At 51.0% G+C, this 43823-nt stretch carries 39 protein-coding genes, 1 other RNA gene, 1 pseudogene and 1 riboswitch; of the genes and pseudogenes, 30 read left to right on the forward strand and 11 right to left on the reverse strand.

The genetic code is table 11. The annotated features are described in order from the left end of the window. Positions 1-381 precede the first annotated feature (381 nt). The 3 genes from EJQ19_RS11190 (at position 382) to EJQ19_RS11200 (ending at position 2781) form a co-directional block, all read left to right on the forward strand. Positions 382-939: a hypothetical protein gene (locus EJQ19_RS11190; protein WP_126141309.1), complete on the forward strand. Its 558-nt coding sequence runs from the start codon at positions 382-384 to the stop codon at positions 937-939. A gap of 924 nt (positions 940-1863) precedes the next feature. Then, positions 1864-2124, forward strand: coding sequence for a hypothetical protein (locus EJQ19_RS11195; RefSeq protein ID WP_126141310.1), 261 nt, complete (start codon positions 1864-1866; stop codon positions 2122-2124). A gap of 174 nt (positions 2125-2298) precedes the next feature. After that, complete coding sequence (locus EJQ19_RS11200) at positions 2299-2781, forward strand: ribbon-helix-helix domain-containing protein (RefSeq protein WP_164716467.1); 483 nt, start codon at positions 2299-2301, stop codon at positions 2779-2781. A 188-nt stretch (positions 2782-2969) separates the two neighbouring features. On the opposite strand, the gene EJQ19_RS11205 is transcribed toward EJQ19_RS11200, so the two are convergent. Then, positions 2970-3212, reverse strand: coding sequence for a hypothetical protein (locus EJQ19_RS11205; RefSeq protein WP_126141312.1), 243 nt, complete (start codon positions 3210-3212; stop codon positions 2970-2972). A gap of 279 nt (positions 3213-3491) precedes the next feature. Here EJQ19_RS11205 and EJQ19_RS11210 point away from each other — a divergent pair, with 279 nt between their 5' ends. Continuing rightward, on the forward strand, positions 3492-4451 hold the full coding sequence (locus EJQ19_RS11210) for a hypothetical protein (protein ID WP_126141313.1): 960 nt from the start codon (positions 3492-3494) through the stop codon (positions 4449-4451). Positions 4452-6527: 2076 nt separating this feature from the next. On the opposite strand, the gene EJQ19_RS11220 is transcribed toward EJQ19_RS11210, so the two are convergent. From EJQ19_RS11220 to EJQ19_RS32185, 3 genes are all read right to left on the reverse strand, one after another. Beyond that, the gene (locus EJQ19_RS11220) at positions 6528-6944 is read right to left on the reverse strand and encodes a GNAT family N-acetyltransferase (protein ID WP_126141340.1); all 417 of its coding nucleotides are present in this window, start codon (positions 6942-6944) and stop codon (positions 6528-6530) included. A gap of 375 nt (positions 6945-7319) precedes the next feature. Continuing rightward, complete coding sequence (locus EJQ19_RS32180) at positions 7320-7565, reverse strand: hypothetical protein (protein WP_206438403.1); 246 nt, start codon at positions 7563-7565, stop codon at positions 7320-7322. 388 nt (positions 7566-7953) lie between these two features. Next, complete coding sequence (locus EJQ19_RS32185; RefSeq protein WP_206438404.1) at positions 7954-8595, reverse strand: immunity protein Imm33 domain-containing protein; 642 nt, start codon at positions 8593-8595, stop codon at positions 7954-7956. Positions 8596-8856: 261 nt separating this feature from the next. Between EJQ19_RS32185 and EJQ19_RS32190 the strand changes: the two genes are divergently transcribed. Beyond that, positions 8857-9378 (forward strand): hypothetical protein, encoded by a 522-nt coding sequence (locus EJQ19_RS32190; RefSeq protein WP_126141315.1) that lies wholly within the window; start codon positions 8857-8859, stop codon positions 9376-9378. 327 nt (positions 9379-9705) lie between these two features. On the opposite strand, the gene EJQ19_RS11235 is transcribed toward EJQ19_RS32190, so the two are convergent. After that, complete coding sequence (locus EJQ19_RS11235; protein ID WP_126141316.1) at positions 9706-9933, reverse strand: hypothetical protein; 228 nt, start codon at positions 9931-9933, stop codon at positions 9706-9708. A gap of 122 nt (positions 9934-10055) precedes the next feature. Here EJQ19_RS11235 and EJQ19_RS11240 point away from each other — a divergent pair. The 5 genes and pseudogenes from EJQ19_RS11240 to EJQ19_RS11260 all read left to right on the forward strand — a co-directional run. Further along, positions 10056-11489: pseudogene (locus tag EJQ19_RS11240) on the forward strand (ABC transporter ATP-binding protein); the annotation flags it as partial. Positions 11490-12127: 638 nt separating this feature from the next. Beyond that, on the forward strand, positions 12128-13192 hold the full coding sequence (locus EJQ19_RS11245) for an ABC transporter permease subunit (protein WP_241242851.1): 1065 nt from the start codon (positions 12128-12130) through the stop codon (positions 13190-13192). Further along, entirely contained in the window at positions 13189-14148 is a 960-nt protein-coding gene (locus tag EJQ19_RS11250; protein ID WP_126141318.1) for an ABC transporter permease subunit, read from the forward strand. Before EJQ19_RS11245 ends, EJQ19_RS11250 begins: the two co-directional genes overlap by 4 nt. Before the next feature lie 458 nt (positions 14149-14606). Next, the gene (locus tag EJQ19_RS11255) at positions 14607-15488 is read left to right on the forward strand and encodes a methyltransferase domain-containing protein (protein WP_277600941.1); all 882 of its coding nucleotides are present in this window, start codon (positions 14607-14609) and stop codon (positions 15486-15488) included. A 15-nt stretch (positions 15489-15503) separates the two neighbouring features. Continuing rightward, positions 15504-15950 carry a YdeI/OmpD-associated family protein gene (locus tag EJQ19_RS11260; RefSeq protein WP_126141319.1) on the forward strand — a complete coding sequence of 149 codons (447 nt, stop codon included), beginning with the start codon at positions 15504-15506 and terminating at the stop codon, positions 15948-15950. Positions 15951-16505: 555 nt separating this feature from the next. On the opposite strand, the gene EJQ19_RS11265 is transcribed toward EJQ19_RS11260, so the two are convergent. The 4 genes from EJQ19_RS11265 to EJQ19_RS11280 form a co-directional block, all read right to left on the reverse strand. Next, positions 16506-17201 carry an MSMEG_1061 family FMN-dependent PPOX-type flavoprotein gene (locus tag EJQ19_RS11265; protein ID WP_338143328.1) on the reverse strand — a complete coding sequence of 232 codons (696 nt, stop codon included), beginning with the start codon at positions 17199-17201 and terminating at the stop codon, positions 16506-16508. Positions 17202-17270: 69 nt separating this feature from the next. Continuing rightward, positions 17271-17744: a C40 family peptidase gene (locus EJQ19_RS11270; protein ID WP_126141320.1), complete on the reverse strand. Its 474-nt coding sequence runs from the start codon at positions 17742-17744 to the stop codon at positions 17271-17273. A 3-nt stretch (positions 17745-17747) separates the two neighbouring features. Then, positions 17748-17885, reverse strand: a riboswitch (cyclic di-AMP (ydaO/yuaA leader). 178 nt (positions 17886-18063) lie between these two features. Then, positions 18064-18882: a hypothetical protein gene (locus EJQ19_RS11275; RefSeq protein WP_126141321.1), complete on the reverse strand. Its 819-nt coding sequence runs from the start codon at positions 18880-18882 to the stop codon at positions 18064-18066. Between the two features lie 37 nt (positions 18883-18919). Next, on the reverse strand, positions 18920-20875 hold the full coding sequence (locus tag EJQ19_RS11280; RefSeq protein ID WP_126141344.1) for a M1 family metallopeptidase: 1956 nt from the start codon (positions 20873-20875) through the stop codon (positions 18920-18922). 232 nt (positions 20876-21107) lie between these two features. Between EJQ19_RS11280 and EJQ19_RS11285 the strand changes: the two genes are divergently transcribed. After that, on the forward strand, positions 21108-21599 hold the full coding sequence (locus tag EJQ19_RS11285; RefSeq protein ID WP_126141322.1) for a YwhD family protein: 492 nt from the start codon (positions 21108-21110) through the stop codon (positions 21597-21599). Positions 21600-21850: 251 nt separating this feature from the next. On the opposite strand, the gene EJQ19_RS11290 is transcribed toward EJQ19_RS11285, so the two are convergent. Then, on the reverse strand, positions 21851-23947 hold the full coding sequence (locus tag EJQ19_RS11290; RefSeq protein ID WP_126141323.1) for a transglycosylase domain-containing protein: 2097 nt from the start codon (positions 23945-23947) through the stop codon (positions 21851-21853). Between the two features lie 323 nt (positions 23948-24270). On the opposite strand from EJQ19_RS11290, the gene speE reads away from it, so the two are divergent. The 4 genes from speE to argS all read left to right on the forward strand — a co-directional run bounded on the left by speE (position 24271) and on the right by argS (position 28694). Then, on the forward strand, positions 24271-25098 hold the full coding sequence (speE, locus tag EJQ19_RS11295) for a polyamine aminopropyltransferase (RefSeq protein WP_126141324.1): 828 nt from the start codon (positions 24271-24273) through the stop codon (positions 25096-25098). Between the two features lie 180 nt (positions 25099-25278). After that, the gene (locus tag EJQ19_RS11300; RefSeq protein ID WP_126141325.1) at positions 25279-25782 is read left to right on the forward strand and encodes a DinB family protein; all 504 of its coding nucleotides are present in this window, start codon (positions 25279-25281) and stop codon (positions 25780-25782) included. 822 nt (positions 25783-26604) lie between these two features. Further along, complete coding sequence (locus EJQ19_RS11305) at positions 26605-27015, forward strand: YwiB family protein (protein ID WP_126141326.1); 411 nt, start codon at positions 26605-26607, stop codon at positions 27013-27015. A 5-nt stretch (positions 27016-27020) separates the two neighbouring features. Beyond that, on the forward strand, positions 27021-28694 hold the full coding sequence (argS, locus tag EJQ19_RS11310; RefSeq protein ID WP_126141327.1) for an arginine--tRNA ligase: 1674 nt from the start codon (positions 27021-27023) through the stop codon (positions 28692-28694). A gap of 70 nt (positions 28695-28764) precedes the next feature. Here the strand turns inward: argS and EJQ19_RS11315 are convergent, their stop codons facing one another. Then, the gene (locus tag EJQ19_RS11315; protein WP_206438405.1) at positions 28765-29931 is read right to left on the reverse strand and encodes a S8 family peptidase; all 1167 of its coding nucleotides are present in this window, start codon (positions 29929-29931) and stop codon (positions 28765-28767) included. Between the two features lie 417 nt (positions 29932-30348). On the opposite strand from EJQ19_RS11315, the gene rpoE reads away from it, so the two are divergent. The 15 genes from rpoE (at position 30349) to EJQ19_RS11390 (ending at position 43509) form a co-directional block, all read left to right on the forward strand. Further along, positions 30349-30942 (forward strand): DNA-directed RNA polymerase subunit delta, encoded by a 594-nt coding sequence (rpoE, locus tag EJQ19_RS11320; protein ID WP_126141328.1) that lies wholly within the window; start codon positions 30349-30351, stop codon positions 30940-30942. A 293-nt stretch (positions 30943-31235) separates the two neighbouring features. After that, on the forward strand, positions 31236-32837 hold the full coding sequence (locus tag EJQ19_RS11325; protein WP_126141329.1) for a CTP synthase: 1602 nt from the start codon (positions 31236-31238) through the stop codon (positions 32835-32837). A 159-nt stretch (positions 32838-32996) separates the two neighbouring features. Continuing rightward, the gene (locus EJQ19_RS11330) at positions 32997-33389 is read left to right on the forward strand and encodes a response regulator (RefSeq protein WP_126141330.1); all 393 of its coding nucleotides are present in this window, start codon (positions 32997-32999) and stop codon (positions 33387-33389) included. 129 nt (positions 33390-33518) lie between these two features. Further along, the gene (fba, locus tag EJQ19_RS11335; RefSeq protein ID WP_126141331.1) at positions 33519-34373 is read left to right on the forward strand and encodes a class II fructose-1,6-bisphosphate aldolase; all 855 of its coding nucleotides are present in this window, start codon (positions 33519-33521) and stop codon (positions 34371-34373) included. A gap of 325 nt (positions 34374-34698) precedes the next feature. Further along, positions 34699-35955, forward strand: coding sequence for a UDP-N-acetylglucosamine 1-carboxyvinyltransferase (locus EJQ19_RS11340; protein WP_126141346.1), 1257 nt, complete (start codon positions 34699-34701; stop codon positions 35953-35955). 62 nt (positions 35956-36017) lie between these two features. Continuing rightward, positions 36018-37331 carry a transcription termination factor Rho gene (gene rho / locus EJQ19_RS11345; protein ID WP_126141332.1) on the forward strand — a complete coding sequence of 438 codons (1314 nt, stop codon included), beginning with the start codon at positions 36018-36020 and terminating at the stop codon, positions 37329-37331. 59 nt (positions 37332-37390) lie between these two features. Further along, positions 37391-38665, forward strand: a complete 1275-nt coding sequence (locus EJQ19_RS11350) for a radical SAM family protein (RefSeq protein WP_126141333.1) — start codon at positions 37391-37393, stop codon at positions 38663-38665. Positions 38666-38782: 117 nt separating this feature from the next. Continuing rightward, a complete protein-coding gene (rpmE, locus tag EJQ19_RS11355) occupies positions 38783-38980 on the forward strand; it encodes a 50S ribosomal protein L31 (protein WP_126141334.1) in 198 nt (65 codons plus the stop codon). A gap of 91 nt (positions 38981-39071) precedes the next feature. Beyond that, positions 39072-39470, forward strand: coding sequence for a hypothetical protein (locus tag EJQ19_RS11360; RefSeq protein WP_126141335.1), 399 nt, complete (start codon positions 39072-39074; stop codon positions 39468-39470). Between the two features lie 50 nt (positions 39471-39520). Beyond that, an RNA gene (gene ffs / locus EJQ19_RS11365) (signal recognition particle sRNA large type) lies at positions 39521-39784 on the forward strand. A gap of 143 nt (positions 39785-39927) precedes the next feature. Then, positions 39928-41676: a DNA polymerase III subunit gamma/tau gene (gene dnaX, locus EJQ19_RS11370; RefSeq protein ID WP_126141336.1), complete on the forward strand. Its 1749-nt coding sequence runs from the start codon at positions 39928-39930 to the stop codon at positions 41674-41676. Positions 41677-41696: 20 nt separating this feature from the next. Then, positions 41697-42008, forward strand: a complete 312-nt coding sequence (locus tag EJQ19_RS11375) for a YbaB/EbfC family nucleoid-associated protein (RefSeq protein ID WP_126141337.1) — start codon at positions 41697-41699, stop codon at positions 42006-42008. Positions 42009-42056: 48 nt separating this feature from the next. Further along, on the forward strand, positions 42057-42653 hold the full coding sequence (gene recR / locus EJQ19_RS11380) for a recombination mediator RecR (RefSeq protein WP_126141338.1): 597 nt from the start codon (positions 42057-42059) through the stop codon (positions 42651-42653). Positions 42654-42952: 299 nt separating this feature from the next. After that, on the forward strand, positions 42953-43237 hold the full coding sequence (locus EJQ19_RS11385) for a DUF2508 family protein (RefSeq protein WP_241242850.1): 285 nt from the start codon (positions 42953-42955) through the stop codon (positions 43235-43237). Positions 43238-43239: 2 nt separating this feature from the next. Then, positions 43240-43509: a pro-sigmaK processing inhibitor BofA family protein gene (locus tag EJQ19_RS11390; protein ID WP_126141339.1), complete on the forward strand. Its 270-nt coding sequence runs from the start codon at positions 43240-43242 to the stop codon at positions 43507-43509. Positions 43510-43823 lie beyond the last annotated feature (314 nt).

Here is a 43823-nt window from a genome sequence, read left to right on the forward strand (position 1 = left end):
CTAGAGGGAGTAGGATGTCTGTTTCTAGAGAGAGTAGGATGTCTGTTTCTCGAGGGAGTAGAATGTCTGTTTCTAGAGAGAGTAGAATGTCCGCTTTCAGAGAGAGTAATACGACGACAGAATAATCCAGCTTTAAAACCGACTATCCTGGAGTACAATGACATGAAAATACCCTCTTTAGCGACAAGAAAAGCCCGACATCTGGGCATTAAGCTGATATGAACGAGGCGGTCAATACCTCTTTTAAATTAAGGTGCAGGAAGAAGACTGGGAATGGTCAACTATCGAGGAAATTCTTCGAGCAAAAATAGATCAAAAAAATGTCGATAACGTCTATACTATATTTAAGATGATATTTTAAATTTAGTAAGGTGGTCGAAAATGGATGTTTTAAGTTATTTAAAGCAATCCGCGATAGCTGTAGCAATGTTAGCGTTTATTGGTACTATACTTGGGAATATTTTCACTCATTTCTTTACCAATTCCCGGACTGATCGCGAGCTCAAGAGAAAACAGCAAACTGACAGATTGGAATTAGTTTACGAGCCGATTATAAAGATCATCGATGATGGTATTTTCCCTGGGGATGGTTATGAGGGTATCAATGATTCTCAACTAAGTGGGATTGGGGAGATTTTAAAAGGTAATGCACGCTATGTCGATGAGAAATTAGAGATTTTCATTTATGGATTTAAAGAAGAATCGTATCAGAATGCGATGGCGAATGTAGATTTCCCGGTCTATGACGCTAATCGAAAAATGCTTGATTACGTATTAAAAAAGTACAATAGTTTGCGAAAAGATCTGTATTTGCCATATCAACGGAATCGCTGGATTTGGTCGTGGTGGCTTAGTCTACAGATGACATACAAAATTCGCAGGTTCATTAGAAATCGAAGGAAGCCGCCAGTGGCTGTTAAAATGAAACAAGATTCATAAATCATTCTTTCATGAATATATTTCAAATTATATGGGGGAATGACATAACTCCTCACAGAATCTTATAATAGAAGCACCCAGCAGCTCCTTTTTAGCTGCTGGGCAAATCTTCTTAATTATGGTTGGCGCCGAATTAAGAAGGTGAATACCTAATAAATGAAAAAGTCTACTTGCTTTTGTGAGTGGGCTTTTTCGTTATTTTTTGAAATGCGGAAATTGCGATGAGTGCAGCTTGTGTATATGTAGTAATGGTTTTTACGTCTGGTTCATGATCAACCAGCCAGTTGGATAAAATTTGAACAAAATGTACCATATCTCCGAGTCACCGGGGGGCTATGGCGTAAATGAATGACGGAATGAGCTGCAGCAAACGTACCTGGTGAATTTGGATGAAACAGGCTTCGCGACGAGAGCGCCGGGGACGGCGGCCAACTGCAGCACACGTACCTGGTGTGAATTCGGATGAAACAGGCTTCGTGATTGGAGCGCCGGGGCCGGCGGCGGCGCCGAGCAGCTGCAGTACACGTACCTAGTGCATCCGGATGAAGCCAGGCTTCGCGATCGACGCGGCGGGGGCGGGCCGGCGCCGAGCAACTGGAGCACACGTACCTGATGAATTTGGATGAAACAGGCTTCTCGATCGGAGCGCCGAGCAGCTGCAGTATACGTACCTAGTGCATCTGGATGAAGCCCGGCATCGCGATCGCCGCGGCGGGGGCGGCCGGCGCCGAGCAACTGCAGCACACGTACCTGGTGCATCCGGATGAACTCCGGCATCGCGATCGCAAGCTTTCTCCTTATTATATCCCTCAGATACTTCCACCACTACACTCAATTCTTAACACTACAGAGTCTCCCAACTCTTGCTTCATAGGTGGGTCTCTATGATACGATCAAACAAAAGCAAACTGGGAGGCTGATTGCATGAAATCGTTTGAATCGGTTTGGTTAAGAATTGTCGCACATGAAGATAGCGAGTTCAGGCAAGTACGTGGTAAGACCTTTAAATACAAAATGAATGGAAACGCGATTGTTCCCAACACGACTAACTACCTCATTGCGAAAAGTCAGATTGAGAGGGCATGGGAACGTATGCCGGTGCGAGGCCCAGGAGAAATTAGCGATCTTATCGCACCGTCATACCTTTTCGCAATCTTAGCCGACGAAAGAATCAGCGGGGAGTAGGTCGGCGGAACCAATGTAGCCAATGAAATTCTGCCAACTATCAGTCTATGCATACCGTCTTCGCCTCCGATGGACAACCAAAGTTGCCAGTCAACTTTCTGGGAATTTTTGTATTGGCACTTTAGGTTACTTAAAGTATATTTAGGTAACCTAAAGTATTGGAGGCAATATCCTATGAAATTTTGCCAAGAGTGTAACAGTAATAAAGATGTGATTAGCTTTTACCGAGGTGATGATCAACTCACACTATGTTTGGATTGTCGTTCTATTCCAAGCGGTGCAGTAGCATTCACAACGGGCGTTAGACCATCGGGAGCCACAAGAGGAAAACAAAAGACTACAAGACCGAACGGAAGACCTTCTATGGGTATAACAAAAAAGGTATCCTTGACGCTTCCAGACGAAACTTGGAAATGGTTGGACGAGCAGGCTGGGGAGAACCGTTCAGCCCTAATCCGTTCTATGATTAATCGTGAACGTTCGGCAGAAAGGGAATGGTCAAACAATGCCACTCTAGGCTATGCGATTATGGGAGCTGAGAGGCTAGGATACGACAAAGAACAGATGAAAATGCTAGTAAGAGCGATTTATTGCGAGTTTGATTTGAAAAGCGTTGAACAAGCTAAGAATGCATATAATGAGTTTTTTACTGAATAAATGAATACGGCGCGCCCTAGATCGGGGCGGTCGGTCGCATCCGGAAGCATAGAATTCCTATTTCAGCTCTGTTGTCCAGCGGACGCTGTTAGATGAAAATAAAGTAGACTAGAGATGTTGAATTGACGCGGTTTTTGAATTGAAACATCATCAGCTATTGGAAAATTAAGTTTTAGACTGCTCTGTGATTATGATGTATTAAGTAACAAAATCTGAAAATAAAGTAGACTACTCGAGTCGGCCGCCGTCGCCGCCTCGCCGATCGCAAAGCCGGGTTTCTCTGAAGCGCTCAGGAGCGTGAGCTGCACTGCTCGGGGCTGGACGCCGTCGACGGCGCGCCGATAGTGAAGTTGGGTTTCCTCCGGAAGCATCAGGAACGTGAGATGCAGCTGCTCGGGGCCGGCCCCCATTGCCGCTTCAGTTAACTGCAATTCAACCCCCCATTGCCTTTCCTTCTTAGTGTTCTCCCAAAAGTTTTTTTGGTGTTATGGTGGCGGTAAGTTGCCAACCTAGACTACTTCAAGAACGAATGATGACCTCGATTTTTGTCAGAGAATGTGGACCTAGATTGATTTATAAGACTTTATCCCCATATTCGTCATAATTTACCATTTGCACTATTAGTACTATCTTCATATCGCAGTATATGGAAATAAATAGTATTATAACATAGTAAAATCAAAATAAAGCTGTATTAGGGAGGCAAATCTATGAAAAAAATTGTTCCAACCGTAGCCGCAACCGCATTGCTTTTAGTTTCTCTTGTACCTTCTGCTTTTGCAACACCTGATAATCCAGATCTACAGATTGAAATTGAACCCGGGATCAAAATTGTTAAGCATAAGGATGGCCGTGTAGATCCGGTTTCTAATGCAACAAATTTGACAGAAGGCCAGGCTGATAAAATCTTACGAGAGATGAATGTTCAGAATTCTGATTTGAAAGATATGCCTCTCGATTTCAAGCAGACTTTAGTTTCTCGCGGTGGAGTTAAGGTAGAAGTAAAATCAGAGATGACAGAAACGTATCGAGATAGAGAGGGAAACAAGCATATTGTGACGCCTGAAAATAAAGAGGAGATTGATGCTATACGTGCAAAGGATAAGAAAAATTTAAAATCAAAACAAGAAGTTGCTACTTTGAGCATGGGATCCGCTTCGGATGGGATATTTAGCGCAACTGCACAACTTTTTTATCTCGGAACCACATCAAATGGGGCGGAGTACAAGTATGATTATTACACCACTTATAACTGGAATGGTGTTCCTAATTTTTATTTTGAGGACTCCGTAGCTCAAGCCTGGCAGTCCCATACTACCAGAGTAGCCACTAACGGGGCACATAACTACAAGCCCTTTTGCAACAATTATAACTCCTTTCAGCAATTCCCATATGACCCAAATAACGATATAAAACTTTCAGTTGGTGGTAGCCAATCGAAGTTTGATCTTTACGGATCTGGTTGCCAACAATACGGAGCACTCCATGATGAAGTACGTATACCAGTTGGTAATAACGGCCAAACAGGTACCTTTGTTTCTTCTTATGCTCACCCTTACGCAGGTGCTATTGTGAGGGCTATATTAAACTTCGTCTCCATTAACTGGGATGATTTCATAGGGGATGAATATAACTGGGTAAACACTTTCACCATTGGAAGTTCTTCATAGGAAATTCACAGGTGCTATAACTAAATTGAAACAGAAAACCCAGTGTTGAATGTCACTGGGTTTTCTAATTATTTAAATTTCTATGTCTTGCCCATTGTGGTCGGCTTTTCTGGAACGTTTCTTACAAATTGAAATTACAAAAATAGGTGAATGAGCCATATGCTTTTGCATTTAACAGCAGGTCATGCCCAATGGGAAACTCCTTCGGAATTAATTCATCAGATGTAATAAAGTCTGATTCGTATAAATACAATATCCAAAGACATTTTAAAACTTATTTGTTAATATATCTGTAAATATCATGGGCATTGCGAGGTGAACGTCAATGAGGACAAGAGCGAAAATCTCATGGTTAGCGGTAATTTTATTGGTTCTTTTAGCGTCTTTTTTGTTATATTATTTTTTCGTTTTTTCTAGAGTAGCTGCAATTGGAACAGTAACGAACAAAATGGAGGATTCTATAACAGTTAGTTTCGAAAATGGAGATGTTCAAACTATTCAAGTTCCTTCGGATATGCAACATTTAGTACATGAGGGTGGGAAGTATTTTGTAGTCTACCACCAAAATTCTCTAAGGAAACCTTTTATTATTAAGATCGATGAATTATAAAAAAGTTGAGATCATAAAGCTTCCTATCTGTTTAGTGGGAACTAATGTTTAAGTTTGGAAGTAAAACGCTAGTCATGGTTTTTGAATGTGTGGTGTACTTGGTTGAAATCCGGAAGCACCAATTAAAAAAGGCTAGGGAAATATCTCTAGAGCCTTTTCGTTCTTGCTCCTGGGACATCATCATGGATATAATAAAATTAACTTTATTAGGCACTCCGCCGGGTAGGGATAAAACTCCGATGTGAGGTCGGGTAGTGGGTTACCCGGGAACGTCGTATGTGATAAGAAATAGCTTACCTGCGATGATCGCACGGAAATGACGCAAATAAGCCGTTACCCCTTATTGGGAAAACGGCTTCCTTTGCGTTGGCTAGCAGCTTAGCGCGGCGCATGAATTCATCATGAGGAATTTTTTTTAAAAACTATCTCTTTCATAACACATAATGATATTTGAAAGGAAGGGATTTAATTGGAAAAAAGAGTTGTTGTTTCAATCAATCGAAGATTTTGTCGTCGTTAGACATCATTCATCATCAAAAAAAAACCGCAATCCCTTACAGGGCGCGGGCTTTTTGGGTACTTCTTCACAAAAACCTAATTTTAAACAAATATATTTTTTGCAATATAATTGTTTAAAATATAAATTATTATTTCTCTTCCTTGTCCAATGACACAAAATGTGCCTACATAATTTTAAATGAGAATGCCTGAGGAATCAGGCATTTTTATTTTTATGTAGGAGGATTTGTGTCATTGGACACTTCCCCTCCTGTTGTGTGTGTTGTTGTCGGATCGGATGACAAGAACTTGATAACATAAATGACAAGAACTTGGTAACATTTCCACGTCACGTTAGTTAAAACAAACAAAAACATCATTCTTTTATTGAATGATGTTTTTTGCTGCATTCGGCGTTTTTCAGAATTACCCAAAGAGGGAGCAGCTGCCGCGTGACGGGTTGCTCCCTGCTTGTTACGCTATCGTTCCCAGTTAGCGCAAACGGCTTTTGTTCATAGCAAGGAAACCGATTAAATTTAATATTCATAACTTCACCTAAAGTTAATCCTTTTTAACTGCTCTTGTACATCCCAACTCTCTGGTCGTTTTGATTCATTAAACCATTTAGCTCCATTGTTTAGCCATTTATCTCGGTAATTAATTAGACCTTTTTCCGTAGCATCCTCATAACCAAATTCTACCCCACAACAGCTACAAATACTGAAACTAGCTGTTTTTCCGTCATCTCCCCACGGGGGCTCATCTAATTTATTAAAACCGCACACATGACAAATATACATTATAAATAACCTCATCTCTAAAGGTTAATCAACTTTTGCAGCCGTTACTTCAACAGACAACGGCATCCGGCCGTGCTTGAACTATCGTTATCCGTTAGCGCAATCATCAAAAGATTACAAAAATTAATCACCCAATCACGGTTAACTCTGTAACAAACTGCTGATACTCTAAAGATGTTTTTTATAAGAAACTATTGTGATTTTGTCATTAATTGCTTTTGTTTCACCCGTTTTTTTATAACCTATCTTTTCATACAAATAACAGTTCCCTTCCTCTTGCATTATTGTATCCAGTTCCCATGACTTTGCATCATCATATATCTCCTCTATCAATGCAAAGGCTTTTTGGGCAATTCCTTTTCCTTGATGTTCTGGCATTATAAAAATTGGGCTGACACGATAGATCTTAGTATCCTTCTTCACGACTCTAATTCCACCAACAGCAACCTCAAAATTTCTGATTATGAAGTAATCTGTAAAGGGTTGATTGATTTGAGTAATAATTCTTTCTACCGTTTCATTGGCGGGGCTTGTTTCATAATCCTGATATTTTTCCAATAAGGGCATAAATGCTTTGACTTTCATTTCATGAATAGTAACTGCATCTTTTAAGTCTGCTTTACATAATGAAATCACCGCTAAATACCTCCTCCTATTGAGATGGACTATCGTACCTTGTCACATCATTAACTGGCAACAATTAACCTAAGCCATCTAACTAAGCCATCTTAACTTATTCATTCAAGGTTTCTATTACTAAAGGTAGTAAGAATAGAATCAATCTCTTCCCAATTCTGTACTCTAATTCTTTTTTCATGGTCGAGGAATCGATTATAAGGTTTATCAAGTAATAACACATTGATTCCACCATCTGCTAAGGTAAGAGCATGAGCTGGGTGGTCTTCGACGAAAACAGTTATATTATTTAATTTTGCACATTCTATTAATAATCAAGAGGAATTACATTAGAATAGCTCCTCCTTCAAAGACGAGATCCTTCATACGCGCGTTATTATCAAAACTCATTCCATATAGTTCGGATACTTCATAGAGAAATACATCATCAAAAATTACATTTCGTAGCTTTCCTAGTTCATATTCTGATGCACTTATTGCAGATTCAACTGGAAAACTGTGCACGCTAATCCACTTTTTTGCGGAATCAAGCCACTCAATTGGCCTTCCTGTAATGACAGTAAACTTCATATTACTAGAGTGCCTAGTCAGTGTGTCATGCAAAAAATCATCTTTTCACAGAAAAAAGCGCTGAACCTCTCGGTCCTGCGCGTTTAATATACGTCACAGGAGGTCAACACAAATTGCGTTAGCCCCCTGAATCTTAATCAGGTATTGCTAACGCTTCATGTAATAATAAAATATATCGATCATAGATCCTTGCATATTTGATCCCCTTGGCTTTCTTTATAATTAAACTAGCTTTAACTTACCAAAATAACCACTTGAATGGCAAGGGGAAAATTACCATTAAAGTAAAATAGCTTAATGAGGCTGCCCGACCAATTTCGCGGCAGCCTCACTTATTTGTTCCTGAACTAACGTTCCTCGTTAGCGCAATCGACCAGCTCTAAAAAAGTTATTTTATTGCATTTTCATCGAACCAAATATCTTGTTCTTTCCCTGTGGTATTAAATCTATATCCAAAAGGTAAAGCGAGATATTTGATTAGTTCTGGTCTTATAAATGCTAAATGGTGATAATGAACCGTCATTAAAGATTCCACATTATTGTCATACAGTTCAGTTGTAAGCCACCATCCCGACATATGCTCGGGCGATGGATATCTCACCGCATCGACTGCTAGTCCTTCGTACACACCTTTAGAAATAACTATCATTTGATTGAAAATTGGAAATATCGCAGTTGCCCCGTATTCCTGACATTCTTGTTTTTGTTCTTGGACTACTTTAATTGCATAATCCGCACCTTCTCCAAAACCTTCACCATTGCTTTGGACTTCCCATATTTCATAATAAAGTTCAGAAAGTACACAACATTTTACCAACCAAGAATGGTATGAAATGGTTTGATCAGGCTTAATTAATTGCTTAGCATCAATGACATAATTAATTAAGTAACTAATCAGCTCTAAATACTCATTATGCAGCCTTTTATTAAGGGATATATGAAATTCTTTTTCAATCATTTTATTCAGTCCATTTGTCCGAATATATCCATTTTCAAACAATATCTCAATTCCGCGGTAAATAATCATCATTTTCTCCTCATATAATATCAATGAACTTCATCCCATTTTTACAGTTGATTAGTATTTCTAGTTGCTAATCACTTTTCCCTTGTCATTTAGACTTTACTCTCCGAACGAAATTAGGGAGCAGCTGCCGCGAGGCGATCTGCTCCCTGATCATTACGCTATAGTGTCCCGTTAGTCATAATGGAAGAATGTTCCGTCGGGAATATTACAAAGTTCTTGTCACCATTGGAATGTAATCAAGTTCTTGTCACCCGACATTTCCTGGTGGTGGTTGGTGATGCTGCGCGCGCGGTTTATCCGAATGAAACCCGGCTTAGTGACGACGCGCTGCCGGTGATGATGGCTGCAGCTCACATTCTTAGTGCTTCCTCGGATGAAGCCTGGCTTCGAGATCGGAGCACTGACGCCGGCTGCCGGCCGAGCGGCTGCGGCTCATGTTCCTGGTGCTTCCAGGATAAAACCCGGCTTCGTTGGGGCCGCTGGCGCCGAGCAGCAGTTCACGTTTCTAGTTCTTCCGGACAAGCCGGGCTTCGCGATCGGCGCGCCGGCGCCGGCTGCCGGCCCGAGTGTCTGCAGCTCACGTACCTAGTGTTTCCGGATGAAGCCGACTTCGCTATCGGCGCGCCGGCGCTTGCGGCCGGCCCGAGCGTCTGCAGCTCACGTACTTGGTGCTTCCGGATGAAGCCGACTCCGCGATCAGCGCGCCGGCGCCGGCTGCCGGCCCGAGCTTCTGCAGCTGACATACCTGGTGCTTCCGGCCCGAGCAGCAGCAGCACACGTTCCTAGTTCTACCGGATGAAGCCCGGCTTTGCGATCGGCGCGCCGGCGACGGCGGCCGGCCCCAAGCGTCTGCAGCTCATGTTCCTAGACATCCGAATGAAACACGCTTCTTGATCGGCGCGCTGGCGCCGGCGGCCAGCCGGGAGCAACAGCAGCACAAGGTTCCTGGTGCTTCCCAATCGCGCATGCGCCGCAGGCAGCACGGGCCGGTCGGGATTCGCTGCAGCTTATAATCTTATGGTTCATCCGTATGCGACGCCAATGAGTCCTCCTTACTGCTATTTCTATATATTAAAAAGAAAAGGAGCTCGTCCAGAGAGCTCCCTTTTCTTTCTAACTTAGTTTCTTAATATGATCAGATAGAATCCATGCACTGGGCGTTATATCAATCCATTTTTTTCTGTTGCTTTGTTTACGCACCTTATAGTCGATGATAATATCTTGTTCCTTTAGTCTGTCAAAGGCTTCTTCAATTTGTCTTGTTATTCTTGACCGATTGCTGAGAACATCATTTCCTTCATCATCTGCTAAAATAACAAGTTGCTCAATCAGCAGATCCATATCGAAGGTTCTAAACGATGTATCTTCGGATAATTGATCAAGTAAGTTTAGATAAATTAGTCTAGCATATGGCGTTGGTAACTCATTATAAATTACGCTGCTTAGAAAAACGTAATTGCCATGATCACCTGCAGAAGCTGTCTTTTCGCTTCTATGATAACAACAAGACAGGGCAGCTCATGTCCCGCATGTCGAACGACCTGCTGGAGATTGGCGAGGTGGCGCATCACGGTCCGGAGGATTTGTTCATCGCCGTGATGACCTTGATCGGGGCGCTCCTGCTGATGCTAAGCATCAATGTGAAGCTGGCGCTGCTGACGTTCGTCATCGTGCCGCTGCTGCTGTGGGTTGCCGTGTACTTTAACACGAAAATGACCAAAACGTTCCGTCGCATGATGGGCGACCTTGCTGACATCAATGCCCGCGTTGAGGACAATATCGGCGGGATTCGCGTTGTGCAGGCGTTTGCGAACGAGTCCTACGAGAAAAAGCTGTTCGCCGACAACAACGGCCGGTTTCGTCTGACGAAGCTGTTGTCGTATAAAATCATGGCGTGGAACATTTCCTTAAGCTATATTCTGATGCGGCTCGTGACCGTGTTCGTCCTGATCTGCGGCACTTGGTTCGTGATCGATAAGCAGATTACATATGGGGAGTTTATCGCTTTTGTTCTTTTGACGAACGTCTTCCTGGGCCCGATCCAGAAGATCAACAACGTCATCGAGAGCTATCCCAAAGGGATCGCCGGCTTCAAACGATACGTGGAAGTTATCGATACGGAGCCGGAGGTCGCGGATCGGCCGAACGCCGTGAAGGTGGACCATTTGCAAGGCCACATTGTGTTCGATCACGTCTCCTTCGGTTACGCTGAAGAGGAGCGGGTGCTCCATAACATTTCGCTGAACATTCGCCCCGGCGAAACCGTCGCTTTCGTCGGGCCGTCGGGTGCCGGCAAGACGACGATCTGCTCCTTGCTCCCTCGCTTCTACGATGTCAGCGAGGGCGGCATCTCCATCGATGGGCGCGATATTCGCGACATCGAGCTTGAATCGCTGCGACGCCAGATCGGCATCGTGCAGCAGGATGTGTTCCTGTTCTCCGGTACGATCCGGGAGAACATCGCCTATGGCAAGCTCGGCGCGACGGACGAGCAGATCTGGGAGGCTGCGCGCCGGGCGCAGCTTGCGAGCTACATCCAGTCCCAGCCGAAGGGACTGGACACCGTCATCGGAGAGCGCGGGGTCAAGCTCTCCGGCGGGCAGAAACAGCGCCTCGCGATCGCGCGCATGTTCCTGAAAAATCCGCCGATTCTCATCCTCGATGAGGCGACATCGGCGCTCGATACCGAGACCGAGGCGGCGATCCAGCAGTCGCTGGCCGAGCTGTCGCAAGGCCGCACGACGCTGGTCATCGCGCACCGCCTCGCGACGATCAAGAACGCCGACCGCATCGTCGTCGTGACGGACCAAGGCATCACCGAGCAGGGCGCTCACGATGAGCTGCTCGCCGTAGGCGGCGTATACAGCCGTCTGCACGCGATGCAGTTCAGATCGTAGCGCGCTGCGAGCTGGCAGGAGCGAGGCAGGGGAGGGGCCCTTGCCTCGCTTTTTTTGCTATCAGCCTGCGGTTGATCGGCGCTGCGGGCTTTCTGGCGGGTAGGGGGCCGACCTGGCCGAGCGGTATGCGGACATCCTGCATTTTCTACATTAAAATGGGGGGGATCGGCGTTATTTGCTGAAGATCCTGCAGAATGTACAGTAAAATTTGAGCTAATATCGAATGGAAACGGTTACAAACGTGATGTTGCGAAATTTTACTGCAGTTTTTGCAGGATTTTCTCCATTTTGCTTCTTTTCGGACGAATTTACTGTACGTTTTGCAGCTTCCGCCTAAAATTTGCTATTGAGCGCCAGTTTCTCCTCACCGACAGCCGACACTAGCTCATAGCGCCCCCGTCACAAGACAGCTAATTACACCACCACGCACACCAATTAGCCACTCCAGATCAGCCGAATCAAGCACCCCAGCCACTCCACGCGAGTCTCCCGCAACAGTTCTCTTTTTTCTTCAAGCCCACGCAGTCTAACGCACAACTTTCCCTCTATGCTCGCCCAAGCCTTCATGCTACACTATTCGCATAACAATTATTCTACCTTTGGTAAATTACGAATGGGGTGACACGGCAGTGAAAGCAATGGGACGTTGGTTGCTGCTGGGGGCGATCACGTTGATCGGGATTTTCCTCTTAAGTAACATTCGGCAAATGTTTTTATCCGTACAGCCGGATCAGCTCAGAGTGACGGTGAGTGCGGGCACTAACTTGTCAAAGATGATCGAAGTGCTGCCGGGCAGTCAAGCCATCGATGAGAAAAGCGGCCTGCTCCGCGTACCTTACGGCAAAGCCTGGGAGTACCAGGGAACCGCGATGGCGACTCGCGGGGTGCTGAGGGCCACGACGGTTCCGCTGGATGCGCCGGTTATCTCATGGCGGTATTACGGCTACTCCGTCAAGGAACAGGTCAAGGGCTACCTTCACGGCGATTTTGGCACCTACCGCGATCCCTATACACGCAAAGAGGTAGCGATCGCCCACGGCATTCCGCAGATGCTGCTCAAAACATGCAAGTACTTCGTCCCCGGCCTGCTGCTAGCGATCGTGCTTAGCATACTGGCCGCGATGTGGGCGGCCTTGTTCAGGCGCGCAGGCAATCTGCTTGACGGACTTCAGGCCTTGCTTGTTGGGGTCCCGGACTTTTTTCTCATCGTGCTGATTCAATTAGGCGCCGTCTACGCCACCAAGCTGCTCGGGCACTACGTGCTGCTCGTCGTGCAGGTCGGGAACCGGACGCCGTTTCTCATCCCTTTTCTCACCATCGCCCTGATTCCTTCGGTGACCATCTACGGAACGCTGCGCCTCGCGATCCTGCGGGAGATGGGACAAGACTACGTCGTGACGGCGTTGGCGAAGGGGCTCACCCGCGGTGAGGTGCTTATCAAGCATGTGCTGCGCAACGTGATGGAGGATGTGCTGGCGATTTTGCCCAAAGCGACGACGCTTGCGCTGGCCAGTATGGCGGTAGCCGAAGCGATCTGCGGCATCACGGGGCTGGGGGGATTCATCGTATCGCCGCTGTACCAGGGCATTTCTTCGATGTCATCGATTTGCGTGACGCTCGGCTTAATCACGATGGCGTTTCACATCTTGTATGCGCTGCTGCGCAAGCAATTCATCGTACGGACAGAGGTGACCGAATCGTGAAAAAGCCTTCGAACACTGCCTTCTACCTCTCGATCGGCTTGCTGGCCCTGTTTGTGTTGGTGATGATTTTCGGCACTTGGCTGAAGCCCCATGGCATCTCACCCGAGGATAAGATCAATATGCTTCAATACCAAGATATCGACGGCAAAACGAGATACCGCATCCCGCCCTTCGCCCCAAACGGCACGTTCCTTCTGGGAACCGATCACCGGGGCTTCGATATCCTCAGCCTTCTTCTCAATGGGCTAAAATACACCCTTGGCACCGCACTCGCTCTTACACTGCTGCGTTTTGCGGCAGCGCTGCCTTGGGGGCTGTGGAGCGGGATGACCGGCCGAATGCGCAAGCTGCTGAGTTCCTTGCAATGGGCGACAGCGGCCGTGCCGGCTTTCGTTTTCTTATACCCGCCGCTGGCGGGCATGTACTTCGGCTTGCGGCTGGACCAAGTGGAAAAAGCAGACCCACACAATAAGCTGCTGTTCAGCGTCACCTTCGTCATTCTGGTCACCGTGATCGGCGTCTCTCCGCTCGCGCATCAAATTGCAGACCGCACCCGTTACTACAGCGGCAAAATGTTCTTCGAAGCCTCCCGCCTCATGGGCGGCTCGTTCCTGCACCGGACGCGGCGGCACATCGTGCCATCCATGCGCAATGAAATGCTGTTCCTTTTTCTCGGCGAGTTCATGCAGGTGCTGTTCCTGCTGGGCCAGCTCGCGGTATTTCACATCGTGCTTGGCGGCACGGAAACGATCGGCGACGATGACGCGGGCTACAGGATCACGCTCACAACTTCAGGCGAGTGGCTGTCAATGATCGCTTACGGCTCGCGGTATATCCGGCTGCACCCGTGGATTATCCTGAGTGCGGGCGCGTGTTTTGCGGCGTTGTTCCTGTCGCTGCAGTTTTTCTTGAGCCAGCTCAAGCGCCGATACGGCGAGGAGCGGCAGCTGATGTAAAAGAAAGCCGATTCACCTCCCGGAAGCCCGGAAGGGGAGTCGGCTTTTGTTGGTTTTGTTGTATCCCCTGCAGCTAGTCTTGCCCGCTCTATCTGACTAGCCAGTCTAACGGTTGCAGGAGTGGCTATATCCGGGAAAACGAGGGGGCATGCGAGGCTAACGGTTGCCAGTGAGGCTATTGGTTCGAAAATGGTGATTTTGGGATGGTTTTGCACGAAATAACCGCTGCTGCAACCGTTAAGTTTGGTTTGAGACAGTTTGGGTCCCCAATAAGCGCTCTGGCATCCGTTAGTCCGGAGTCTAGCTTTGGATTTCTTCTTTCTACCTATGCAGTAAACTGTTTTTTACAGCTTTTCTACCAAATCAGCTGCGGCCGAACATAAAATACAATTGTGTTAACACATATTTTATGTTAAAGTGATTCAAAATAGAGGTGATTCTGCATCGTTGAAGAAAAAATCGACAAAACCAAACGCCTCTCCGTCTACCTGCCGGAGAAGACAAAAGCCGAGCTGGAGCGCATGGCCGATGAGACCGGCCTCTCCATGACGCAGCTTATCGTGATGGCGACGCAGGGATTGCTCGCCAACTACGACGCGCAGGGCGGCGGCATCTTCGCCGACCTGCTGGCTTCCCGGCACCGGCTGCTCGCCGAGGCCCAAGAGAAGCAAACGCAGGAGCAGCAGGCGAAGCTGAGCATGCAAGCGTACTACGGCGCGCGCGCAGCCGAATACGAGCGCATCTATCACCGCGATGACGCGGGGTATCAGCGGGAGCTGGCGCTCATCGCGGACGTCATCCGTGCGCTGGCCAAGGGCAAGCGCGTGCTGGAAATCGCCTGCGGCACAGGCTACTGGTCGCAGATCGCCGCTGAGACGGCGGCTGCGCTGACTGGCCTTGATGTTCGGCCCGAGGTGCTCGACATCGCCCGCGCCAAGCCGTGGCCGCACGGCGCGCCGACGTTCACCCTCGGCGACGCTTACGACCTTGCGGCCGTTCCCGGCAGCTTCGACTTCGGCCTCGCGAACTTCTGGTTCTCGCATATTCCGCGGAACCGGATCGACAGCTTTCTCCAAGGGCTGCATCAGCGGCTTGGCTCAGGGGCGCAAATCATAATGGCCGACAACGTGTACGTGCCGGGCAGGGGAGGGGAGCTGATCACCCGTCCGGACAGCGAGGACACGTACAAACGGCGCGAGCTCGCCGACGGTTCCGTCCACGAAGTGCTCAAAAATTACTTCGCCTACGAGGAGCTCGCTGACATTTTCAAGCCGGTATCCGAGGATTTGCAAATTTTTGTAGGCAGCAGCATCTGGTACGTCAGCTATACCGTCAAATAAAGGAGACACGCCCCCATGAGCGTTACGTTCCACACAACCGTCAAACAAGCCGAGAACAAGAAGGCGACAGGCATCGCCATCCCTGAGGACGCCATGCAGACGCTGGGCGCAGGCAAAAAGCCGGCCGTCACCGCAACCCTGAACGGGTACGCGTACCGGACTACCGTCGCCGTTATGGGCGGCGAGTATCTCATCCCGCTTAGCGAGGCGCATCGCAAAGCGGCAGGCCTGCAGGCGGGCGACCCCGTCGCGGTCACCCTCGAGCTCGACACGGCCCCTCGCACAGTCGAGGTGCCGGCTGACCTGCTTGCGGCGCTCGCCGCGCAAGCCGGCGCGACCGAGCGTTTCGAGGCGCTGTACCCGTCGAAACGCAAAGAATGTGTGCGCCAGGTCGAGGATGCGAAGACCGAAGCGACCCGCCTGAAGCGGATCGCCGCCGTGCTGGCGCAGGTGAGCGAGTAACCTCGCCCACCTGCACGGCCGTGGCGCGAGGGCTGACGCCACATCGCGCCGAGCCGCGCGCTTGCGTACCAGCAGCTCGCCGTGCGAGCACGCACCCGCGTACAAAAAGCCCGGAAGCCGCAATCGCTAAGCGAGCGGCTCCCGGGCTTTTTATCATGGGGGGCGATCCGTAAAAGCCCCCGCCCCTGAGAGCCTGCGGAAGCCGCTTTAACTATGCCGCGGTTCATCGCTAAGCTGAACTGGAATAGCTCCAGTTCATATCAGGCAAAACCACAGAAATCGGCACATGAAATGGAATTTCTCCTGTTCATAACGCTTATTTTGCATGATATAAGCTTATTTTGAAAAATAAACTGGAGGTTTTCCAGTTCATCATGGGTCTAGGGCAGTATTCGCCCAAATGAGCAGGAACTTTTCCAGTTGAGTGAAAGGCGTAGGCGAAATAGGCTGTTCGCAAATGCTCGCAGGCCAATGTCGTCGCTGACTGCACGTCCTGTAGAGATAGCGCCTGCCTCACGATCAATGTGCCATCCCGCGCATATCCCCGCCGCGCCGTTACTCCTCGAGCGCCACTCCATTCATCTTCACATGCGCCTTGAACATACGCATACTATCAGGCTGCTCCGCGGCCGGAACCCAGCTCGCCGTGTCCCAGACCCCGGCGAATTTCAACGCGCGCGGGCAGTGGATGAAGCATTCGCGCACCTCGACGCCGACGGCGGCGACGGGCTGCTTGTCGTCAAGCTTCAGCCCCTCCAACAGCTCCGGGTCCTTCGTAATCCAGGCGCGGCCGTTCACGCGCAGCACGCTGTCGTAGCCGGGGATGACGAACAGGAGGCCGACCTCCGGATTCGTCAGTAGGTTCTGCATCGAGTCGATGCGGCGGTTGCCGAGACGCTCGGGGTACACCAAGCGGCGCTCGTCGAGCACACGCACGAAGCCGGGGGCGTCGCCGCGGGGCGAGACGTCGCACAGCCCTTCACGATTCGCCGTCGATAAGAAAAAGAGCGGCGACTTCGCAATAAACGCACGCGCATGCTCATCGATGCAGGCAATCACTTTATTTTGAACGGCGGGGTGCGGTTCTCCAATGTCCGAGCGTAGTTCGTCCAAGGTACGGACGATACCGGGAAAAGGCGCATCCGCAATAGTCGGATTCGTCATGCTTAATCTCTCCTTAAGCCACAGCCGGCAGGCGGGCATGGCTTCCGTTTTATTCACTGTAGTATACGCCCAGCAAGGGGCAAGCATGAATAAAAGCCCTGAACGCCGCTCTGACGAGCCAGCGATTCCGGGCTTTTTTCATTGATGCGAGAAGCATTACTTGGATTCAGCAGTCAGTTGGTTGTAGATATCGTCCCAGAGCACACGTCTGGCCGATACGTACCGCTTCGCGTAGTAGGATTCGCTCAGTTTATTTTTAACAACACCAATGTTGGTTGCGGAGTGAACGAATTCACCGTTCCCAACGTACATGCCTACGTGGGAAATTCCACTTCCGTCTGTGTTGAAAAATACCAGGTCGCCCTTACGAAGATCACTTTTGTCAATCCAGTAGCCTTCACTGTTTTGAGATTTGGAGCTGTGCGGCAGGTCGATGCCGAATTCATTAAACAGATACATCGTGAATCCGGAGCAGTCAAACCCTTTCTCGGTTGTGCCGGCCCATTTGTAAGGCGTGCCCAACAGATCGTTTACCGCGCTGTCCATGGTAGAGGAAGAAGCGAAAACGCTTCCAGCGCCAATGCTCAAAGACAAAACAAGGCTAAATACAAGTGCTACAACTTTCTTCAACTGCTTGTCTCCTTCCGGTGCCTACGAGGTTAGCTGGAGGGTTCGGTTGAAGGTTCCCTATGATCCCTGTCTGGCAAGATCAATTCACCCGGAGTGGTTCCCCCGTTTCCCCAAAATCAGGGAATTCGGCATGCAATATTTGGTTTTTTGTTGCTAGCTCTTGATATTCGTCAAAAAGATCTAAAATCCTCCTCGCCGGTGCACATAAAGTCAAAAATATGCGGAAAATTTTAAGAAATAAACGCAAAAAATCCCCTTTAGCAAGGGGAAATGTTGTAATTTTATGTAAAAGACGAACAATTACACCGAATGTTGGGTTTCAATCGGAAATTTTGGCGGATAACAGCTGATATTGCGAAGCGATGGACCACATTTGGATAAAAATCTGAAAGATCGGGACAAGTTGATAAAGGATAAGTGCCGCTAGTCCTGCCCAGATATAGGTGGAGAGGACGGTAGCCCCTGCCAAAAGTCCTGAAAACAGAAGGAGTATGAGCGCTAGCCCCAGAATCGGGAGCAGATACCGGAAGTATGAGATGATCGTCGACAGGATGCCGAGCTTGGCCGCAATGGCAAACTGCACATGCATGAAGAGCAGTTGAAGCACGAAGCCGTAGGCGAGCATGCCCAGCAGCCAAGGCAGGAGATCGAGCGCGAGCTGCTCGTAGGAGGTGCTGCGCCCCAGTATACGGCCGGCGTGCGGGATCAGCCAGATCAGAGGTGCCAGCGTCACAACGATTCGAAGCAGATAGACCAAGAGGAATGGCAGCATGAGCTCTTTGATTCCGCGGACAAAGCGGTAGCCTGCATTCTGATCCGGGTGAGTAAGCGAGTAGTAGACACCGCTGTTCAGCAGAGGCGTCATGAGCATCCGTAATCCGAGGAGGCCCGCCAGCCACCATAAATAGCTGTGACTCAGATCCGTTTTCATCAGCTGAAATTGACTTTCCGCGAGCCAGAGCTGCAGCATCTGCTTGGGCTGTTCGCCGCCCGGAAACCGGTGCATCAGCGGGACGAGAATTCCTTGAATCAGCTTATACAACAGCATGCTCCAGCCCATCTGATAGAGGAATAAGGTGATGGTGGCAAAGGGCTGCCGCCATGCAGCCCCTAAGCCGAGTTTGAGATAGGTAGTCAAACGCGGATCCTCCTTTGCGAAATGGTACTTGAGCGAGTTACCAGGCGACCCAGCCGAAAATCGTTTGCAGCAGCTGCGCGATGCCGAGATTCCAGCGAATTTGCCATGTCTGATTGACTTCCGTCTGGTAGAAGTTATTGATGTGCTTGTTTTCGAGGATGAGGGAATACGCCGGATCGATGCGCACCCAATCGACAGGAGCGGTGTGCGTGAGCTTGAACTCGATACTGTTTTCTTTGCCGTCCCATGTTTTATCCACAGAGGTTCCATCAGCAAAATGGAAGTGAATCGGGACCGTCGGCGAATTGCCGCCTCGTTTGGCGATCTCCACGGTGCTTTCGTACGACCCCGCGCCCTGCGCTTTCACGCGCACGCTTTCCACGGAATAATCCATCATCATGCTGCCGTACACATATTGGTTAAAAAAGTCTTCCCAACTCGTTTTCGTCACTTCTTCAACGACGGCTTGAAAATCTTTCGTGGATGGGTGCTTGAACTCCCAACGCTGGAAGTACGTTTTCATAATGCGGTCCATCGTTTTCGTGCCGACCTGCTGCTCAATCGCTTTCAGCACGAGCTTGCCGCGCGTGTAGACGTTTTCGGCATACTGATCGTGGCCTGGATAACTCCAGGCATTTTGCTGGAGAGACCCCGGCGCTGTGACGTAGCTGGATTCCACCGGCAGGTTCGGCTTCTCGCCAAAATCCATCTCCATGACCTTATCCTCGGCATAGGAAGTGAAGCCTTCATCGAGCCAAGCTTCTTCAAATTCATTCGTCGCGACGAGCCCGTAGAAGAATTGGTGACCGATTTCATGCACGACGACGCGTTCAAGCTCCAAGTCGGGATCCTTGTCACTGGCCCCCCAGGCCGTGACGAGCGTCGGATATTCCATGCCGCCCGCCCCGTTGCCTCCGGGAGGCGGCACCACGATAGACAGCGTTGAATACGGATACGTTCCGTACCACTGGCTGTAGCGGGCGAGCGCTTTTTTGGCGGCGTACAGGTAGCGGTCTTTCAGATTTTGATGGTTGGGGTCGAGGTACAGCTTGATTTTGACCCCCGGCACCTGCGGCGCGGAGAACGGCTCTTCGACATAGACGAAATGCGGCGAAGCCGACCAGGCAAAATCATGCACATCCTCGGCGTAGAACTGGTACGTTTTGAGTCCTTTGTCCGTCACCGGCGGCTTCACCGGGAATCCGGTCGCGGCGACGATGTAGGAGGCCGGCACCTGAATTTTGACGTCGTACAGTCCAAAATCAGCGTAGAACTCCGAGTTGCCGTGGTATTGGTGCAGGTTCCAGCCTGGCTCCGCGCGGCCTCGCGTGCCTTTGCGCTCGTAGGCGGCGACCTTCGGGAACCACTGGCCCGCCATGACGAAATCGCCGACGTAGCCCATGCGGGCGAAGGCCGCCGGCATGTTGACCAGAAATTCCGTGCGGATCGTCACTTTCTCCCCAGCGCCTACGGGTTTGGGCAGCGGAATCTTGACCAGCGTATGGTCGTCCTTATTGCCGTCGTCCGGCTGTACGAACGTCATGCGCTTGCTCAGGTCTTCGCCGTCCTCGGACTTCACGGAAAGGAGCTCCATGCTGCCGCTGGTGCCTTCCTTGGCTTCATCGCTGCGCAGCTTGCCGCCGGATTCGCGCATGAAGGTTGTATTCTTTGAGGCAAAAGCGTTCGGATACAAGTGAAGGTAAAGCTCTTGCACAGGGACGGTGCCCGGATTTTCCCAGGTGAGCGCTTGCTGGCCGCTGAGCTGCTGCGTTTCGGGCGTGTAGGCCACACTCATGTGATACTCCGCAATCCGATAGCTGAGCGGTGCGGAAGCTTGCTCATTGGCCGGAACCGGGGCGCTGGGCTGCGGCATGTCCGGCTTTTTGGCGGAGGGCTCCTCTTGAAGAGCGACTGGAATCGTTCCTTGCGGTGCTGGTGCGGAAGAAGGGAGCAAGGCATGGGACAGCAGTACGGCGCCTGCGGCAAACAGCATCACGGCGAACCACTGTACCTTACGGCTTTTGAAATGGACATTCAATGATATTCACCCCGCCTAAACAAGCATCTACAGCATGTATATGTAGACAACCTTGGGAATATTTCTGCGGGCGCAAAGAAATGTTAGAAATAGGAAAGAGGCCCGCCGCTACTTGTTTGAACGGTGGACTTTCGATACAATGAAAGCACAATAGTCTGATTTTACGATGAAGTGGAAGGTGTGCGGGATGGAAGCGGATAATAAGAAGCTAGCTTTGAATATCGTTAGCTCCAAAGTGAATCACAAAGGATTTGGCGCAGGGGCGATTGACCTGAGCAACGTCTCGGGCATCATTATCGACGGGGATGTCGCGTATTTGGATGAAGGTACGCTGCATGCCAAGAGCAAAATCGAGAAGGGCATCAAGTTCTCCACGAACAAGGACGATGTGCCGAATGGCCGTAAAGCGTGGATCGTATGGGTCGCCGTAGACCGTACGGAAGAGGGCGCCTACTATGCGGGGATGTCTGCGTGCGAGATGCTAATTGATACGGAAGCGCGCAAAGGGTGGAAAATTCTCGCTGACCACGTGAACAAAATGGATGCGGCGATGAAGCGCAAATTCATCCTCGACGGACTGTCGGATGTAGAGCGTGAAGCGCTTCGGAAGCAGCTCATCGCACACAATGAAGAATGGTGGAACCGCTCTGCGCAGGACCTCAAAGACGCCTTAGCGTAGGCATTGCAAGGTTTCATAGAGAATATGAACATTATGTGTCATCCATTGTTCCGCTAGAGTGAAGCGGGTATACTAGAGCCTAGTGTATGTTACCTCATATACTAGGACAGCAAAAAGGCAGACTAAGACGCGCTTAGTTCTGCCTTTTTGTGTTGTTATCCTAAGCCCGGCGAACCTCATTCGCCGTGGCTTTTCGTCGTGCGTTTAGAGACTGCGACGAAACAAAGTACCGCTAATTTCCCCGCAGCTCCTTACTCGTTCCACCAGCGTTTCAAATCGTTCCACCACGAGCCGTTGTCCGTCTTGCCGGTGCCTTTCGGCGGCGTGTCGCCAGCCTTGCTCGCCGGTTTGCCCGTGCAGTACGTCGTCGGCTCCGTGCCGGAGATGAACGACTCGAGCTGCGCGTTCGGACAGTCCTCGTTGGAGAGCTTGCCGCTCACCGGATCGATGTAGACATTGGTCACGCCTTCAGGGATCGGGAACAGCTTCGGCGGAATGGCTTCGAGCGTCTGCTCGGTAAAATCCGCGAAGATCGGCGACGCCAGGTGCGACTCGGTCGCCGAAATGTCGCGATCTTTGTCATAGCCGACCCAGACGGCGGTTGCGAGCTCCGGCGTGAAGCCGACCATCCACGCGTCGGTGTCGGTCGTGCCGGTTTTGCCGGCGATCGGGCGCTTGATCGTGGAGGCCACCCGGCTGCCGGTGCCGCCTTCCTCGAACACGCTCTCCATCAGGTTCGTCATCACGTAAGCCACGGCGGGCGGGATGACTTTATCTTCCTTCGGCCGCGCCTCATAAAGCACCTTGCCGCCGGCATCCTCGATGCGCAAAATCGCGATAGGCTCGCGGTGAGTGCCCTGGTTCGCAATGGCGCCGAAAGCGGATGCCATTTCAAGCGGGCTGACCGGGAAGGCGCCGAGTGCCAGCGAAGGGAGCGGCTTCATCGGCGAAACGACGCCGAGCTTACGGGCGAGGTCGATGACTTTGTCCGGCCCGACCGCGAGGACCGTGTGGACCGCATAGATGTTGTCCGATTTGGAAATCGCCTGCCGCATATCGATATTCGCATTGGGGTATTGATCGTTAAAATTCCGGGGCGTATACTGCTGCCGCCCGTCGTCGTACGTAAACACGGTCGGCTCGCTCTTCACGAGCGTAGCCGGCGTGAAACCGTTCTGGAGCGCAACCATATACACGAACGGTTTAAAAGACGACCCCGGCTGCCGCTTATTCGACAGCGCGCGATTGAATTGATTCTCGGTGTAGTCGCGCCCGCCGACCATCGCCTTGATCTCCCCGGAGCGCGGGTCGACGGCGACGAGCGCCGCCTGAAGCTCGGGCTTATCCGCGAGTTGCTTCGTCACGGCCTCCTCGGCAATATGCTGAGCATTCTTATCCAGCGTCGTGTAGATGCGGATCCCGCCCTCGTCGAACTGCTCCTCAGAGATGCCGAGCGTCTCCGTCGCGATCGTCCGGACGTAGTCGCGGAAGTACGGTGCTGCCGAAGGCTTTTTCTTCGCCAGCGGCAGGATGTTCAGCTTCTCCTTGGCGGCGGCGTCAGCGGCGCTTTGCGTAATGTACCCGCTGTTCACCATAAGCTGCAGGACGACCTTTTGCCGATCCAGCGCATTTTGCATATCGTAGTACGGCGAATAATAGCGCGGGCCTTTCGGGACGCCGGCGATCAGGGCGCTTTCTGCCAAAGTTAGATCCTTCGCGTGCTTGCCGAAGAAAAGCTGGGATGCGGTTTCGATGCCGTAGGTGGAGTGCCCGTAATAGATCTGATTCAAATAGTCGGCCAGGATGTCATCCTTGCTCATTTGCATTTCCATTTGAATCGCGTACATCGTTTCTTTCATTTTTCGCGTCCACGTCCGATCGTGGTTTAAATATAAATTCCGAGCAAGCTGCTGGGTAATCGTGCCTGCGCCCTGCACCTTCGCCATCGCCTGCACATTCACAATCGCGGCCCGGGCGACCGCTTTCAGATCGACGCCGAAGTGCTCGTAGAAATGCTGGTCTTCCACCGAAAGCGTGGCATGAATGAGGTACGGAGAAATTTCGTTCAGCGGCACGACTTGCCGGTTTTGCCCGGAATAAAAGGTATCGATTAATTCGCCATGCACATCGTACATTTGCGACGTTTGCATCATTTTGGTGACCGGCAAGGTTTGTGAACGCAGATACACCAGCAGTCCGGCGAGCGCAATGAGCATCAGAATGCTGAGTGTGAAGAAAAACGAAAACGTCTTCTTAATCCGCCGCATCCAGCGCATGGACGCCGGCAGGTCGCTTTGGATTTTTTCCTGGGGTGTACGGGGCTTCTGGGGTCGTTCATTATCAGACATGGCAGTTCCCTCCCTTCTCCATCGGTAAAAGGCTTTATTAGCCAGTATGGAAAACCATGGCAGGGGATATTCAAGGAAATGTAAATATTTTTTGTGATTTGGGCAAAAGCGGCAGGAAATGATTGCAATTTGGGGCGATTAAACTATAATACAATTTGTGCATACGGAGGGTCTGGAAAGAATCGCTCATCCTTGCATGACTTATCCAAATGGTGGCACACTGATATAGACCGTGAATGTATGGCATTATTCATCCATGGCGCGATTAAAAATCTATTATTTTTTTGATCGCGCATAATAGAGAAGCGAAAGAAGGGTTACGCATGGAATTATGGTACACCGAGAAGCAGACTGAAAGCTTCGGGATTACGGCAAAAGTGACGGAAACATACGTCAGAGAGCAAACGGATTTTCAAGACCTTGCGATGATCGAAACCGAAGAGTGGGGCACGATGCTGACCCTCGACGGCATGGTCATGACGACGGTGAAAGACGAGTTCGTTTACCATGAAATGGTGGCGCATCCGGCGCTGGTTACGCACCCGAATCCGGAGAACGTGCTCGTTGTCGGCGGCGGCGACGGCGGCGTGATTCGCGAAATCATGAAGCACAGCAAGGTGAAAAAAGCAGTTCTCGTCGACATCGATGGCAAAGTAATCGAGTATTCCAAGAAGTACCTGCCAACGATTGCAGGCGAACTCGACAACCCGCGCGTAGAAGTTATCGTTAACGACGGCTACATGCACATCCACGACCACAAAAACACGTACGACGTGATCATGGTCGACTCCACAGAGCCGGTAGGTCCAGCAGTTGAGCTGTTTACCAAAGGCTTCTACCAAGGCATCTACGATGCACTCAAAGAAGACGGCATTTTCGTCGCGCAAACGGACAATCCTTGGTTCAAGGCGGACCTGATCTCCACGGTCAACCGTGACGTGAAAGAAATTTTCCCGATCGTTCGTGTCTACGGCGCGAACATCCCGACCTACCCAAGCGGTCTGTGGACCTTCACGATGGGCAGCAAGAAATATGACCCGCTGGAAGTGGAAACGGCATCCATTCCGGAATTCCCAACCAAATATTACACGCCTCGTCTTCACAGCGCCGCATTCGTGCTGCCGAAGTTCGTAGAAGATTTGATTAAATAAGGTCGCGTGTCGGCCATCGTCAGTCCCTCCGGTTGGAGGGGCTGATTTTTTTTGCCGAGCCTGGCTTCACTGTCATACTGTTGTCAGGGGGAGCGGGGTATACTGAGGCTATACAAAGAGGTCGACGCTTCCAAATGTTTGTGCCGGAAGAGGATGTCCCTATTCAAGGAGGAGTTATCTATGTTTACAACCGTTTCGAATAGTGTGGAAGAGTTGAAAAAAGAAACCGCGGTTACGCAGCAATTGCTGGATCTGCTCACAGATGCATCGCTGAGTCAAGGGCACGCTGATGGCTTTCGCAACCTCGGCCAGTTGGCTTGGCATCTCGTGCACAACGATCGCAGCTTCTTGCTCGGCCTCGGGCTGAAGTTCGAAGCTCCGTCCGCGAGCGAAGTGCCGCCAGCGCAGGCTTCGGCGATCGCGGAGGCGTATCGCAGAACGTCTCAAGGCATCATCACCGCCGTGGAAAGCCAACTATCGGATGCTCGTCTTGCGGAGGTCGTCACCATATTCGGTCAGCAGTGGACCGTAGGGCAAGCCATTTACAGTTCGCTGAAACACGAAATTCATCACCGCGGTCAATTGACCATCCTGATGCGACTGGCAGGCCTGCCGGTGATCGGGGCCTACGGTCCGGCCAAAGAGCAATGGGCTAATCAGGGCCGACCAGCGCCGGCATTTTAAAGGTTATCCCCTAGCGCTCGCCTCAAGACGGGCATTCCATTAAGATGTAAGACAGCACCTCAACTTCCACTGAAAGGTGGAGGGGGAGGTGCTGTTTCTCCAAAGCGCGTATCCTGGGTGCGCGTTGCTTCGCCAGCGCATGGCGGCAGTCACACCCAGAAGAAGCGTCGTAGCTGCAGGTATGCTTATCGGCAAAGATTCATGAAAAGACGCTGTAACCGGTCCTCTCCCCGCAGGCAGTACAGCCCAGCGACACATCCAACTGCAGAAAGTACATCAAATTTGCGGAATACATCGGATTTTGGACAAAGACCTGCATTTCCTACATCAAAAATCGGCCGACTCCCTCTCAAATGCTCCGAAAAGGGGAATGCCCGTATTTTTGATGTACGTTTTACATGATTTCCGTCGCAAGAGGGACATTTCAGTCAAAAATGATGTACTTTTTGCAGGTAAGGGCAGCCAGAGGCGTCACTCCAGCATGAAGCCCTCATTCGCCAGACTAGAGATGCCTCCCAGCATAGTGGTCCATGTTCGCCAGCCCAGAGCGATATTACGAGCATGTAACCCTCATCCCTCACCCAGCCACTCTCCCATCACAACACGCAACCGAGATTGCGCCCACCAACTATTCAAGTAAGGCACCTTCCGTTTTACAGCCACTCCTCCCTGTCCCTACTACGCCAATCTCACCACCCCCAACAGTCTCAAACCGCGCTCCTGCATTGAATTTACGTATCCTTTCATATAAACTATTACCTAACATGTTCATCTGGTACCTTCCGGTGCCGGGTGACCCATAGAATAGGAGCATAACGAACGATGACGGACAAGCAGCGGGTGCGCATCCGCATTGAAAGCCGAAGCGGGAGCGAGACGACCGTGCAGAAGGCGCGCGGCGAACTGTACCGCAAAGGCGATCACACGTATATCCGTTACGAGGAAGAGCCGAACGAGCTCGGACGCACGGTCACGCTGATTCGGCTGGAAGCGGAACAAATCCGCATCATTCGCCAAGGCGACGTCCAAGCGGAACAGACGTTTGTCGCCGGTGAGAAGCGGACAGGCTTTTATCATACGCCTCAGTTGCGGATGGAACTGGAAACGGAAACCCATACGCTCGTCTCGGAAGCGGTGAACGGGATCGGCATTACGAGATGGAGCTATGATTTATATGCATCGGGCACACATGCGGGCGCCTATCGCATCAAGTTGTTAATTCAGGAGGAATAGAAGGAATGGACGTGTTGAATCAAGTTAAAGCACAAGTGAAGCAAGCAATTCGGGAGGCTGTCCTTGCGGCGGGTATCGTGGAAGAGGCGCAGCTGCCTGAGATCGTGCTCGAGATACCGAAGGAGAAGGCGCACGGCGATTTTGCGACGAACGTGGCGATGCAGCTCACCCGGATTGCGAAGGCGAACCCGAGACAGCTGGCGGAGCGCATTATCGCGAACCTGCCGAAAGAGGCGGCGAGCATTGCCGAAGCGGAGATTGCGGGACCTGGCTTTATCAATTTTAAAATGAACCAAGCCTACCTCTATCCAATTATCGCAGACGTGCAGCAGCAGGGCGACCGCTACGGCCAGTCCGATGTCGGTAAAGGGCTCAAAGTGCAAGTCGAATTCGTCAGTGCGAATCCGACGGGTTCCTTGCACCTCGGTCACGCGCGCGGGGCGGCCGTTGGCGATGTGCTATGCAATGTGCTGGATTTGGCGGGCTACAACGTATCGAGGGAGTACTACATTAATGATGCGGGCAACCAGGTCGTCAACCTGGCCAAATCCATCGAAGCACGCTACCTGCAAGCGCTCGGACAAGACGCCGAAATGCCGGAAGACGGCTATTACGGCGAAGACATCAAAGGCTTCGCAGCAGACCTAGCCGCAGAAAAAGGCGATTCCCTGCTGAGCCTGCCGGAAGACGAGCGCCGCGCTTACTTCCGTTCGTACGGCCTCGCCAAAGAACTCGACAAAATCAAACGCGACCTCGGCCGCTTTGGCGTTCGTTTCGACAACTGGTTCTCCGAGACGTCGATCTATGAGAACAACCTGATCCCGCCGGTGCTGGAAGAGCTCCGCAAGAACGGGCATATTTATGAAGAAGAAGGCGCAACCTGGCTGAACACGACGCCGCTGGGAGATGACAAAAACCGCGTACTGATTAAAAACGACGGCTCCTTCACCTACTTGACGCCGGACATCGCGTACCACCGGGATAAATTCGAGCGCGGCTTTGATCGCTTGGTCAACATTTGGGGGGCCGACCATCACGGCTATATCCCACGGATGAAGGCGGCCATGACGGCGCTGGGCTATGACGCGAATCGCCTCGAAGTGCTGATTGCGCAAATGGTCTCCCTGTTCCAGAACGGCGAAAAGGTCAAAATGTCCAAACGTACCGGCAAAGCCGTCACGATGGAGGACCTGATGGACGAAGTCGGCGTCGACCCGATTCGTTATTTCTTCGCGATGCGGAGCATGGATTCGCATCTGGATTTCGATATGGATTTGGCGGTCTCGCAATCCAATGAGAACCCCGTCTTCTACGTGCAGTATGCACATGCACGGATCTGCTCCATCTTCCGCCAGGCGGAAGAGCAGGGCATCGCGGTGCAGCCGCTGGCCCAGGTCGACCTGGCGAAGCTGACCTCGGAAGCCGAGTTCGACTTGCTGCGCAAGATCGGCGAGCTCCCGGAAGAGATTGCGATCGCGGCGGAGCAGTACGCGCCGCACCGGATCATCCGCTATGTGTACGAACTGGCCAGCCAGTTCCATAGCTATTACCGGGGCCACTACGTCATCACGGATGACGCAGCCCTGTCCCAAGCCCGCCTCGCCCTGCTCGGCGCGCTCCAAACCACGCTCGCGAATGCGCTGCGCATCGTTGGCGTCTCCGCGCCGGAGCGGATGTAGCCCGCCGCTCCCACGAAAAAAAAAGCCGTATCCGCCCTAAGGGGGGGGTACGGCTTTTTCAACGGCGCGGCTACTCCTGCCGCGCCTCGCGAATCGCCCGCCGGGCATTGAGATGCCCCGGCCGCCAGCGCCCGCCCTCGCGCTTTGCCAGCGAGAGGGAGCAGCGCCGCAGCGCGCTTTTGATCTGCTGCGGCGACATCTTTTTCAGCGCGAGCATGAGCGCGATCACGCCGCTGACGTGCGCCGTCGCCATCGACGTGCCGCTCAGTTCGTGATATTTGCCGCCGAGCCACGCGGAATACACGCGTTCGCCCGGCGCGTAGATGTCGATCTGCTTGCCGCGGTTGCTGAACGGCGCGATTCTGCCGAGCCGGGTCAGCGCGCCGACCGATACCACCTGCGGGAACCGCGCAGGATAATCGACAGATTTTTTGCGGCCGTCATTGCCGGAGGACGCGACGATCACCTTCCCGTTGTAGTAAGCGTTCATCACCGCCTGCTCTAACGTCGGATTGTACGTTTTCATGCCGAAGCTCATATTGATAATATCGAGGTCGTTCTGTACGCACCAATCGATCCCGGCGATAATATCCGAGACGTAGGCGCTTCCATGCTGGTCAAAAGCTTTGACCGGATGAATAATCGCCCGCGGTGCGACGCCAACGATGCCGGAGTATCGGCCGGTCGCGGCGATTGTCCCCGCGATATGCGTGCCGTGCCCGTTGTCGTCGTAAGGCAGCACCCGGCGGTTCAGCAGATTGATGCCGTGCGAGATGGAATTTTTCAAATCCGGGTGTTTATAGTCAATGCCGGTATCGATGACGCCGACCCGAATGTTCTTACCGACGGATTTGCTCCAGATTTCCGGCGCGCCAATCTGTTCAACGCCCCAAGGAATCGTGCCGGTGCGTACGCTGGATTGAATGCGCGCCCGCTTGGGCAGTGCCTTGACCGCTTTGGTTTTGCTAAGCGTTACCCGAGTGTCGGCCTCAAGACGCATCTCGCCGGAGAAATCGGCCAACCTAGCGGCTGGGTGCAGCGTACAAGAGAAGGCGTGAACAATATCGAGCGGGATGACCTCGGAGAGGCCGGCCAACTCGCTTTTTAATCGGACCAGTTCGGTTTTGCAAGCATAATAATCGGCGGTTGACGTGAAATGGATGAGATGTTTTCGGCTGCTGGGCTCGGTTCGGCCTGCATCCTTGTGCAGTTGAAGCAGAAAGGCGGCTACGTCCATCTTGCCATCCCCCCATGACAACGAATAATTCGAATCTTCCCTATCCTATGTACAGGTTGTCGCTTCTGACCGTGTCATTGTCTCTATAGAAATAAATGGGTGTGAAGCCGTGTCAGATGCATAGGTTTGACATAGGATACATAGAGAGGCGCGGATAGGAGTGTCTCTTTCTCAGGGAATGGAAACGGCTGCTGGTACAGCGCTTTTTCCTTTGGGTACAGTCGCAGGCGAAGGGGGACCTTCGCTTGTATCTATTTAGAGGTGGCTTCATCCGTCTGAAAAGCCAACTTTTTGAACCTTGATTTTAATTTGAATTTCTTCGCTCCTTGAGTTGCAATTTTAGAAAAAATAGGTTTTACTTAATGAAGATATGGATAAGGTAGATAATACCGAGAAGATGGAAAAGGATGTGCCTAGATGAGCAGCGAATACACTCTCAAAATCACCGCAGAGCAAGCACGTGAAATGCCCATGGTTGATTTGGCGTTTGAGTTGTTGAAATCGGCGAACACGCCGTATTATTATCGGGATCTCATGGCGGAAATCGCTAAAATAAAAGGGCTTTCGGACGAGCAAATCATGCAAGTGATCGCTCAACTATATACAGAAATCAATATCGACGGGCGTTTTGCCTGCGTAGGTACGAACCTGTGGGGGTTGAAACGCTGGTATCCGGTAGAGAAATCCGACGATTCCGTTGGCGGCGGCGCGAAGCGTCCTAGAATCATCAACGATGAAGATGACGACATGGACGAGGATGTATATCCGGAAGAAGAAGATACATACGCCGAGGAAGACGAATACGATGCGTTTGGTGGAGACGCCGAAGAGGAAGAAGCGGAAGAGGATACGGAATTCTTCGAGGATGAAGAGATCGACGAAGAACTCGAAGATGCCGGAATCGATGAAAGCGAAGAAGCCGAGGAAGACGACCTTGACGAAGAGGCGGATGAAGACGGCGAAGCGGACGATTTTGATGACCTGGACGACGATGATGAGGACGATAAATAACGTGGCTTGACAGCCGCTATTCGTTCAGAGTAAACTATTGCATGGGCTTTAAAAGGATCTTAACAATTCGCTTCGGCGTTTATCCAGCATATAAGAGTTCGGAATCGCTTATTCTTATATTGGACAAAAAGTGCCCCGTCACTACGGGTGTCACTTTTTTTGTTTTTTTAGCGTTTTTTTCAGGAAACGTTCATGAAAACACTTATTTAGCAGAAGCTAATGTTTACACACCTAGGGCGCTTGCAAGCCAGTCTTTTTATTCTTTCATTCCACAAATTTAGGAGGCGTACATAGTGACAAAATACATTTTCGTTACAGGGGGCGTCGTGTCATCCCTGGGCAAAGGAATTACGGCGGCTTCCTTGGGGCGCTTGCTGAAAAACAGAGGTCTCAAGGTAACGATTCAGAAGTTTGACCCTTATATCAACATTGACCCGGGGACGATGAGTCCTTATCAGCACGGTGAAGTGTTTGTGACCGACGACGGTGCGGAGACGGATTTGGATTTGGGCCATTATGAACGTTTCATTGATATTAATTTGTCGAAAAGCTCCAATGTGACATCCGGTAAAGTGTACTCTTCCGTGATTACGAAGGAACGCCGCGGCGAGTATTTGGGCGGTACGGTGCAAGTCATTCCGCACATCACGAACGAGATTAAGGAACGCGTCATCCGCGCGGGCCGCGAGGCGCAATCCGACGTTGTTATTACAGAGATCGGCGGTACAGTGGGCGATATTGAGAGCTTGCCGTTTCTGGAAGCGATCCGTCAAATGAAGAACGACATCGGCCGCGAGAATGTCATGTACATTCACGTGACGCTGATTCCTTATATCAAAGCGGCTGGCGAAGTCAAAACGAAACCGACCCAGCACAGCGTGAAGGAGCTTCGCGGTCTGGGCATTCAGCCGCATGTGATCGTATGCCGGACAGAGCACTCCTTGACCGAAGATATGAAGCGCAAGCTGGCGCTTTTCTGCGACATCGATCCGGCAGCGGTTATCGAATGTAAAGATGCGGAAACGCTGTATGAAGTGCCGATGATGCTGCGCGAGCAAGGGTTGGACGACTACGTGGTCAATCATTTGAAGCTGGGCTCGAAAGCGCCGGATATGACAGAGTGGGAAAGTCTCGTTCGCAAAGTCAAATCGCTGACAAAGCGCACGGAGATTGCGATTGTCGGCAAATACGTAGCGCTGCATGACGCGTACCTGAGCATCGTGGAAGCGCTCGGCCATGCGGGTATCGACAACGATTCGGAAATCGACATTCGCTGGGTGAATGCGGAAGAAGTGTACGATCACAACGTCGATGAGCTGCTTTCCGGCGTACAGGGCATTCTGGTTCCTGGCGGTTTCGGCGACCGCGGCATCGAAGGAAAAGTGGCGGCCATCCGCTATGCGCGTGAGAAGCAGATTCCGTTCTTCGGCATTTGCCTTGGCATGCAAGTCGCTGTGATTGAATACGCGCGTTCCGTGTGCGGTCTGAACGGTGCGAACTCCTCCGAGATCAATCCGACGACGCCTTATCCGGTGATTGACCTTCTGCCGGAGCAGAAAGACATCGAGAATCTCGGCGGTACGATGCGTCTTGGCTTGTACCCGTGCAAGCTGGTGCCAGGCTCTTTGGCGGCGCGCTCCTATGATGATGAGCTGGTGTACGAAAGACACCGTCACCGTTACGAGTTCAATAACGAATATCGCGAGCTGATCGAGACGGCGGGACTGCGCATTTCCGGTACGTCTCCGGATGGACGTTTGGTTGAGATGGTGGAGCTTCCAGGCCATCCATGGTTCCTGGCGGTGCAATTCCACCCGGAATTCACGTCCCGTCCGAACCGTCCACAAGCGTTGTTCCGTGAATTTGTCAAAGCGGCGCAGTTGATCGGGCGCTAGTTCTCAAGGGAGTTGTCTGAATCCCGACAATCCTCTTTTTTGTAAAAGTTTTCAATTTAGCTTGCCGCCGGGGAAGGAAAACCAAATTAAATAGCGAATAGTTAACACTATCGTAGATAGGGAGTTAGTTATTCGGCTATTTGGGAGGGAGCTTATCTGGTGAAGAAAAAAGTGTTGATTGTCGATGACCAAAATGGAATTCGCGTGCTCCTGATGGAAGTGTTCAGCAATGAAGGGTACGACACGTATCAAGCTTCAAACGGCAAACTGGCGCTCGAGATTGTGAACCATGTTTCGCCCGATCTCATTTTATTGGATATGAAGATTCCCGGTATGGACGGGCTCGATATTCTCAAGCACGTCAAGGCGATCGACCCCTCGATCAAAGTGATTATGATGACCGCGTACGGAGAACTGGATATGATCAAGGAAGCGACGGATCTAGGTGCGATCATGCACTTTACGAAGCCCTTTGATATTGATGAACTCCGTATGGCGGTTAATATGCAGCTTAAAAATGAATCAAACTCGAATTACGCAGTAGGATCCTAGGAATAGGGTCTTTTTTTTATGGCAACAGAGCAGGCTTGGTTATCATTTGAAAAGTTATGTGCTATAATACTCAGGTATGACAAAGAGCGGTTGACGCATCTACTACAAGGTTCTAGGAGGAAGAGAAACATGGCATTGGTTTCAATGAATGAATTTTTACCTAAGGCAAAAGCGAACAAATATGCGGTTGGTCAATTTAACATGAACAACCTTGAGTTTGCTCAAGCGATTGTGGAAGCAGCAATCCAATTGAAATCCCCGTTCATTTATGGTGTCAGCGAAGGCGCACTGAAATATATGGGTATTGAATTCACGGTTGCCATTGCAGAAGCGGCGGCAAAGAAATCCGGTCTTCCGATCGCGTTGCACCTTGACCATGGCAGCTCCTTCGAAGTTGCAATGAAATGTATCCGCGCTGGCTTCAGCTCCGTTATGTTCGACGGCTCCCACTACTCTTTCGAGGAAAACATCCGTTTGACGAAAGAAGTCGTGAAAGCAGCTCATGCGATGGGCGTTTCCGTTGAGGGTGAGCTTGGTACAATCGGCGGCGTAGAAGACGACATCTCCGTGGACGAAGAACACGCTAACCTGGCGAAACCGGAAGAAGCGATCCGTTTCTACGAAGAAACAGGCGTTGACTGTTTGGCAATCGCAGTAGGTACAGCACACGGCATGTACGCTGGCGAGCCTAACATCCATTTCGACATCATCGAAGCGGTATCCAAAGCGATTCCAGTTCCAGTTGTTCTTCACGGCGGATCCGGCGTTCCTGACGAAATGATTCGCAAATCCATCGCAGCTGGCGTTGGCAAAATCAACGTGAACACAGAGAACCAAGTAGCTTGCACAGAGAACATCCGTGCTGTTCTGAACAAAGATGCGAAAGTATACGATCCTCGTAAATACTTAACCCCAGCTCGTAACGCTATGATCGAAGTTGTGAAATCCAAAATCGAATTGTTCGGAAGCAGCAACCAAGCTTAATTTCGAACTTCCATAGATCGAAAGGGAAATGCAGGAAAGTGCAGCGGATGATGGTATCGTTGGTCATTCGATGTGCTCTTCCACGCGTTTCCTTCTTCTATTATTTCCTCGCGCCTATTTCTCTTAGTTTAGTAAGTCGCCTTGATTGCTAGTTTTATGAGTAAATGCTGGTTTTAATATGGTAGATCGGTAAAATGCTGTGGAATGCAGCACATGAAAGGCATTCTTATGTCTTCTTTGCCATGCGTATGCCAATTTGGACTTTTTCGTTTTTTTGTTTGCAAGGAGTAAGAGGGTTGGTACCTGATTTAGGGGGAGACGCATGTTGGAGAAATTGATGGTTGCTGGTGGGCGTCCACTACGCGGAACGATTCAAATTAGCGGTGCCAAGAACAGCGCAATTGCACTGATTCCTGCTGCTGTGCTTGCTGAAACACCTGTCACGTTGGATAATTTGCCGCATCTGAGCGATGTGGCTATATATACAGAGATTTTAACCGATCTAGGCGCAACAATTGATTGGAATGAAGATCGCATGACGATTGACCCAAGCCAGATGAAATCGATTCCGATGCCGAACGGCAATGTAAAAAAGCTTCGCGCTTCCTATTACTTAATGGGCGCACTGCTAGGACGCTTCGGTGAAGCGACGATCGGGCTGCCGGGGGGCTGCAATTTCGAGCCGCGGCCGATCGATTTGCACATCAAGGGCTTCGAGGCGCTGGGCGCTGTCGTCAGCAACGAGAACGGCGCATTGCACATCCGGGCGAAGGAGCTGCGCGGGGCCAAGATCTATCTGGACATGGCCAGTGTAGGCGCCACGATCAATATTATGCTGGCCGCATCGCGGGCCAAGGGGCTTACGATCATTGAGAATGCGGCCAAAGAGCCGGAGATCATCGATGTTGCAACGTTGCTGAACTCGATGGGCGCGCGGATCAAAGGGGCGGGAACCGATATGATCCGTATCGAAGGCGTCTCGGAAATGCACGGCTGCCGCCACTCGATCATCCCGGATCGCATTCAAGCGGGCACGTACATGATCGCGGCTGCAGCAACGCGCGGTGACATCACGGTGGACAACATCATTCCTAAGCATTTGGAAGCTCTTACGGCGAAGCTGCAGGAGATGGGCGTACATATCTATGAAATGGATGAGTCGATTCGTGTCGTAGGTCAGCCGGATTACGCCAGTGTGGACGTCAAAGCTTTAATTTACCCAGGGTTTGCAACGGATTTGCAATCTCCGATGTCGAGCTTGTTGTGCCAGGCGAGAGGCGTCAGCATTTTGACGGATCATGTCTACAGTAACCGCTTCAAGCACATTCCCGAGCTTGTGCGCATGGGCGCCAAGATCAAAGTAGAGGGACGTTCCGCTGTCATCGAAGGCTCGCAGCTCAGCTCGGCCAAGGTAAGAGCGACGGATCTTCGAGCGGGTGCCGCGCTTGTCATTGCCGGGCTCAGTGTAAGAAACGGCGGTATTACCGAAGTCTCCGGCGTCGAGTATATTGATCGCGGATATGAGAATTTAGTCTTTAATCTATCTGCACTTGGCGCAGAAGTTTGGCGCGAGTCGGAATAAAGTGCCAGCCAACAGGCAATGCTAGAATCCAATTGAAAATTTAATAGTTTGGTGGTCGTGACATGAGTATGCAGCTTGCCGAGCTTGAAGTCCTCAAGCTTACTGAATTATATAAACTAGCGAAGAAATTTCAGATTCCTTACTACGGAACGCTGAAGAAAAAAGAACTTATTTTTGCCATTTTACGTGCTCAAGCGGCGGAAAGCGGATTTTTGTTTATGCAAGGCGTGCTCGACATCCTGCAGGAAGGCTTCGGATTTTTGCGGCCGATCAACTACTTGCCGAGTTCGGAAGATATTTATATTTCCGCTTCGCAGATTCGCAAATTCGATTTGCGCTCCGGCGATATCGTATCCGGCAAATGCCGTCCTCCGAAGGAGAACGAACGGTATTTCGGACTTTTGCAGGTTGAAGCGGTTAATGGAGAAAAGCCGGAAACCGCGGCAGAGCGCCTGCACTTCCCTGCACTGACGCCGCTGTACCCCGATAAACGGATCACGCTGGAGACAGAACCGAATAAGCTGTCGATGCGGATTATGGACCTTCTCGCTCCCGTTGGCCTTGGCCAGCGTGGTCTGATCGTCGCTCCCCCGAAAGCAGGGAAAACCTTGCTGCTCAAGGAAATTGCCAACAGCATTTCGACGAATTACCCGGATATTGAGCTATTTGTCCTGCTTATTGACGAACGTCCAGAAGAAGTGACAGATATGCAGCGCTCCGTCAAAGGCGAAGTTGTCGCTTCCACGTTCGACGAATTGCCCGAGAATCATATCAAAGTTGCTGAGCTCGTGATGGAGCGTGCGATGCGGTTGGTTGAGCATAAGAAGGATGTTGTCATCCTGCTGGATAGTATTACGCGTTTGGCGCGGGCGTACAACCTCGTCGTGCCGCCTACCGGACGTACGTTGTCCGGCGGTATCGATCCCGGTGCGTTCCACCGACCGAAGCGTTTCTTCGGAGCCGCCCGGAACATTGAAGAAGGCGGCAGTCTGACCATCCTGGCCACGGCGCTTGTGGAAACCGGCTCTCGTATGGACGATGTCATCTATGAAGAATTTAAAGGCACAGGCAATCTGGAGCTTCATCTGGACCGCAAAATGGCCGAACGTCGCATCTTCCCTGCGATCGATATTCGCCGTTCCGGTACGCGCCGCGAGGAGGCGCTGCTTGGCAAGGAAGAGCTCGAGAAAATTTGGGCGCTGCGCAAAGGCATGAACGATTCTCACGAGTATACGGAAGCGTTCATTAAGAAGCTGGCAGATACGAAGACGAATCAGGAGTTCCTGGATTCGCTGTCGGTACCTGCAGCCGGTCAGGGCAGCCACAATTCCGGCAGCTCGTCCCACAAAGGAAAAGTTAAAAACTCAGCATCCTAATAAAGAACAAGGGCAATCGTGACCATCGATTGTCCTTTGATGTACAGAGGAGTACCGTTATGAATTTGGTTTATGCAGATGCAGAAGGAAATGTATTCGATCATCCCGACTATTTGGCGTTAGGGCGGAATGCCGAGATGATTACTGAGATTTTGGACGAGGAGCTGATCCCGCTGCCGGAAGGCGCGACGCTCGTCTCCCTGCCGTTCACGCGGCCGGTCGGTATCGATGCCGAAACCGGCGAGATGAAGCTGGTTCCAGGCGATTACCATGCCGTCGGGGCGCTGCTGCCGCAAGGCTTTACCCGTCTATTGCTGCCGGGCTACGTCAAATCGGATAAATCCAAGGCGCTGCCGCTTTTCGGCTATACCGCCGTTGTTTGGAAAGAAGACGGGTTCTATGTTGCCGCTCGCTTGACGGATAACCCGTATTTCTGGAATCCCGTCAATTGCGACGTAGATGTACTGGAATCTCAAGTGAAACATCTCACCGCCAAATACCCGGAAAACCGGCTTTACGCGCACTTGTCGAACTGTGCGCTTGGCTACGAGTGCCTGACGGCGTCCAACACGTTCCTGCAGCGCTGGGAAGGTGCCGTGCCGGTGTCCTACTCGTGCAACGCGGGCTGCTTCGGCTGTATTTCCGAGCAGCCGGACGACAGCGGCTTTGTTGCGCCGCAGACCCGGATGAATTTTAAACCGCGTGTCGACGAGATCACGGAGATTATGCTGGAGCACCTCAAGACCCCGGACAGCATCATTTCCTTCGGGCAAGGGTGCGAGGGAGAACCGAGCACACAAGCGGCGCTTATTATCCCCGCGATCAAGCAAGTGCGGGAGATCACCAAAATGGGCTACATCAACATTAACACGAATGCCGGGTTAACCGATCATATCCGTGGGATTGTTGACGCAGGACTAGATCTGATGCGCGTCAGTACAATCAGCGCCATCGACGAGCATTACAACGCTTACTACAAGCCGAGAGCTTACACGCTCAAGAATGTTGAAAAATCGCTCCGATACGCCGCGGACAAAGGGGTTATCACTTCGATCAACTACCTTGTCTTCCCGGGCGTTACCGACCGCGAGGAAGAGATCGAAGCGATGATCGACTTCGTGCGCCGCACCGGACTGAAGTTGATCCAGCTCCGCAACCTGAATATTGACCCGGAAAGCTATCTGGGCATCATTCCGAAGGCCAAGAGCGAGCTTCTCGGCATGAAAGCGATGCTCGAGATTTTCGAAGAGGAACTGCCGGATGTTGTGCTCGGATCGTATTCGCACACGCCTAAATTTTATAGGAGCGAACGCTCGGTAACCCCTGTGCTATAGGGTTTTTATCCGATATTTTGGCCATTGCATCCGCCGCGTCAGGTGTGCTACAATGCAAAAGTACGTCCATTAACTCTGGATCAGCACATGATTCAGGGCGGAAAGAGGTGAACCGACATGAAAGCAGGTATCCATCCTACTTATCATGCAACCACAGTGACTTGCGCTTGTGGGAATGTGTTCGAAACGGGTTCAATTAAGTCAAATCTTCGCGTTGAGATTTGCTCCAATTGCCATCCTTTCTACACGGGTAAACAAAAGTTTATCGATGTAGGCGGCCGTGTCGACAAATTCAAAAAGAAATACGGCATCTAATTGGCAGCTATTGCTTTCGAGGCAATCGGCATAAGACAACCTCCATTGGTCATCCTAAGCGTAGGCTTACGAGTCCAATGGAGGTGTTTTTATGTTCAAGGCTCTGCTCAAATGGACAGGATCGGTTGTGCTGATCTTCGGTCTGGCGGCCTGCGGCACGCACAAGACCACGGACAATGGGACTTATAAAACCCAGAATTACAAGCAGGACGGCATGCTCGGCATCACCAGTGTTAATCCGAACAATCCGATGAATCCCACGTATCATCATTATGACGATGATGCCCTTCTGATGAAGGCTGTATTGGATCAACTGCCTGGCGTTGAGAAGTCGAAGTTTGCGATCCACGGGCCTAACGTCAATGTGAAAGTGACGCCCAAGGCAGGTCTGACACCTGCACAGGTAGAAGATCTGCGCTCTCAAGCGCAGATGGCGCTGGACACGAATATGCCGCGTTATAAAATCAATGTAACCATGGTCGGCAGGTAGTTTTTGCCCGTTGGTTGCTATTTGACACTCAATCGGCTATACTATTTTTACTGTGCTAGACGGGGAGGTAGCGGTGCCCTGTGACTCGCAATCCGCTGTAGCGAGGTTGAATTCCTGTTAGCGGTACTGTGATGTGAGGTCTGGCTTTTACACGTGGTGTTGAGAATCGGGTCCTTCGCAATGGATGCTCATGAACTCGGTCAGGTCCGGAAGGAAGCAGCCGTAAGTGAGATGTTTCATGTGCCGAAGGGTTGCCTAATTTGAGCTAACGATAAGAGTACGCTTGTATCCCTTTATCAATAACAGGTGCACAGTTTATACATACGAAGCGCACAACGTCCCTATGGGGCGTTTTTTGTTGTACCGACGCACTCGGCGCACCCTCTATTTCATCCCCAGAAGGCTTATAGTATAATGGAGTTAGTCAATCCGCACAGGATTATTGGAGAGGAACACAATGGCCCATATCGCTTTGTATCGAACGTGGAGATCGCAGACGTTCCGCGATGTCGTCGGACAACGGCATATTACGCAGACGCTGCAGAACTCTTTGCGTGAAAACCGCCTTACGCACGCCTATTTGTTCAACGGACCTCGGGGAACGGGGAAAACGAGCACGGCCAAAATTTTGGCCAAAGCGATCAACTGCTTGAACGGCCCCGCCGAAGAACCGTGCAATCATTGCTCAGCTTGTGAGCGTATTACCGAAGGCGCCGTCATGGACGTGGTCGAGATCGATGCGGCCTCCAACCGCGGCGTGGAAGAAATTCGCGACATCCGCGATAAAGTGAAATACGCCCCGACGGAAGTCAGGCATAAGGTCTATATCATCGACGAAGTGCACATGCTGACGACAGAGGCATTCAATGCCCTGCTCAAAACGTTGGAGGAACCGCCGGCGCATGTGATGTTTATTTTAGCGACGACCGAACCTCATAAAATCCCGGCTACGATTATATCCAGGTGCCAGCGTTTCGATTTCCGCCGCGTCTCGCTTGACGATCAAGTAGATCGGCTGCAGTATGTGTGCGACCAGGAGCATATCGCGATCGATCGGGAAGCTTTGCATTATATCGCGCGCTTATCTGACGGAGGGATGCGGGATGCGCTGAGCTTGCTCGATCAGGCGGCTTCTTTTGCAACGGGCGAAATTCAGCTGTCGGACGTCCTGGCGATTACCGGCGGCGTAGCTTCGGATCAATTCAAGAAGCTCGTGCTCTATATCAAGGACGGTCAGTTGGGCGATGCGCTGGAATTGATCGACACCTTCATGCAGGAAGGCAAAAGTGCCGACAAATGCATCGAAAATTTAATTCACTATTTCCGCGATTTGCTGATGGTTCGCATGGTACCCAACTCGCCGGTCATCGCCGAACGCGTATTCGACATGGCGGATCTTCAGAACGTCGCGGCGAGCTTCACGCCTGCTGAAATGATGGCGATCATCGAGACGCTGAACCACTATCAGAGCGAGATGAAATACTCCGTTCAGCCGCAGACCTTGCTGGAAATTGCGATTTTGAAAATCAGCGGCGGCAGCCGCGGTGCAAGCACAGGGGCGTCAGCCCCATCCGCGGAGTCGGTGCGTGGGCCGTCGTTGGAGAGCGATCTCGTGCAGCAGCTCACCCGGCGGTTGAAACAACTTGAAGAACAGGTGGCAGGACTGGTAAAATCGGGAGTGTCGGGTTCCGCGGAGGGCGGCCCGGCAAGGCAGGCTCCGCCTGCCAGAGTGGCTGCGGCTTCCGCACCCACGAAGAAGTCCGGTCTCAAGCTGGAGCCGTACCTCAAGGCGGCCGAAGGGCCGGAAACCAAGACCGGCTTCATGAAATGGGCGCAGGTGTTGGGAGATGTCAAAGAACGCAAGATTACCGTTCATGCCTGGTTCGTCAACGGCGATCTTGTCTCCGTGCTGGACGATGCGGTGCTTGTTGCTTTTAAGAATGATATGCATCGCAACACGACGGAGAAGCCGGAGAACAAGCTGATCATTGAGCAGGTGCTTGCCGCTGTATTTGGCAAACCGATGCGGCTTCTGACCGTCATGCGCAAAGAATGGGACGACGCGAAGAGCGAGTCGACAACGGCGCCTCCGGAAGTCATGGAGCTCGTGGCCGAGGATGGACCTGCGAAGCCGGCAAAGGAAGAATGGATTTCGGAAGCAATTCAACTGTTTGGCGAGGATTTAGTCACCATTAAAGAAGATTAACGATAAGGGAGCGACCTGTTATGAATAACATGAACCAAATGATGAAGCAAGTGAAGAAAATGCAAGAGCAAATGATGAAAGCGCAAGAAGAATTGGGTACCAAGGTCATCGAAGGAACAGCTGGCGGCGGTGTTGTTACATGTACGGTGAACGGCCACAAGAAAGTACAAAGCATTACAATCAAACCGGAAGCGGTTGATCCGGACGATGTTGAAATGCTGCAAGACCTTGTGCTGACAGCTATTAATGATGCGATGGCCAAAGCGGAAGAATTGGCCAATAAAGATATGGGCAAATTCACAGGCGGCATGAACATTCCAGGCCTGTTCTAAACAAGCAACTGAGAGTCACAACTTTATAACGATGAAGGAGTCCTTCCTTTGCATTACCCCGAACCGATAGCGAAATTAATCGATGCCTTCTCCCGCTTGCCGGGAGTCGGCCCCAAGACGGCCGGACGTTTGGCCTTTCATGTGCTCCGTATGAAAGAGGAGGATGTGATCGATTTTGCCAAGTCACTCGTCAATGTGAAGCGGAACCTGCATTACTGCTCGGTTTGCTGCAACATTACGGACGTGGATCCGTGCCGCATCTGTCAAGACAAAAGCCGGGACGGGTCTGTCATCTGTGTCGTGCAGGAGCCGAAGGACTTGGCGGCGCTGGAGCGCACCAAAGAATTTGAGGGCTACTATCACGTGCTGCATGGCGCGATTTCTCCGATGGAGGGGATCGGCCCCGACCAGATTCATATCGCTGAGCTGCTCAAACGGCTGGGGGATGAGACGGTGCAGGAGCTGATTCTTGCGACGAATCCGAATATTGAGGGCGAAGCGACAGCGATGTACTTATCTCGGCTTGTGAAGCCTTTCGGGCTTCGTGTAACCCGGATTGCTCACGGTTTGCCGGTCGGCGGCGATTTGGAGTACGCGGATGAAGTCACGCTGTCCAAAGCGATGGAAGGCCGCAGGGAGTTATAATTCATATGTACTTGTTCAAAGAGAGTGCCTAGGGGCGCTCTTTTTTTGCGGGAATATTGAACGTATGCTCCTAAAATGGCTCTACGCCATCCGTAGACGCTTTCATCCCTGAATATGGCGTAAGCAAGAAGATCTGCGCTTAGTTCGCGCGAAGGTAACGATTCTTGATTCTCATGCAAGCCTAACAGGTACCGCGGCCTAATGAGATTTCTCTCAAAAGGCGATTTGTTGTTCTGATCAGGCGCTTTCTCACATATGCATGTAACAAACCAGCTATGGGAAGAAAGGGAGGCTTGTCCGTGAGACCGGAACTATTAGGTTCGCAAGGCATGAAGAAACCGTCGTTAAAATCGCAAAAGCAGGCCGCCATAAGGGACAAGCAGCTCCTGATTGAGGAAATACACAGTGCCCACTTAACGTGGCAGTCTGCGCAGGCACATTTTGAATTTGCGGTGGAGAAGGATCAGATTGACTATGCCATCTATGCGCTGGAAGCGGCGGAGAAAAGGTTTGAAATGCTTATCAAGCAGGCCAAAAAGATGGGGATCAGCTTAATTGACAGCGATCGTTTGTTGGAGGGATAGAGATGGTAGTTAAAGTCGCAATTTGGGGTGTGCTTATTCTGTCGTCGTTACTGTTGGTTATGACTGTTTTTCGCAGCCGGGGCGGCACCAGAGTGCTGGCCTCATTGGGAGTAAATGTTGTCGTTGCGGCGTTTCTGCTGTATTTGCTGAATCTGCTCAGCGGTTACACGCATATCGAGCTGCCGATCAATACGGCGACATTGGGGACGGCGACCGTGCTTGGCGTGCCAGGGGTACTGCTGTTGATCGGGGTCAAAGTTGTACTCTTATAATTGGAAAAATAAAACATGCACATCAGAGGTTGACTCCTACGATGTTCCTGTGGTATCTTATAAAAGTTGCTGCGGGACATGCAGTAAACGAAGTAACTTGAAATAAACAAGTTGCAAAAGAAAAGTAACTATGATATATTGGTCTTCCGGCTTTCGAGAGAAAGTTGTGAGACAAGCATTGTTCCTTGAAAACTGAACAACGAGTGAGTAAGCAAATCGGTTGAGCAATCAACTATAATGAGATTGAAAAATCTCGCTAGCAAGTCAATGAGCTATTCAGCTTAAAATAAATGGACGAGCAATCGTTCACTTTT

The sequence above is a fragment of the Paenibacillus whitsoniae genome (genome assembly GCF_003955665.1).
GTDB classification, from domain to species: Bacteria; Bacillota; Bacilli; order Paenibacillales; family NBRC-103111; genus Paenibacillus_E; species Paenibacillus_E whitsoniae.

What these genes read in the sequence shown, in the direction of transcription:
- fba (WP_126141331.1), top strand. Translation starts at nt 33,519, where the DNA reads ATGGCATTGGTTTCAATGAATGAATTTTTACCTAAGGCAAAAGCGAAC.
- EJQ19_RS11265 (WP_338143328.1), bottom strand. Translation starts at nt 17,201, where the DNA reads ATGCTTGCCCCTTGCTGGGCGTATACTACAGTGAATAAAACGGAAGCC.
- EJQ19_RS11360 (WP_126141335.1), top strand. Translation starts at nt 39,072, where the DNA reads ATGTTCAAGGCTCTGCTCAAATGGACAGGATCGGTTGTGCTGATCTTC.
- EJQ19_RS11285 (WP_126141322.1), top strand. Translation starts at nt 21,108, where the DNA reads ATGGAAGCGGATAATAAGAAGCTAGCTTTGAATATCGTTAGCTCCAAA.
- EJQ19_RS11305 (WP_126141326.1), top strand. Translation starts at nt 26,605, where the DNA reads ATGACGGACAAGCAGCGGGTGCGCATCCGCATTGAAAGCCGAAGCGGG.
- rpmE (WP_126141334.1), top strand. Translation starts at nt 38,783, where the DNA reads ATGAAAGCAGGTATCCATCCTACTTATCATGCAACCACAGTGACTTGC.
- EJQ19_RS11290 (WP_126141323.1), bottom strand. Translation starts at nt 23,947, where the DNA reads ATGTCTGATAATGAACGACCCCAGAAGCCCCGTACACCCCAGGAAAAA.
- EJQ19_RS11390 (WP_126141339.1), top strand. Translation starts at nt 43,240, where the DNA reads ATGGTAGTTAAAGTCGCAATTTGGGGTGTGCTTATTCTGTCGTCGTTA.
- EJQ19_RS11190 (WP_126141309.1), top strand. Translation starts at nt 382, where the DNA reads ATGGATGTTTTAAGTTATTTAAAGCAATCCGCGATAGCTGTAGCAATG.
- EJQ19_RS11300 (WP_126141325.1), top strand. Translation starts at nt 25,279, where the DNA reads ATGTTTACAACCGTTTCGAATAGTGTGGAAGAGTTGAAAAAAGAAACC.
- EJQ19_RS11245 (WP_241242851.1), top strand. Translation starts at nt 12,128, where the DNA reads ATGGGACGTTGGTTGCTGCTGGGGGCGATCACGTTGATCGGGATTTTC.
- EJQ19_RS11315 (WP_206438405.1), bottom strand. Translation starts at nt 29,931, where the DNA reads ATGGACGTAGCCGCCTTTCTGCTTCAACTGCACAAGGATGCAGGCCGA.
- rpoE (WP_126141328.1), top strand. Translation starts at nt 30,349, where the DNA reads ATGAGCAGCGAATACACTCTCAAAATCACCGCAGAGCAAGCACGTGAA.
- EJQ19_RS11220 (WP_126141340.1), bottom strand. Translation starts at nt 6,944, where the DNA reads ATGAAAGTCAAAGCATTTATGCCCTTATTGGAAAAATATCAGGATTAT.
- EJQ19_RS11260 (WP_126141319.1), top strand. Translation starts at nt 15,504, where the DNA reads ATGAGCGTTACGTTCCACACAACCGTCAAACAAGCCGAGAACAAGAAG.
- EJQ19_RS11235 (WP_126141316.1), bottom strand. Translation starts at nt 9,933, where the DNA reads ATGGATCTGCTGATTGAGCAACTTGTTATTTTAGCAGATGATGAAGGA.
- EJQ19_RS11350 (WP_126141333.1), top strand. Translation starts at nt 37,391, where the DNA reads ATGAATTTGGTTTATGCAGATGCAGAAGGAAATGTATTCGATCATCCC.
- EJQ19_RS32180 (WP_206438403.1), bottom strand. Translation starts at nt 7,565, where the DNA reads ATGAAGTTTACTGTCATTACAGGAAGGCCAATTGAGTGGCTTGATTCC.
- EJQ19_RS11195 (WP_126141310.1), top strand. Translation starts at nt 1,864, where the DNA reads ATGAAATCGTTTGAATCGGTTTGGTTAAGAATTGTCGCACATGAAGAT.
- argS (WP_126141327.1), top strand. Translation starts at nt 27,021, where the DNA reads ATGGACGTGTTGAATCAAGTTAAAGCACAAGTGAAGCAAGCAATTCGG.
- EJQ19_RS11200 (WP_164716467.1), top strand. Translation starts at nt 2,299, where the DNA reads ATGAAATTTTGCCAAGAGTGTAACAGTAATAAAGATGTGATTAGCTTT.
- speE (WP_126141324.1), top strand. Translation starts at nt 24,271, where the DNA reads ATGGAATTATGGTACACCGAGAAGCAGACTGAAAGCTTCGGGATTACG.
- EJQ19_RS32185 (WP_206438404.1), bottom strand. Translation starts at nt 8,595, where the DNA reads ATGATGATTATTTACCGCGGAATTGAGATATTGTTTGAAAATGGATAT.
- EJQ19_RS11375 (WP_126141337.1), top strand. Translation starts at nt 41,697, where the DNA reads ATGAATAACATGAACCAAATGATGAAGCAAGTGAAGAAAATGCAAGAG.
- dnaX (WP_126141336.1), top strand. Translation starts at nt 39,928, where the DNA reads ATGGCCCATATCGCTTTGTATCGAACGTGGAGATCGCAGACGTTCCGC.
- rho (WP_126141332.1), top strand. Translation starts at nt 36,018, where the DNA reads ATGAGTATGCAGCTTGCCGAGCTTGAAGTCCTCAAGCTTACTGAATTA.
- EJQ19_RS11210 (WP_126141313.1), top strand. Translation starts at nt 3,492, where the DNA reads ATGAAAAAAATTGTTCCAACCGTAGCCGCAACCGCATTGCTTTTAGTT.
- EJQ19_RS11280 (WP_126141344.1), bottom strand. Translation starts at nt 20,875, where the DNA reads ATGCTGTTTGCCGCAGGCGCCGTACTGCTGTCCCATGCCTTGCTCCCT.